Source organism: Streptomyces sp. NPDC001093, from assembly GCF_040298985.1.
Taxonomy (GTDB): Bacteria; Actinomycetota; Actinomycetes; order Streptomycetales; family Streptomycetaceae; genus Streptomyces.
In genome coordinates, this window is sequence record NZ_JBEPBF010000028.1 from 1 (window position 1) to 53,644 (window position 53,644).

Sequence of the window (53,644 nt, forward strand, 5' to 3'; positions counted from 1 at the left end):
GCAGACGAAGACGACCAAGGCGGACAGCAGGGCCAAGCCAGCGATCTGCGAGAGGTGGTTGGTTGTGGTCAGTCCGCCGTGGAACACGGCGATGAGCACCTGGGCAGCCACAGCCAGTGCGCCGATGAGGGCGGTCAGCCGCGGCCCGGCCAGGGACGCGGTCAGGGCCGGTGCGATCACCAGCAAGGGGCCCAGGTGGACGTCCGGCGGGGAATGGATGTCCACCACGGTGATCACGACGATCAGCGCAAGGGGGATTGCCACCAGCCTGCGGCCCAGCTGCTGCTCTGGGAGGCGGTCCACCGGCACACGCCCCGCACCCATACATATCGGTATACACCCGTCTGTAGTGGATGTCCCCGATGCCACGCAGTACTGGCATGGCCACGGCACTCCCTGGCCCAGCGTCCGAGACCGTGCCCGCTGCGTGCCGGTGCCGGCCGCCCTGGAGGGCCGAAGGTGGTTGGACTGGCAAGGTGCCGTTGCGCGCCCGGTGCGATACGCGCCGGATGCGTCAGGGGGTCAGGCCGGCACTGGTCAGCCAGGTGTGTTCGCAGGTCGCAGAGACGTCGCGGCCCACCCGTCCGAACCCTGGCAGGAGCGAACCCGATGCCGTACGCGAACATCAAGGTCCCCGCAGGCACCCTCACCGAGCAGCAGAAGGCGCAGATCATCGCATCGGCAGCCACGTCCTGACCGCCGCCGACAGGAGGAGATGCACCGACGCGACGTTCTCATTCGTGCAACAGCCCTGCCGGCCGCACCCGCCGTGCCGGCCCCGCCCGTCCCGGACAACGTGGAAACACCAGGCTGACCGGGCACTCCGAGCTCACCGGTCCCGCACGAGTACCGCAGCGGGTGGCAGGCACTGCCGCCCATAGGCGGCGGCGCCCGACAGGAGCACGGTGCCGTCGTCCTCGGTAGCAAGGTCTACGTCATCGCGGGCATAGCCCCGACACCTGCCGGCGGCTCCACCACCACCAACCGGGTCGAGGTCTACGACTCCCGGACCGGCCGCTGGTCGGACGTCGCTCCACTGCCGGTGGCGATGAATCACTCCAAGGCGGCGGCGGTCGGCGGCAGGATCTACGCACTCGGCGGCATGTCCGGTGGGGAATCCTGGCAGGCGCTGCGCGACGCCTATGACTTCGACCCGCGCACGAACCGGTGGTCCTCCGTGCCCTTGAGGCCACCGGGCACCGAGCGGCCGTGACCGGGGGCAGGCCCACGTACGGGGTGAGGTCTACGCCCTCGACCTGCGCACCCGTCGGTGGGGCCGGCGTGCCTCCATGCCGACGGCCCGCGGCGGCATCGCGGCGGCGGCCATCGGCATGACGGCGCGCGGCCGCCGGCAGCTCCTCGCGCCCATGCCCGTGCCCCGCCACGGCACCGCCACTGCCGCCGTGGACAACATGATCCACATACCCGGAGGAGGCACCAAGGGCGGCGGCGCCCCGGTGGACACCCACAACGCCTACCGCCCGCACGGGCGCTGGCCCGGACACGTTCCTCCGTAGCGTCGACCTGGAACACACCACAGGAGGTGGATCGTTGTCGCCGCCCCACTGTCCCGGGGCCGTGCGGGGCAGTCGGCAGGGTTCAATCGGCGCATTCCCGGCCGTCGGAGTAGATCACCAGTGTCTGTTCCGGCTGTTCGGCCAGGTGGAACGCGGTGTAGGCGAAATCGACCGTCCCGCGTCCCGGGCTCCGTAGCCGTTTACGTCCGCCGTGCCGGACTTGGACGTCGTACTGCGGCCACCAGGCACGCACTTGCGGGCTGCCCGCGGTCAACTCGTCGATCAGCCGGGTGTACCGGACGTCGCCCGCGTGGCGTCCGGCCAGCGTCCGCAGCCGGGCAAGCAGGCCGCGCGCCTCGGGCTCCCAGTCGACCAGAACGTCCCGGGCCGCAGGTTCGAGGAACACCCAGCGGGCGAAGTTCGCCGGACGGTCCGCGGCCGCGGTCAGGTGCGGGAACAGCTCGTCGGCCGCCTGGTTGTAGCTGAGCACGTCGTAGGTGCCGCCGATGATGTACGCCGGGTGCGGCTGAAGCAGGAGCGGGACTGCCGCCACCTCGGCCGCGAGCGCCTCGGGTTCTTCGGGTTCGGCCGCGGGCGCGTGTCCGGCCAGCCGGAAGAGGTGAGCGCGCTCGTGCCGGTCCAGCTGCAGCACCGCGGCGAGGGCGTCGAGCACCTGCTCCGAGGCGCGGATGTCCCGGCCCTGCTCAAGATACGTGTACCAGGTCGCGCTGATCCCGGCGAGCAGCGCGAGTTCCTCCCGGCGCAGGCCCGGCGTCCGGCGTCGGCCGGTGTGCGGCAGTCCGACCTTGTCAGGGGTGATCCGCTCCCTGCGGCTGCGGAGGAAAGCGCCCAGCTCACGGCGTTGGTCCGGCTGTTGCGGCATGGTGGGATGGCACCTCTGGTTCCAGAATGAACGCGCTCTGGATACCAGGCTAAAGCCATCGCAGACTGAAGCCCGAACGGGAGGTGCGGCTGTCACCGGCGGCCTGCGGCCGGTCATCCCGGCGCCGGGCGGTCCGGGCGCGCGGACGCGTTCGGGGCGATCACCCGGCACCGGTACCGAGAAGGAAGAGGAAGACGTCATGTCGGGAATCGACGGCAAGGTCGTGGCGATCACGGGAGCCGGCAGCGGCATCGGCGAGGCGACCGCACTGCTGCTCGCCGAGCGAGGCGCGCGGCTCGTGTTGGGTGCGCGCCGGTCCGAGCGCCTCGCGGAGTTGGTGGCGCGGATCGAGAAGTCAGGCGGAGCGGCCGTGCAGACCCGTACGGACGTGACCCGACGGGACGACCTGCACGCCCTGGTCGCGTTGGCGGGCGAGCGATTCGGTCGGCTCGATGTGCTGGTCAGCAACGCCGGGGCCGGCACGATCTCGCCTCTCGACGATCTGCGGGTCGACGAGTGGGACCAGATGGTCGACGTCAACATCAAGGGCGTGTTGCACGGGATCGGCGCCGCGCTGCCGGTCTTCCGGGCCCAGGGCACGGGCCAGTTCATCACCATCGCCTCCACGGCCGCATTTCGCATCGTGCCGACCATGGCGGTCTACGCCGGTACCAAGCTCGCGGTCCGCGCCATCTGTGAGGGCCTGCGCCAGGAAGCCGGTGACTCCTTGCGGGTGACCACCGTCTCGCCCGGCGTCATCGGGACCGGCTTCGCCGAGGCATCAACCAATCCGCAGGTCCGAGCGGAGATCACGAAGATGCGGGACCGGATCGCGATCCCGCCCGAGGCGATCGCCCAAGCCATCGCCTTCGCCATCGAGCAGCCGGCCACGGTCGACGTGAACGAGATCGTCGTCCGGCCCACAGCCCAGAACTGAACCCGCCCAAGTCCGAGGCGCATTGCGGCCCCGGACGCCCATCGCTCCTCGAGGCCCTGGCCTCCAACCGCTCCGAGCAGGTGCGGCGGTGCAGAGCACGGACGGAATGCACACGGATGCCTGCCGGTCGGCCCCTACACCGACGACGTCCAGCGGCTGGTCACCAGCCTCGCTCGCCGCACCGGCCTCCGGCGACCACCGGCTCGATCCCGCACACCGCTGCCCGGCCGCCGTCGACGACGCCGTCACGGCCTACCGTGCGCTGCTGGACGCCGGGGCCACGGTCACGGGGGAGCCGGCCGGGGCCGGTCTGGCGACGGCAACCCTGCCCGCCGCCCGGCGCGCAGGTCTGATGTTGTTCGCAGCGTCGGTGAACGGCGCGGTCGAGCCGCCCAGCTTGCCGTGTGCGACGGTGCCGAAGACGGCGAGGGTGCCCAGGATGTAGATGACGGCGCAGATGAGTGTGCCGTAGACGGCGGCGCGGGGGGGGCGTTGCGCTCCGGGTCGCGGACCCGGATCACGCCACCCAAGGAAGGCCTGTTCAGCTCCCTGTAGCGAGCCGACGGACAGGCCTGGCGGCCGGGTGGTTCAGACCCGCGCGGGCCCGGGCCTTCTCCCCCGCAGCCAGGCGCGCAGACCTCGCTTGGTCCGGGCCGCGGCCTGTTCGGCGCCGCGGTCTGCCCGGCGGGCCGAGGACGGTGCGGCCGCCCGCACCACCGGCGTGCCGTGCCAGTCGAACGCTCGGGCCGCGGGCTCGCCCTTCGGCTCGGGCGGCCACTGCAGCGGTGGAGCGCTCGGCCCGGACGCCACCGCCACCCGGCCGCCCTCCGGCCCGGGTGCCCCCAGCAGCGGCTCGGCGGCCCAGGCCTCAGCCGACTGCGCGCCGGTCTCCGACAGCGCCGCTACGGCTTCCCCCGTGGGTCGTGTGTCCGTGCGGGCCAAGGGCGGGATGGGTCGTGCGACGGCTCGCACGGCCGGTGCGGTGCGACGGACGGCCGGGCTCGGGGCCGGTGAGTGGGCGCGGGCCTCCTCGAGCACATGAGCCAGTTCGCTGCGGAGCCACTCGATCTCGTCCGCGTCCTGCGCGGTCGTGATCCGTTCGGCGAGGTCGGCGGCAGGCGATCCCGGAATGTCGTGACCGGGTGGCGCGGGCCGGAACCGGTTCACATAAGAGCGTTCGTAGGGATCCTTGACGACGTCCGCGATCTCGACGCGCGACAGGAAGGCTGCCACGGCGCCGGCCCGAGCCCACGGATCGTCCGCTTGCCTCAGCAGGAACCCGAGCTGGCGTCCCCGCCAGTTGCGGGCACGCAGGTCCACTCCGGCCTCCAACTGGCCCCGCAGGTTCTCGGGCGTACGTCCCTTGAGCAGATGGGCGTTCTCGGTGTCCGAGGTGAAGTTCCGCAGGTCGTCGGCCAGATACAGCCAGACCACGGCACGATAGCGGTTGAGGTACCACTTCACCGGTACAAGCAGGCCCAGGCGGGCGAGGCGGGTGAACCGCCCGGCCGGGATCTTCATGAGGGCGGCACCCTCGGTCGTGCCGACCACCCGCACCCGGTCACGGAGAACGTCAGGATAGGTCTCCTGCGCGCGAAGGCGGTCGATCTCCGCGCGCTCCACCCTGCGGTCTCCTCCCCCGCCCTCGTCGGGCACGGTCCGGATGTGGCCGAGGTGAACGGCGAGGTCGAACTCGCCTCGTTTGAGGCCCAGTTCCCGAGCGGCATGGCTCCGGGTGCAGGTGGTGGGCCGGCTCGGGCTGAAGGTGCTTGCCGACATGGTCGCACTCCCCCGTGGAGTCGTTGGCTCACGCCCTGTGCGTTCGCCGTGCACCCACCGTAGCCAATTCGGCGCAAGGCGTGGCAGCCCTGTGGATAACTCTGCGACGCGAAGAGAAACCGCAGGTCAGGCGTCTGCGGTAGGGGTTCGCTCCGGTTGCCTGGCGTCGACGCCGAGGTGCTCTCCGACGCGATTGACGAGCAGGGTCATCTCGTAGGCGATCTGGCCGATGTCGGCCTCCGCGCCGCTGAGCACGCACAGGCAGCTGCCGGTGCCGGCCGCGGTCACGAACAGCACCGCATCGTCGTACTCGATCATGGTCTGGCGTACCCTGCCGGCGCCGAAGTGGCGTCCCGATCCCTTGGCGAGGCTGTGCAACCCGGATGCCACGGCGGCCAGATGCTCGGAGTCCTCACGTCGTAGGCCCGTGCTCGCGCCCGTGACCAGCCCGTCGTTCGACAGGACCAGCGCGTGCCGCACGTCGTCCACTCGCTCGGTCAGATCGTCCAGGAGCCAGCCGAGTCCCTGGTTCTGCGCCATCTCCGTCTCCCCGTGTGGTGTCTCCCCCTGGCTGGAGGAACTCCCCGCCAGCCTTCCCCACGTCCGGCGTCCGGGCAAGCAGGATGGGCACATGGCACAGAAGATGACCGACGAGGAATGGCGGGCGTTCGTCTCGCACGGTACCCGGACCGGCAAGCTGTCCACCGTTCGCGCCGATGGGAGCCCTCATGTGGCGCCGATCTGGTTTCTGCTGGACGGTGACGAACTGGTCTTCAACACAGGCAAGGACACGGTGAAGGGGCGCAATCTCGCCCGGGACGGGCGCGTCGCCCTGTGTGTGGACGACGACCGTCCGCCGTTCCACTTCGTGGTGCTGAACGGCCGCGCACGGCTGTCGGAGAACCTGGAGGAGGTGCGTCATTGGGCCACCCGGATCGCCGCCCGGTACATGGGTGAGGAGCGCGCCGAGGAGTACGGCGCCCGCAACGGCGTTCCGGGCGAACTGCTGGTCAGGGTCCCGGTCGACCAGGTGGTGGCCGTGAAGGATCTGGCGGCCTGAGCGACGGGCTCAGCCGACCGAGTCCAGGAGCCGGGCGGTGTGCATCCGCCCGGCGTACTCGACGAGCCGGATCAGGACCTCCTTGCCGGAGTCCCGGTCACGGGCGTCGCACAGCACCACGGGAGTGCCGTGGTCGAGGTCGAGGGCACGCGAGACGTCGTGTGCGCCGTAGGTGCGGGCGCCCGCGAAGCAGTTGACGGCCACCACGAACGGGATGCGCCGGTGCTCGAAGTAGTCGACGGCGGGAAAGCAGTCCTCCAGGCGCCGGGTGTCCGCGAGGACGACGGCGCCGAGGGCGCCCTGGGACAACTCGTCCCAGAGGAACCAGAAGCGGTCCTGTCCTGGTGTGCCGAAGAGGTAGAGGGACAGGCCGGAGCGGATGGTGATGCGGCCGAAGTCCATGGCGACGGTGGTGGTGACCTTCTGGTCCACGCCGTCGGTGTCGTCCACCAGTTGCCCTGCCTCGCTGAGCAGTTCCTCGGTGCGCAGCGGCCGGATCTCGCTGACGGCCCCGACCAGGGTCGTCTTGCCGACGCCGAAGCCGCCGGCGACCAGTATCTTCAGCGCCAGGGCGGTGGTGTCGCCGACGGCTTCGGAGTGCTCGGTGACCATGATCACTTCTCTCGGGATGGCCGGCTTCGGCCGGCGTCCGTCTGCTGCGGGCGCGAAGGCAGCATCATGACAACGGGGCCGCGCCCGCGGGCTGTTGGACCGAAACCCACCTGATGTGACTGACTCGCGTCCGGTCGGAGGCGGAACGCGTACGGATCGGCCTGCCGAGCGGCGTGCGGCGGCTTCGGAACGTTCATCACAGGGCTCGCAATCCCTCGATGACCTCGCGCAGGATCCGCTCGTCGGGCAGGTGGGCCGGCGGCACGGGACGGCTGATGACCACGCAGCCGAGTTCCAGGAGGTCGCCGAGGAGCACCCTGACGACGCCGACGGGAAGGTCGGCGTCCGCCGCGAGTTCGGCGACGGACTGTGTCTCCGTGCGGCACAGTTCGATCAGGGTGCGGTGTTCGGGGCCGAGCGCCGCGTCCTCGAGCGCCGGTGCCGCGGGGTCGAGGGTGACGAGGGCGATCAGGTCGAAGCGCACCCCGGTGGGACCCGGCTGGGTGCGCCCGCCCGTCATCGCGTACGGGCGCACGAGTGGTCCGGCTTCGCCGTCGTACCACTGGCTGCCCGGCTCCCACGGACCGGCGCTGTGGTTCTCGGTCATCTGTGCCGCCTGTTCCGGGTCATCCGGCTGCGGGCGGCTGCGCGGTGACCCGCGGCGGCGTGTACAGGTGCTCGCCGACTCGTTTGACCAGGCGCGCCATCTCGTAGGCGACCAGCCCGATGTCGGCGGTCACGGCGGTGAGTACGGCGAGGCAGGAACCGTCACCGGCGGCGGCCACGAAGAGGAACGCGTCGTCCATCTCGACCATGGTCTGCCGCACGCCACCCGCTCCGAAGTGCCGTCCAGCGCCCTTGGCGAGGCTGTTGAAGCCGGAGGCCACGGCGGCGAGGTGTTCGGCGTCCTCGCGCGCGAGGCCGGTGGAGGCGCCGACGGCCAGTCCGTCGTTGGAGAGCACGACGGCGTGCCGTACCTCGTTCACGCGCATCACCAGGTCGTCGAGCAGCCAGTCCAGTTCGCCGGAGCGCTGGCCGGCCCTCGTGTTCGGGTCCTGGATCATGCCGGGTCTCCTTCGCTGTGGTCACTGCCCGTTTCGGGGTCCGGGGCGGCGCCGCGCCCGGGCTGTCTGCCGCCGCCGCGAGCCCAGCCGTCGCGGTAGGCGGCCATCCGGTCCCGTACCAGTTCGGGGGTGCGCCGTTCGTCGCTGTGCCGTGTGGTCTCCTGCGCCGGCTCCTGGGAACGCTGCTGCCGGAGCTGAGGGGCGAGGCTCGCCTGGCGCACACGGCGTGGGAGGTTGTCCGAGCTCTCGGAGTCGTTGGGCGGTCGGTGCAGCCTCAAGGCGGTGACTCCGGGGGGTGGGGTCTCGTCTCCGGTTCCGTGGGGGCGTGGCTCGTCGACGGCGCCATGAGGGCCGGGAACGGTGACCGCGAGGGCTGGCCGATCCGGCCGTGCGGCGACGGCCTCTTGATGTGGACTTGTGCCGGGCACGCGCGCGTACTCGCGTTCCGGGTCCTGACGGGACTGTTCACCTTGACGAGAGGAACGTTCCGTCGCGCCGGTGTGCAGCAGCGCGGTGGGCAGCAGGACGACCGCGGTGGTGCCTCCGTAGGGCGAGGTCCGCAGATGCACCCTGACGTCGTGCCGGGAGGCGAGCCGGCTGACCACGAAAAGTCCGAGCCGGTCGCTGTCGAACAGGTCGAGTGCCTCGGACTGTTCGATGCGGCGATTGGCCTCCGCGAGGGTTTCGGCGCCCATGCCGAGACCCCTGTCCTCGATCTCCAGGGCGTAGCCGTTGCCGACGGGCTCGCCGGTGACGCGCACACGCGTGTGGGGCGGGGAGAACTGGGCGGCGTTCTCGACGAGTTCGGCGAGCAGGTGGGTGAGGTCGGCTACGGCGGCACCGCTGACATGGGCTTCGGGGAGCTGACGCACCTCCACGCGCGCGTAGTCCTCGATCTCGGATACGGCGGCCCGTACGACGTTGGTCAGGGACACCGGCATGCGCCAGGCCCTACCGGGTGCGGCGCCGGAGAGGATGATCAGGCTCTCGGCGTGCCGCCGCATGCGCGTGGTGAGGTGGTCGAGGCGGAACAGGTCGCTGAGCTCGTTGGGGTCCTCCGAGCGGCGCTCCATGCTGTCCAGGAGGCTCAGCTGGCGGTGGACCAGCACCTGGCTGCGGCGGGCCAGGTTGACGAAGACGCCGGAGATGCCGCTGGCGAGTTCGGCGCGTTCCACGGCAGCGCGCAGGGCGGCGCGGTGCACGGTGGTCAGGGCTTCGGAGACCTGACCCGTCTCGTCCTCGGCGGGTGGTCCGGCGGGCGCCTCCGCCTGGATGTCGATCTCCTCGCCCGCGCGCAGTCTGCGCATCGCTTCGGGGAGTTTGCGGCGGGCGATCTCCAGGGCGTCGTTGCGCAGGCTCACGAGTTCGACCACGAGACCGCGTCCGATGCGGACGGAGATGACGAGCGAGGCGGCGACGGCGGCCAGGCCGAGGACAACGGCGGCGCCCGCGGGGCTGAGCAGGCCGCGCGTGACCGGGTCGGCACGGCCCGCGACGGCCCGGCCCGTGTCCGCCGCGATGCCCTGCATTCCGTCCTGCACGCGCGCGTGGGCGGCGTTCCAGGCGGCCTGCGGTGCCGCGTCGGCCGGCTTGCCGCCGGGCCTGGCAGCGATGATCTTGTCCTCGGCGGCACCGAGGGCAGTGTAGGCGTCACTGCCGGCCAGATCCTGCCAGGCGGCACGCTGGGCGGTGGGCAGGTCGGCGACCGCGGTCTCGGTGAGGGTACGGCGCGCGGCGACGGCGGCGCCGAAGAGCCGTAGCCGTTCGCCCTGCAGCTGCGCGGCGGTCCGCGCGCTGCCGAGCAGCGTGTCCTCCTGGGCGAGCGCCTCGGCGGCCCGGCTGAATTCGAGCAGCACGCGCGCGTCGGAACCGACATCGGCCCGCTGGATGCCGGTGAGGGCGCCGTCCACGGCGAAGGCCGCGCCGATGGTCTTCGTGTACTGCGCGTACACCGTGTCCCAGCTGGCCTTGCGGTCGAGTACGGCCGTGCGCAGGGCGCGCAGGTGCTCGGCACCGGTGACGAAGAGGCCGAGGCGTCCGGAGACACCGGCGGGCAGTTCCTCGCTGTCGGCGACGGTGTTGTGGCCGCCGAGCCGCAGCTCGGCCACGGCCCCGTCGGTACGGGTGGCGAGGCCTCGCAGGTCGGTGTCGTCGCCGGCGCCCGGCGCGGTGGCGTAGCGCACGGCTGCGGTGCGCTCGGCCTGCAGAGCTGTGACGGCCGCCGCCACCGGGGTGCGCAGTTCGGCGTCGACCCGCTGGGACTGCCGCAGCCGGGCCACATCCTGGGCGGTGGTGACGGTGGCGTACGCCCACAGGGCGAGCAGGGAGACGACCGGCACCATCAGCAGGCTGACCACCTTGGCGCGCACGGTGCGGGGGCGCAGGTACCGGCGCTTGCCACGCGCGCGTGCCTTGGCCGCTGGGGTGCCGAAGGGGCGGTCGGCTGCCTCCGCGGCGGGCGGTCCGGCGTGTGCGCGGCGGCCGCGCGGCGGATGCGCGGGAGTGCCGGCTTTTGTGGTGGTACGGGGTGGGCGCATGGCCTCCTCGTTCGGGATGTGGGTCGGGGCGCTCGGGCCGGGCTCCCGCTAGCGGGCGATGCTCTCGACGGCCCGCTGGGCGAAGGCGGACGCCTCTCGCTCGTCGGCCGTGGGCGAGAGGGCGACGAAGGCCGAGGTGATGAACAGGTAGGACCCGAGGCCGACGGCGAGGGGGAAGATGAACTGCATCGCCGTGGCCCCGGGCAGGGTCTCGCCGGAGGGGTTCACACGCACACTCACCGCGAACATCCCGGTGTAGTGCATGCTGCTGACGGCCGCTCCCATGACGAGGGAGGCGACGGTGACCGCGAGGGGCGACTTGATGTTGAGCCCGGCCCACAGGGCCGCGGTCGCCGCCACGACGGCGATCAGCACCGAGACTCCGACGAGGAGGGGGTCGTACCTGATGTCGCCGTGCAGCCGGACCGCCGCCATGCCCAGGTAGTGCATGCTCGCGACGCCCACCCCGGTGGTGAGGCCGCCGAGGAGGAGCGCCCGGGTGCGGTCGCGGCTGTAGCCGACGGCGAAGACGCCGGCGCAGACGACGACCATGGCGACGAGGAGGCTGAGGATGGTCAGCGGCACGTTGTAGCGGATGTCGGTGCCGCTGACGCGGAAGCCGAGCATGGCCACGAAGTGCATGGTCCAGATGCCGGTCCCGATGGCGGAGGCCGCGGTGACGAGCCAGTTGCGGCGCGAGCGGCCCGTGGTGGCGAGCGCGCGGACGGTGCAGCGCAGTCCGAGCGCGGCGCCCACGCAGGCCATGAGGTACGACAGCACGGGGGTCAGCCAGCCGAAGGCGGCGTGGTCCAGGTGTCCCATGGCCAAGGGACGCTAGGGGGGCACGGGCGCACAAAGGGGGCGCATTTCGAAAGGTGTTGGAATATGACACCCGGATGCGACGGAACGATCGGGTCCGGCCCGAACATGTGCGCCTACGTATCCCTCGTGACGGTGAGGAATCATGCCGAACATGAGCGACGACCACACACACGTCCAGGAGTTCTTCACCGCCCGTGCGGCCGACTGGGACGGCCGGTTCCCCGACGACGGCCCCGCCTACGCGGCGGCCGTCGCCGATCTCGGGCTGCGGCCGGGCGATCGCGTGCTGGACGCGGGCTGCGGCACGGGGCGCGCACTGCCGCCGCTGCGGGCCGCCGTGGGCCCGTCCGGGTTGGTGATGGGCGCCGACGTGACCCCGGCGATGCTCGAGGCCGCCGTGCGGGCGGGCCGGCACCGGGAGGGACGGCTGCTGCTCGCGGACGTCGCCGCGCTGCCGCTGCGGTCCGGGTCGCTGGACGCCGTGTTCGCGGCCGGGCTGATCGCCCATCTCCCCCGGCCGGAGGAGAACTTGCGGGAGCTGGTGCGGGTGGTGCGGCCCGGCGGCATGCTCGCGCTGTTCCATCCCATCGGCCGCGCGGCTCTGGCGGCGCGCCAGGGCCGGCAGATCACACCGGACGACCTGCGCGCCGAGGCCAACCTCCGTCCGCTGCTGGCCCGTGCGGGGTGGAACATGACGTCGTACGCCGACGAGGACGCCCGTTTCCTCGCGCTGGCGGTGCGCCGGCGCGAGGACTGAACGTCGAATCCTCCGAGAGCGGGCGGCTCAGTCCGTTCCGGCGACGGCCGCGGCGAAGGCGTCGGGGTTGTCGAACATGACGTTGTGCCCAGCGCCCGGCACCGTCACGACGCGTACCCCGGCGGCCTCCAGGCTCTCCCGGCCCGCCAGTTCGCCGCTCAGCTCACCCTGGAGGTAGACCCGCTCGACGGGCAACTTCTCCAGGGTCGTGCGCATCACCGGGTCCGATCCCTGGCGCAGGCCGACGGCGCTGCGGTGCAGGGCGCGCGGGTCGGCCAGCCGCATGGTGGCCGCCCACAGCGGACCGACGGTCTGCAGCACGCGTGCGTGGTGCTCGTCGACGAATTCGTCCTCTTCGTAGGACGCGATTCCGCTGCTGGCAGCCGTGAGCGGCGGGAAGGCGTCCAGGTTGGCCTCGGTGAGGACGAGCCGGGAGGCGAGGTCGGGCCGCCGGTGGGCGAGCACGATGGCCACGGCGCCGCCCATGCTGTGCCCGATCAACTCGGTGCCGCGCACTCCGGCTTCGTCCAACGCCACCGCCACGGCGTCGGCGTGCTCCTCCAGCGTGTATCCGAACGTGCCGGGCCGGTCGCTCAGGCCGTGCCCTGGAAGATCCACGAACAGGCTGCGCCGGCCCGCGAGTTCGGGCCGGGCCGCGATGTGCGCGTGATAGACGGCGGACATCGAGCCGAGCCCGTGCAGATACACCCGGGCGGGCTCGGCACCCGGCGCCTCGGTCCAGCGGATCCGGCTGCCCTCGCTGTCGAACACGGCCTGCTTCACGTCGCCCTCCCTGGCATCACTCCGACCCTCGAGACTATACCTCGATGGCGATGTATAGCTGCACGGAAGTATTCGGTTGGCGAGGTACAGCGCCCCGCGCGAGAATGCGGCCGTGCTCGAACTCGCCATCCTCGGTTTCCTCTACGACGCCCCGCTGCACGGGTATGTCCTTCGCCGGCACATCGCGGCCCTCACCGGCCATGTGCGGCCCGTCGCCGAGAGCACGCTGTACCCGGCGATCAAGCGGCTGGAGAAGGCGGGCCTGCTGGTCCGGGCCACCGAGCCGGGCACCGTGGCAGCGCCGCGCCACGTGCTGAGACTGACCGAGGAGGGCAGGCGTGAGCTCAGGCGCCGGCTCGCCGAGCCCGCACAGCGAGAGATCACCGACGAGAACCAGTGGTTCACGCTGCTCGCGTTCCTGCGGCACCTGGAGGATCCGGGCGCCCAGGCGGCCGTACTGCGACGCCGGCTGGCCTTCCTGGAGGAGCCGGCGAGTTTCTTCTACGACGGCGACCGGCCGCTGCGCGCCGAGGAGCTGGACGATCCGTTCCGGCGCGGTGTCCTCACCATCGCGCGTGCCACGAGCCGGGCCGAGCTGGCCTGGCTGCGCGACACCCTCGCCTCACTCGACGACGTCGGCCGCTGAGCCGTCCCGGTGCCGCACCGGGCAGCCGCGCAGCCCGGGGACCGGGCGGGTGCCCAGGTCCGCCACCCGGTAGCCGTCCGGGTAACCCTTGATCTCCCAGTTCTGGCGCGCGAAGTGCGGGGCATGGCGGGGCGGCAGCAGCCTGACGAGCCGGCCACGCGTGCGTACGGCCCGACGCACGAACGCCGAGGTGGCCGCGCCGGGCGGGGTGTAACGGAAGGCGCGCAGCAGCGGCTCGTCGAGCAGGGCGAGCGTCGCCGTGCGCAGCAACGGCGCCAGAGGGCGCGGATACCAGGACGCCATCAGGTCGAGTGTGGCGTCCGATACCTGCCGGGACTGCTCGTCCCAGCCGAAGTGCTCCTCCTCGTAGGCGTCGAGGAGGGCCTCGAACTCCTCGTACGTCTCGGGGATGCCGGGAATGCCCATGTGGCGACCGAGGGTGCGGTAGTACTCGGCCGTGGCGACGATCTCGTGCCGGGACAGCCGCCGCCAGCCGTAGGCGTCGATCCAGCGCCTCGGCATCACCACGAAGGTGCTCAGCACATACCGCATGTCGTCGTCGCTGATGTCGTAACTGCGGTGCATCTGGTTGATGCGGCGGATCGCGGTACGGCCTTCCTCGGAGGCGAAACCGTGCTCGACGACGGTGTCGAGGAGCAGCGCGGTGTCGTCGTACCGCTTCTGCGTGCGCTCGGTCAGCTCCGCCGTCCGCGCGAGCAGCCTCCCGATGCTCGGCACCGCGTAGGTGCGATACAGGGCCAGCTCCAAGGCGCGCGTGTAGTCCCAGGGGAACTCGAACGCCACACTGAGCCGGTAGATCTCCAGGGCGTCCGACACCGGGTCCAGCCGGCGGATCTGTCCGAGCCGCTCGAAACGCTTCACCACGTCGTCCCCCTTCTGCCGCAGAAAGTCCAACTCTACGTTGAAAGCGAGCAGATGAACGATCGGCGATGACCCCGTTCGAGGGAAGGGTGGTCCACGTGTTCGGCCAGATACGCAAGTACACCGCCAGACTCCGCACCTCCACGCTCGCGCAGCCGACGGGCACCCGGGAGAGACGTGCGCACAACTTGTTCGAAGCGGCGGCCACTTATGTCGTGGCGCGTGCGGAGGACGATCAGGACCGGATCGAGGAGGCGGCGGCCTGGGTGTCGCCGGAGGCTCTGTCGTTCGGGGTGAGCGAACTCGCCTGCCGGGCCGTCGTCGCGCTGGCCCGGGAACGCGACGAGTCGCCCGCGGCGGTGGCCCGTGATCTCCTCGGGCTGCCCACGGGCTGAGCGGAAGCCGCCCGTCCGCGGTGGTCGTTTCGCCCCCGTCCAGGCGGAAACCTGCAGCTCCGCGTGGTGTGAGGAGTCGTGACAAGCGGCTTCCGCTCGCACTAGGGTGCGCGCCGATGGACGAACCACTGGGAGGCAGGGATGGCCGGAGCCGACGATGAGGCCGTCGCCGCCGCGGACGATGCGCTGTACGTGCTGACGGCGGTGCTGCTGACGCCGGCGCAGTTTCCGAGCGTTCTGGGCGACGACTATCCAGAGGCGTGCGCGGCGCTGGGACTCGCGCCGCTCGCCGACGGGTACGGCCTGGTGCTGGGCCAGGACGGCGACGGTGCGCGCTGGACGGTCGTGATCGACGACGTCTCGCTGGTCGCCGTGGCGATCGCGTCCTGGGACTGCGGCATGGAGTACGAGCTGTCCCCGGACGAACGCGCGGTGGTGGCCGCCCTGCCGGGCTGGCCGCTGGCCGTCGCTGTCGCGGCTCCGGGCGTCCCCGCCCCGCACGACCCCGATCCCGAGATGGCGGACCGGCCTGCGCTGAGCCCGCCGGACACCAGTTTCTGGGGACCGGCCCAGCGCCGCCTGGGCGCCGACGAGATAGCCCTGCAGTGGGCGACGTGGCGGGAGCAGATCAACGACGAGGAATTCTCCGCACCGGGCGGGCAGGGGAATCCGGATCGGCAGGAGAAGCCGGGCGAGCCGGAGAAGGCCGCGGAGTCGTGGCCACAGGGCACGCAGAACGTGCCGCAGAGCGGCCACCAAGGGATCAGGCGGGTGCTCGCGGAGGCACGCGCCTATGTCGACTCACCGCCGCCACTCGGCCGGGTGCGCTCGTCGTTCGCCCCCGGTGACGCGCGTACGCTGCGCGCCGACGGCCCCGGCTGGTCGATGGTGGCCCGCACCGACGACATCGCCTTCGTCCTGCTCGACGAGGAGCCCGGCGAGGTCCTGCCGGTGGGCCGGGGCCCCGAGCTGCCCGGTTTGCTGGAGGCACTCGACAAGATGGCCGTACGGCCCATCTGAGGCCGGACGGCGCCGGGGCCGGGGCCGGCACGCGAGGCGGAGCGCGCCTGGGACCCACCGCCCGATGCCGGGCCTCCTACGGCCTGTCGCCTGTTGCCGGACGCGCACACGGTCGCCGTTCGCGGGGCAATGAGCGACGGCAAGCTCGCCGTCCGGGGCCGGAGGACGATCCTGCCACCACCCGAGACCGGACGACGACCGCACGGCTCAGTGGCTACGGGGCCTGCACCACCGGTCTCGGGCCGGGTACGGCGGTCTCGGGGCCGGGACCGCCGCCCATCCCGCGTGTTCCGCGACGGCGGCCGTATGGCCGACGCCGAGCCCTGGTGGCCCCGCGCGGTGCGATGCCGCCAGGCACGCGCCCGGCGCTGCCGCGAGGGCCAGGTGCGCCCCCGAGAGCCGGACGCGCCCCAGAGGCCCGCGCAGTCCCCGCAGTCATCTCCGCGTGCCTCCCGGCGGCACCCCCGGTCCCGTCAGCGGCCGAGTTCCTTGCGCGTGACCCTGCGGAGCCTGCGCCGCTGTGAGGGGTCCAGCGCCAGATACGCGGCCACCGGAACCCCGACCACGACCAGGAACGCCACCCACCAGGGCAGCCAGATCAGCAGGAGCAGCCCGACCGCCACACCCCCTACGGCGATCTTCGCATTGTTCGACATGAGCGTCGCCTCCTTCACGGCCACTGCCGCTCTCTGCTCCGAGAACGGCCCCCCGCTCCCCGCGGTTCCCGAGCCCGCCCCTGAGACATCCCTGAGGCCCACCCCTAGTGGATGGGGCTCACTGCCCTCGTGGCTCACTGCCCTCGTGGCTCGCTGCCTTCATGGCTCGCTGCCTTCATGGCTCGACGCGCGGCCTCACCCGCGCCGGACAAGACCGTGATAGCACTCCGCGCCCCGGGCCCGCGAGTGCCACGACCGCTGGCCACCACTCGAACAGATTGTGAAGTGGCTCGGATCACGACGCCGGCATGCCGGGGCCGCCTTCGGCGTGCTGTTACAACCGGCGACTCCGACCCCGGTAGTCAAATGTGAGGAGTGCGGCAGAGGTGTGCAGACCATTCCCATGGCACCACCCTCCGCGCTCCGAACTGGCAGGTGACGCAGCACCAGTTGGCAGGTGACGCCCCAGAAGGCGGCCGAGCAATGCCCTTGGCACAGTGCACGCGCGCGTGTGTGTGATCAACGGCGGGGCGCGGTGCACGGGCAGCAGGATTGCGGGCGTACGGACCGGCTCGACGCGGCCGTACGCCGTGGACATCGCGATGCGCTCTCAGCCGACGACCACGACGCCTGGCGCGGTGGCCCGCTGTCCGCACGGGACGGGAAGCTGGTGCGCGAACTCGCCGCCGCCATGCCCCCCGGAGGCCCATGCGGTACCGCTCGCGCCCCGAGGCGACCCGCCTCCCGGACCCGGAGCGGCCGCTGCGCGCGTGCCTCGACGCGATCGCCGACGTACTCCCCCGCTCCCGGCGGCCGAGGCGGTTACCGGTGGCCGCACCCACGCGGCGCCCGAGCCGCAGCGGCCGTGTCGCGACGAAGCGGGTCACTGGATTCCTGCGGGCAGGACGGGCCGCGATCCGGCGACGGCACTGGAGGCGGCACGGCTCGGGTCCGAGTCGGAGGACACAAAAGGGCTCTGACGGTCGGTCACCGCGTGACCGCCGCGATCCGATGAACGGCCGACGCCGGTCGTTCACCCCGCGGTCGTGCGCCGTTCCTCATGGGGCCCAACTCTGGCCGCCGTCAACGAACTTGCCCCCAGGAGGCCAGATGCCCCCGCACGATGCCGGCCGGCGCCGCGTCCACCGTTTCATCGCAACGGGCCTGCCGCTGGCCCTGGCGGCCGCTCTCGTGGCCGCGGGAACGGCTACGGCGGCGCCGTCCCGGGACGCCCGCGTCATCTCCACGGCGACGCTCGGCGAGATCCCGCTCGGCGCGTTCAGCAACGCACTGCTGCCCGGAAGCGTCGACGACGACCACGGAGTGAAGCTCGGCGGCATCGGCAGTGACATCTACCCGGCGGGCCGCAAGGGCGAGTACTGGACGGTGACCGACCGCGGCCCCAACGGCCAGATCAAGGTGGACGGCAAGAAGCGCCGCACCTTCCCGGTCCCGGGATTCGACCCCGCGATCGTGAAGATCCGGGTCTGCGGAGACACGGTTCAGGTCATCGACGCGATCCCACTGACCACCTCAGGAGGAAAGGCCGTCACCGGGCTGCCCGATCAGCAGGGCCGCGACGAGGCGCCGTACACCTACGACGCGAAGACGCCGCTCTCGTACAACCCGAACGGGCTCGACACCGAGGGCATCGTGCGCGCCCCCGACGGGACGTTCTGGCTCGTCGACGAGTACGGCCCCTCGCTGATCCACGTCTCCGCGCGCGGGGAGGTGCTCACCCGGTACGTACCCAAGGGGCTCGGCCTGACGGGCGCCGACTACCCGGTGATGGAGGCGCTGCCGTCGATCTTCCTGCACCGCAAGATCAACCGCGGTTTCGAGGGGCTGGCGCAGCTTCCCGACGGTGACCTGGTGATGGCTCTGCAGAGCCCGCTGTCGCTGCCGGACGCGAACGCCGGGAACGCCTCGCGCACCACCCGGCTGCTGCGCTTCTCACCGCGCGAGAACGCCGTCACCGCCGAGTACGCCTACCGGTTCGACCCGGTGAACGTGGTCGACCCGAGCGAGGACGACACCTCCGAACTCAAGATCTCCTCGATCGTCGCAGTGGGCGGCGACCGGCTGCTCGTCGAGGAGCGCACGGACAAGGCGGCGCGGCTCCAACTGATCCGGCTGGGGCGCGAGTCGAGCATTCTGGGCGGCCCCTGGGATGACGACACGACCTCGCCGTCCCTGGAGCAGCTGGACGATCCGGCGGCCGCCGGCGTGCCGGTGCCGGCCAAGCGGCTCGTGGTCGATCTCAACAAGGTCGACGGCGTACAGCAGAAGATCGAGGGCATCGCGCGCGTGGACCACGACACGCTCGCCCTCATCAACGACAACGACTTCGGGATGACCGACGGCGCCGGCGCCTTCGACGCGCAGGGCCGACTGGTCGACAGCGGGATCAAGACGACCGTCGTGTACATCCGGCTGCCCGAGGGGCTGTGACGCCCCTGGGCTGGACAGTCCGGAAAACGGACTGACAGAGGGCCGGGACGGCGGCGTGCCGCCCCGGCCTTTCCGGCGCTCAGCCGCGCGCCCCCAACAGGTGGTCCATGGCGAGCTGGTCGAGACGCTCGAACGCCATGCCGCGCGCGGCGGCCGCCTCTACGTCGAAGTCCTCGAAGGCGGTGCGGTCGCCGAGCAGGGCCTGCAGTCCGTCGGCCGCGGTGGGCTGGGACAGCTCGTCCAGGCGCGAGTCCCGCAGCGCCTGCTGGACCTCCGGGTCGGCGCGGAAGGCCGCGGCACGCTCCTTGAGGATGAGGTAGTTGCGCATGCAGCCCGCCGCCGAGGCCCATACGCCGTCGAGGTCCTCGGTCCGCGGCGGCTTGAAGTCGAAGTGCCGTGGCCCCTGGTAGCCGGCGCTCTCCAGCAGGTCCACCAGCCAGAACGCCGCGCGCAGGTCACCGGCACCGAACCGCAGGTCCTGGTCGTACTTGATGCCCGACTGGCCGTTGAGATCGATGTGGAACAGCTTGCCCGCCCACAGGGCCTGCGCGATGCCGTGCGGGAAGTTCAGTCCGGCCATCTGCTCGTGGCCGACCTCCGGGTTCACGCCGTACAGCTCGGGTCGCTCCAGGCGCTCGATGAAGGCCAGCGCGTGGCCGACGGTGGGCAGCAGGATGTCGCCGCGCGGCTCGTTCGGCTTGGGCTCGATGGCGAAGCGGATGTCGTAGCCCTGGGCGGTCACGTACTCGCCGAGCAGGTCGAAGGCCTCCTTCATCCGGTCCAGCGCCACGCGCACGTCCTTGGCGGCGCCGGACTCCGCCCCCTCGCGGCCGCCCCAGGCGACATAGGTCTTCGCGCCCAGTTCGACCGCCAGGTCGATGTTGCGGATCGTCTTGCGCAGCGCGTAGCGGCGCACGTCGCGGTCGTTGGCGGTGAACGCGCCGTCCTTGAAGACGGGGTGCGTGAACAGGTTCGTGGTGGCCATCGGCACGGTCATGCCGGTGGCGTCCAGGGCTTGGCGGAACCGCTTGATGTGCGACTCGCGCTCGGTCTCCGACGACCCGAACGGGATCAGGTCGTCGTCGTGGAAGGTCACCCCGTGGGCGCCGAGCTCGGCCAGGCGCTGCACCGTCTCGACCGGGTCCAGGGCGCGGCGGGTGGCGTCGCCGAACGGATCCCTTCCCTGCCAGCCGACTGTCCACAGGCCGAAGGTGAACCTGTCCTCGGGGGTGGGCTGGAAGCTCATGCCGCGGCTCCTTGCTACGTTGCGACTATTTCGTCATGGCCGTTTACAAATTAGTATGCGCTCGCGCCTCTGGGAAGAGACAAGATGTCTTTGTCCCGCGGAGTCGTGGAAAGTCACCGAAGTCGCGGAACGTCGCGGAAAAGGGAGAGCCCGATGTCAGCAGCCGAGGGTCCGCTCGTCGTCGGCGTGGACACATCCACCCAGTCCACGAAGGCACTGGTCGTCGACGCGGCCACCGGCCAGGTGGTGGCGAGCGGCCAGGCACCGCACACCGTGTCCTCGGGCGCGGGCCGCGAGAGCGACCCGCGTCAGTGGTGGGACGCGCTGTGCGAGGCATTGCGCCAGTGCGGTGACGCGGCCCACGAGGCGGCCGCCGTGTCGATCGGCGGCCAGCAGCACGGCCTGGTCACCCTGGACGAGCGGGGCGAGCCGGTGCGTCCGGCGCTGCTGTGGAACGACGTGCGCTCGGCACCGCAGGCCCGCCGTCTGGTGGAGGAACTGGGCGGGCCGAAGGCCTGGGCGGAGCGCACGGGCAGCGTGCCCGGCGCGTCCTTCACGGTCACCAAGTGGGCGTGGCTGGCCGAGCACGAGCCGGAGTCGGTCCGTGCGACCAAGGCGGTGCGGCTCCCGCACGACTACCTCACCGAGCGCCTGACCGGGCAGGGCACCACCGACCGCGGCGATGCCTCCGGCACCGGCTGGTGGGCGTCCGGCACGGAGAGGTACGACGCGGAGACCCTCGCCCACGTCGGTCTCGACCCGGCGCTGCTGCCCCGGGTGGTGCGGCCGGGAGAAGTGGCCGGCACCGTGCGCGACAGCCACGACCTGCCGTTCTCCAAGGGCACGCTGGTCGCTCCCGGCACGGGCGACAACGCGGCGGCGGCGCTCGGTCTCGGCCTGCGGCCCGGCACGCCGGTGCTCAGCCTCGGCACGTCCGGCACGGTGTACGCCGTCTCCAGGCGCCGCCCGGCCGATCCGACCGGCACGGTGGCGGGGTTCGCCGACGCGCACGGGGACTGGCTGCCCCTGGCCTGCACCCTCAACTGCACGCTCGCTGTGGACCGCGTCGCGGCGCTGCTGAGCCTGGACCGCGAGGCGGTGGCGCCGGGCGGCTCCGTGACCCTGCTGCCGTACCTCGACGGCGAGCGCACCCCCAACCTGCCGCACGCCTCCGGTCTGCTGCACGGCCTGCGCCACGACACGACCGCCGGGCAGCTGCTGCAGGCCGCGTACGACGGCGCCGTGCACGCGCTGCTGGGCGCGCTGGACCTGGTCCTCGACGAGGACGCGGACCGCAGCACCCCCCTGCTGCTGATCGGCGGCGGAGCGCGCGGGACGGCCTGGCAGCAGACGGTACGGCGGCTGTCCGGGCGGCCGGTCCAGGTTCCCGAAGCCCGGGAACTGGTGGCCCTCGGAGCCGCGGCTCAGGCCGCGGGCCTGCTCACCGGCGAGGATCCGGCCGCGGTGGCCCGCCGCTGGAACACGGCCGCGGGCCCGGTTCTGGACGCCGTGGAGCGCGACCAGGGGACGCTGGAGCGGATCACCGGGGTACTCTCCGACGCGGCCCCGCTGCTGGAGCGGGGGACGCAGACCACCCCGCGCGCATGAGCCGGGCGGCAGACACCGAGGACTGACTTCAGGCATGACCGCACCGCTGCACGAAGCCCGCCCGCCGGGCGCCGGCCGCGCCCTGCCGGACACCCAGCAGGGCATGCGCCGGCGCAATCTGGCCCGCGTGCTGCACGCCGTCAGCGCGGAGGGCTCGCTGTCGCGGGCCGCGGTCGCCTCGCGCATCGGGCTGACCCGGGCGGCCGTGTCGACGCTGGTGGACGAGCTGATCCGGTGGGGTCTGCTGGAGGAGCTGGGCCCGGAGCGGCCGGGCCGGGTGGGGCGGCCCGGGTCGGCGCTCGCGGTGAGCGGTCGCGGTCCGGCGGGCATCGGCGCCGAGATCGGCGTCGACCACCTCGCGGTGTGCGCGGTCGATCTGCGCGGCGAGGTCCGGGCACGGGCCGTGCGGCACGGGGCGAACCGGGGCCGGGCGCCCGCACCGGTGGTCGAGGAACTGACCGAGCTGGTGCGCCGGGTCGTCGCCGAGGCGGAGCGGGAGGCGCTCTGGCCCGCCGGGCTCGCGGTCGCCGTGCCCGGACTGGTGGCGCGGGACGGCCGTACGGTCGTACGCGCCCCGAACCTCGACTGGCACGACACCGACCTCGGCGCGCTGCTGCCCGGCCTGTGGCCGCTGACCGTGGACAACGAGGCCAACTTCGGTGCGCTCGCCGAGCTGTGGCTGGGCGACGGCACCCCGCGCGATTTCCTGCACGTGTCGGCCGAGATCGGCATCGGCGCCGCGGTCGTCGTGGACGGCGGACTGCTGCGCGGCACCCGCGGCTTCGCGGGCGAGCTGGGTCACGTGCCGGTGCGGCCGGACGGACCGCCCTGTCCGTGCGGCGGCCGGGGCTGCCTGGAGCAGTACGCGGGCGAGGAGGCGGTACTGCGCGCGGCGGGGCTGGAGCCGCGCGAGGACCTGGTGGGCCTGCTCGCGGAGCGCGCCGAGCAGGGCGACGAGAACGTACGGGCAGCCCTGCGGGAGGCGGGTACGGCGCTCGGCATCGCCCTCACCGGGGCAGTGAACCTGCTCGACCCCGAGGCCGTGGTCCTGGGCGGCGCCCTGGCCGGTCTCTCCCCCTGGCTGCTGCCGTCCCTGGAGACGGAGCTGACGAGCCGCAGGGCGGGCCCGCCCTGCCCGGTGGCGGTGTCCCGACTGGGCCCCGAGGGCCCGCTGCTGGGCGCCGCGCACTCGGTCGTCCGGGGCGTACTGGACGATCCGGCGGTGGCGGCGGAACGTTCCTGACGTCCCCGACCGAGTCGCCGGGAGCTCCCGAGCCGCCCGAAATCGAGACGGCGCGGCTGCCGGTGTTCACCCGAACGGGTGGCCGGGTTTTCCACAAGTGGAGGCCTCTCCACGGATGCGGTGTGCGCTCTTCTGCCCAACCCGCCCGCGCCGTACCGTGATTCACGCGAGGAACGGGCCGGCGGACCGTCAAGGCCGCCGGGTGCCGAACCGTTGACGGCATTTCACACACAGGCGTCGGGTGGCAGTGGGCTGACAGGCATCGGGGGACACACATGCACGAGGAGACGACCGGGGCGCTGCGGCGTGACGCCGTCGGGCTGCGCGAGGTGTTGTTCCAGAGCGTCACGGCGATGGCGCCGGCGGCCGCCGTGGCCGCGTCGATCCCGGCCGGTGCCGCCTTCGCGGGCGGCAGCCTGCCGCTGGCGGTGCTGATCGCCCTGGTGGCCTGTCTGTTCACGGCGTCGTGCGTGGCCGAGCTGGCCCGGGAGCTGCCGGCCGCCGGCTCGGTGACCACGTATGCGGCCCGGGGGCTGCACCCCGCCGTCGGGTTCCTCGTCGGCTGGGGTTACGTCTTCGTGGAGATGCTGGTCCCCCCGCTGCTGCTCCTCCAACTGGGCTTCACGGCGGCGGGCACGCTGCACGAGGAGTGGTCCTCATGTCCGGCGGACCTGTGGTGGCCGTGGTCCCTGGCGGGCGCCGGCGTGATCGCCGTCGCCGGTTACCTGGGGGTCCGCGCCTCGGCCCGTTTCGGCACCGTCCTCGGCGTCTTCGAGATCCTCGTCTTCCTGGTGTTCGCCGTCCTGCTCATCGGCAAGGCGGGCGACGCCAACACCCTGTCGGTGTTCGGCACTTCGCACACCGCCGACGGCCACGCGGGGATCAGTGGCGTGTTCGCCGGGTCCGTGTACACGGTGCTGGCGTTCGCGGGGTTCGAGGCCGCGGCCCCCCTCGCCGAGGAGACACGCGACCCCCGGCGGACGATGCACCGCGCGGTCCTCGGGGCGGCCCTGGGCATCGGCCTGTTCTATGTGATCACGACGTATGCGATGACCGTCTACTTCGGCCCGGACCGCTTCGCGAAGTTCGGTGCCTCGGGCGGCGCCTCCTGGGACGGCGTAGCCCGGGCCTCCTTCGGTCTCTTCTGGGTACTGGTCTTCCTCGCGGTGATCAACTCCACGATCGCCAACGCCAACGCGTGCGCCAACGTCTCGACCCGTACGGCCTTCGCCCTGGCCCGTATCCGGGTCCTGCCCCGCCTGCTCGCCACACTCCACCCCCGGCACCGCTCCCCCGTGGCCGGTATCGCGCTGCAGACCCTGGTGGCGGTGGGGGCGGTCCTGGGACTCGGTTTCGGCTACGACCCCGTGACCGCGTTCCTGCTGCTCGCCACAGTGATCGTCACGGTCGTCGTCGGTGTCTACATCGTCGTGAACCTGGCCTGCGCCGGCTACTTCCTGCGGGCCGGCCGGGCCGTCCTCAAGCCGGTACGGCATCTGCTGTTCCCGGTGCTCGGTATCGCGGCCTTCGTCCCCGCCCTGCTGACGGCGGCCGGCCTCCCGGTCTTCGACTTCGTCACCGAACTGACGGCCCCGGTCTCCTACGCCGGCCCGATCGTCGGCGTCTGGATGGCGGCCGGCGTGCTGGTGCTGCTCCTGCTGATACGGCGTCACCCCGAGCGCATAGCCGAGACGGCTCGGGTGCACCTCGACACGTACGACGCGGCCGGTCCCCGCCAGGACGGGACCGTGCCCCGCTGACCTGCCGGACCCTCTTCCCTCAGAAGGGACCATCTCCACGATGACCGACCCCCGGATCCTCACCGTGCGCCCGGAACCGGACTCATACGCCTGGACGTTCGGCGGCGCGCCGCCCGTGGCGCGGATCGCGCCCGGCACGGTTCTCGACCTGTACACGGAGGACTGCTTCGCCGGCCGGGTGCGCTCCGAGAAGGACCTCGTCTCCGAAGTCTGCGAGTTCCCGTTCCTGAATCCGCAGACCGGCCCCTTCCACATCGAGGGCGCCGAGCCGGGCGACACGGTGGCCGTGCACTTCGTGTCGATCGAACCGGCCCGCGACTGGGCGGCGTCGACCACTGTCCCGCTCTTCGGCGCGCTCACCTCCACGCACACCACGGCCACGCTGCAGCCCCCGCTGCCGGAACGCGTCTGGATCTGGCAGCTGGACCGCGCACGGCGCACCGCCCTCTTCCAGGCACAGGACAGCGACATCCAGGTGGAGCTGCCCATGGATCCGATGCACGGCACGGTGGGCGTGGCCCCCGCCAATCTCGAGGTGCGCTCGGCCCTGGTGCCGGACGCGCACGGCGGGAACATGGACACACCCGAGATGCGGGCCGGCGTCACCTGCTACCTGGGCGTCAACGTCGAGGGCGCCCTGCTCAGCCTCGGCGACGGCCACGCCCGGCAGGGCGAGGGCGAGACCTGCGGCGTGGCCGTGGAGTGCGCGATGAACACCGTGGTGGTCGTCGAGCTCCTCAAGGATGTCGCCACACCGTGGCCCCGGCTGGAGTCGGACACCCACATTATCTCGACCGGCTCGGCCCGCCCGCTGGAGGACGCGTTCCGGATATCGCAGCTGGACCTGGTGCAGTGGCTGGCGCGCGACTACGGGTTCAGTGAGCCGGACGCGTACCAATTCGCAACCCAGGCGGTGGAATCGCCGTTGGCCAACGTGTGCGACACGAACTACACGTGCGTGGCCAAGCTCCGCAAGGAGTGGCTGCCGGCCCGCGAGACGTACCGGGGTGTGCACGCGCGGCTGCGGGAAACCGCGCGGGCCCTGCGGGGCTGACACCGACCACGCACCGAAGACGCGCTCCCGACTGGTGACGCCCCCCACCCCCACCCCCACAACTCCTGACGCCCCCCCACACCCCCGAAAGGCACCCGCCGATGGACATGGAGATGGACCCGGCCGGATCTGCACAGCGCACTGAGCCGGAGCAACCGGCGAGCGAGGCCACGCCGCGCCTGAGCAGACGACGGCTGCTGAAGGGCGCGGCACTCGCCGCCGTCCCCTACGCGCTGCTCCCCGACCCACGCGCCGGTGCGCAGACCGCGTCCGTCGACTACCCGCCCGCCGAGTGGCAGCCGGCGAGCCCCTCCAACTACACCGCGTCCGACCGCCCCGGCAGCTACGCCATCGACCGCGTGATCATCCACGTCACGCAGGAGACGTACGCCAACGCGCTGGCGATCTTCGAGAATCCGGAGAAGAAGGTGTCCGTGCACTATCTGGTCCGCTCGGCGGACGGGCACGTCGCGCAGTGTGTGCACGAGGCCGACATCGCCTGGCACGCGGGCAACTGGGACTACAACACCCGCAGCATCGGCATCGAGCACGAAGGGTGGGTGGACCAGCCGGCCTACTTCACCAACGCCCTGTACGAGGAGTCGGCCAAGCTCACGGCGGCGATCTGCGACACGTACGGCATCCCGAAGGACAGGGAGCACATCATCGGCCACTACCAGGTGCCCGGCACCGATCACACCGATCCGGGTCCGAACTGGGACTGGGTCCGCTACCTGAGACTGGTCAACTTCGCCTAGCCGGAAGACGATGGTCGCTGGGACCGACATCGCCCATCACCGCTGAACCGTCGGGGAGGCCGAGTTGACCGATCCGTGGGTGGCCCTGGAGCCGGGGGCCGACCCCGCCGAGCGGATCCGTGTGCTGCGCCGGGCGCACGAGACGTTCACCACGGTGGGCGCGGTGCCGCGCCCGGTGCGGTCGGTGGTGGCGGAGTCGTGGCGGCGCAGCGCGCGGGCCGGTGTCGGGCCGGACGGCACCGCCAGCGTTGAGCTGACCGACGGCGACCTCGGCGCGTACCGGGCGGAGCACCCGCTGGCCAGGGTGATGCCGCTGTTCCGGGAGCTGCTCGGCACGTTCGCGGCCGACGGCGAACATCTGCTGGCGGTGTGCGACGCGCACGGCAGGCTGTTGTGGGTCGAGGGACACCCCGTGACCCGGCGCCGGGCGGACGGGATGAACTTCGTACCGGGGGCGCGCTGGTCGGAGAGCGCGGTCGGTACGAACGCGCCGGGGACCGCGGTCGCCGTGGACCGGCCGGTGCAGGTGTTCGCCGCGGAGCACTTCATACGGCGGGTCCAGCCGTGGACGTGTGCGGCGGCACCGGTGCACGATCCGCGCACGGGGCAGGTCCTGGGCGCCGTGGACATCACCGGCGGGGACGGGCTGGCGCATCCGCACAGCCTCGGGTTCGTGCAGGCGGTGGCGCGGGCCGCGGAGGCGCAGCTCGCGCTGCTCGACCCGCCCGGGACCACGGTGGACACACCGCTGCTCGGCGCGCTGGGACGGGACGAGGCCGAGTTCGTCCTGGACGGCAACCGGATCCGGCTCAGCCGCCGGCACAGCGAGATCCTCGTGCTGCTGGCCCGGCATCCCGAGGGCCTGAGCGGTGACGAGCTGCTGTGCGCGCTGTACGCGGACGAGTCGGTGACGCCGGTGACCCTGCGTGCCGAACTGGCCAGGCTGCGAAGGCTGTTGGGCCCCGACCTGCTCGCCTCGCGGCCGTACCGGCTGGTGGCCGCGGTCGAGTCGGACGTGACCGTGGTGGAGCGGCGGCTGCGGGCGGGCGCGGTCACGGCGGCGGCGGAGGCGTACACCGGTCCGCTGCTGCCCGGTTCGCAGGCGCCGGCGATCGTACGGCTGCGGGACCGCCTCGCCGCCGAGTTGCGCATGGCACTCATCGCGCACCGCGACCCTGACCTGCTGGCGGACTGGGCGCACGCGCCGTGGGGCGAGGACGACCTCGAGGCGTGGCGGGCGCTGGCCGCGGTGCGGCCCACGGCGCCGGTGCGGTCCCGGCTCGCCGCGCTGGAGGCCGAGCTGACGGCACCGGTCGGCCGGACGCCGGGGCGGGCCCGTGGCGCAACGTGGTTGCAACGTCCGCCCGCCTAGCCTCGCGCCCGAGAGCTGCCCAACGGCGGGCAGCGCTGCACCGGGAGGCAGACCAGCATGACTCGTTACGCGGCGCCGGGCACCGAGGGCGCGATCGTCTCCTACCAGGCGCGCTACGACCACTTCATCGGCGGGGAATACGTGCCGCCGTTGCGCGGGCAGTACTTCGAGAATCCGTCGCCGGTCAACGGACAGCCGTTCACCGAGATCGCGCGCGGGACCGCGGAGGACGTGGAGCGGGCGCTGGACGCGGCGCACGAGGCCGCGCCGGCGTGGGGCCGTACGCCGGTGGCGGAGCGCGGCGACATCCTGCTGAAGATCGCCGACCGCATGGCGGCCAACCTCGAAGCCCTCGCGGTGGCGGAGAGCTGGGAGAACGGCAAGCCGGTCCGCGAGACGCTGGCGGCCGACATCCCGCTGGCGATCGACCACTTCCGTTACTTCGCGGGCGCGATCCGGGCACAGGAGGGGTCGCTCAGCGAGATCGACGACGACACGGTGGCGTACCACTTCCACGAGCCGCTCGGGGTCGTCGCGCAGATCATCCCGTGGAACTTCCCGATTCTCATGGCGGCGTGGAAGCTCGCGCCGGCGCTCGCCGCGGGCAACGCGGTCGTCCTCAAGCCCGCCGAGCAGACGCCGGCCTCGATCCACTACTGGGTGGGCCTGATCGCGGACCTGCTGCCGCCCGGCGTACTGAACATCGTCAACGGCTTCGGCGTGGAGGCGGGCAAGCCGCTGGCGTCCAGCCCGCGCGTGGCGAAGGTGGCGTTCACCGGGGAGACCACGACGGGGCGGCTGATCATGCAGTACGCCTCCGAGAACATCAAGCCCGTCACCCTCGAGCTCGGCGGCAAGTCGCCCAACATCTTCTTCGACGACGTGTGGGCGCAGGACGACGACTTCCGCGACAAGGCGCTGGAGGGCTTCACCATGTTCGCGCTCAACCAGGGCGAGGTCTGCACCTGCCCGTCGCGGGCGCTGATCCAGCGCGGTCACTACGCGGAGTTCCTCCAGGCGGCGGTCGAACGCACCCGGCGGATCAAGCCGGGCCACCCGCTCGACACCGACACGATGATCGGCGCCCAGGCCTCCAACGACCAGCTGGAGAAGATCCTCTCCTACCTGGACATCGGCCGGCAGGAGGGCGCGAAGGTCCTCACGGGCGGCGAGCGCGTCGAGTACGACGGCGAGCTCAAGGGCGGCTACTACGTCCAGCCGACCATCTTCGAGGGCGACAACCGCATGCGGATCTTCCAGGAGGAGATCTTCGGCCCGGTCGTCTCCGTGGCCTCCTTCGACGACTTCGACGACGCCATCAAGATCGCCAACGACACGCTGTACGGCCTCGGTGCGGGCGTGTGGACCCGGGACGCCAACACGGCCTACCGCGCGGGCCGCGCGATCCAGGCGGGCCGGGTGTGGACCAACTGCTACCACGCCTACCCGGCGCACGCGGCGTTCGGCGGCTACAAGCAGTCCGGGGTCGGCCGTGAGACGCACAAGATGATGCTGGAGCACTACCAGCAGACGAAGAACCTGCTCGTGTCCTACTCACCGAAGAAGCTCGGTTTCTTCTAGACCACGACAAAGGGCGCCTGACCGGACGCCTGCCGAGAGACCAGAGGACCTGTTTGCATGCCTTGACCAGGTCGCCTACGTGATCACCGGACTGTGCGCCCCCTGACGACTGCGCACTGTCCACGGCACCGGCCAGGAACGTGACCAGCTCGTCGATGAGCGGGGAGCGGGCACCGGGTCTGCTGACGGCGAGCATCTCCCGGTGAAGCGGCGCGACGCCGGATGGCAGGACCACTCTCTCGACTCCGGCGTCGTGTCCTGCTCCGAGGAGCGTGGCCGGGATCAGGCCCACCGCGAGGTCCGCCCGGATCATGGCAAGCATGCTGTGCAGGTCCTCGGTCTCCAACGTCACCCGCGGCGCGATCCCGAGCTCTCCGGCCCAGCGGTGCAGCAGACGCCGGTCGGACCATGAGCAGGTCGAAGCGGTCGGGCGGCTCGCCGCGCTCCAGGCCGGCCGGCTGGACATCCTGACGAGCGTCCAGACCGGCCAAGGGCAGGGGCAGGGGCAGGGGCAGGGGCAGGGGCAGGGGCAGGGGCAGGGGCAGGGCCAAGGGCAGGGAAGGGATATGGATACGGGCTGGGGCGGGCGTTTTCGCGGTGGCCGGGCGATGCTGGTGAGCGAGTAGCCCTGCGAGCAGGCCGGGAGGCGCGGCCAGGTGACAGCCGTCAATCCGTTGAACAGTGCCTCGGTGCTGGCCGCCTTCGGCGCGATCGGCGTCCTGGTGGTGATCTTCGCGGAGTCCGGTCTCCTGGTCGTCGGCTTCTTCCTGCCCGGTGACACCCTGCTGTTCCCGGCCGGTGTGCTGTGCGCCGGCAGCGCGGACCAGGCACCCCGCCTTGCGTTGTGGCAGGTGCTGCTGTGCGCGGCGGTCGGGGCGGTGGCCGGCGGGCAGGTCGGGTACCTGATCGGGCGGCACGGGGGGCGGGCGCTGCTGGCCCGCACCTCCAGTCGGCGGGTGAAGGCGGCGGCCGTCCGGGCCGAGGAACTGCTGGCCCGGTACGGACGCGGGAAGGCGCTGGTCATCGGCCGGTTCGTGCCGTTGCTGCGGACGGTGCTGCACCCCGTGGCCGGTGTGCTCGGGGTGCCCGTGCGGACCTTCACGGTCTGGCAGACCGTGGGCGGGGTGCTGTGGTCTCAGCTGCTCGTCCTCGCCGGTTACACCCTCGGTACGTCGGTCCCGCACATCGACGACTATCTGCTGCCGCTGGTCGCCGTGGTCGTCGTCCTGTCGATGCTGCCCCTGCTGTTCGAGGCGCGCCGCGCCCGCCGCGAAGGGCGTGCCCGCCGCTGAGCGACCCGATCCCCGACGCACACGCGCACCGCATGGCGGCGGACGGGAAGAACACCGACATGACCGGGCTCCCGAGCGGGCCGCTGCATCGAGGCGCACGGCATCGACCACATCCCCGACTCCGAGCGGCGCGGGCGCCCCCGCGAGCTGTTCTCGGTGTGGGCCGCCGCCAACGTGAACCACCTCAGCCTGGTCGTCGGCGGCGCGCTGGTGCTGATGGGCACGAGCCCGTGGCGGGCGATCACGGTGAACCTCGTCGGCATCCTGTTCTGGCTGCTCACGGGGCTGCTCGCGATCCCGGGGCCGGCGGCGGGCGCGCCGAGCGAGGTCATCACCCGGGCCACGTCCACAGAGGCGGAAAGACGGCGATTCCCTGCCAGCGCCTCCCACTGCAGGGTGTCTGGCGCGAAGTACGTCATCTGCCCGGGCGGCCGGCGCGGGACGGGTCCCGGCCGTTGAGGCAGAACACCCCGCCGAGCACGTCGTGGCCGACCACGAGCCCGTCCGCCGGGTACCAGCCGGGGTCGGGCTCCGCGGGGAAGGCGTTGACCCGGCCGAGGCTCGGCAGACCGCCGGCGGCCGACTGCGCGCCGAAGACCCGTACCCATCCGTCGTCCACAGGACCAGCCCGCCGCAGTGCAGGGTCAGCGCCCCCAGTACCGAGCGCGCGGCTGCAGCAGACAGCGGCGGCCCTCGTCGGGGTCGGCGGGCAGGACGCGCAGCGGTACGGCGCTCGCGGCGAACGCCTGCTGGAGTTCCGGCCATGCCGGATCGGCCCCCCGTACCGGCTCGTCGATGTCTCGCATCCGAGGATGATCGCAGGCCGGGTACGGCGGCCGGGCACCAGACGGATCAGCGGGACTTCCGGCGCTTGCGGTTCGGGCGGGGGGTGCGCTGAACCGCGTCCAACTCCCCGATCGCCGCGCGGAGGTGAGCCGGGTCGCTCTCGCGCGAGCCACCGGCGCACCACCAGGACGGCCGGCCGTCGGCATCCCGCGGGTGCATGCCGAGGTCATGGACGGTGCAGACCGGCCACGCCCGCCACAGACGCTCCGACACCGTGTCCTGGGCGGCGTCGGCGACGGCCATCAGGGCTTCGGCGGCGGACCGCCCGGGGGTCAGGGAGCTGCCGTGGGCCTCGCCGTTGGACAGCGCCACGTAGACCTGTTCGTCCAGGTCCTCGTACCCCGGGTAGGCGATCAGACGCAGCGGACGCTGATCGGGCAGGGTCGCCGCCAGGTCCCGGTTGACGGCCGCCAGCGCCTCGTCCCACAGCGGATGTTCGCCGTCGAGCACGAGGCGCGGCTCGGACCGGTCGGGGAAAGCGCACATAAGCCCATCCTCTCAGGTGTACGGCCGACTACTCTGGTCGCCGTCCACCGCAGCCCACCGCCCTTCGGAGCCACGAGATGCACGTACGCCGTGTCGTGCCCAACGTCCGGTCGGCCTCGCTGCCGCAGAGCGCGGAGTTCTACGGAGTGCTGGGGCTGGAGGAGGTCATGAACCACGGCTGGATCATGACGCTGGCCTCCCCCGACAACCCTGCCGCGCAGCTCGGTCTGATCACCGAGGACCGCACCGCGCCGGTCGCCCCGGACCTGAGTATCGAGGTCGAGGACGTGGACGCGGCGTACGCGGCGATGCTGGACCGCGGCGCGGAGATCGTGTATCCGCTCACGGACGAGGAGTGGGGCGTACGGCGGTTCTTCGTGCGTGATCCCGATGGCCGGGTGGTGAACGTACTCGGCCATCTCTGAGCCCCGGCCGGGGCCGACGAGGCGTTCTGGACGGGGCGGTGACGATCCGTGAGACTGGGCCGGGTCCGACGACCCGTGCTCCGGCTCTTCAGGACGGTGACCCCATGGACGAGGAAACCCCGCGCGTCGAACTCACCCCCGAGGCCGCGGACCTGGTGCGGCGGCTGCACGCCGACCACGGTCCGCTGATGTTCCACCAGTCCGGCGGCTGCTGCGACGGCAGCGCGCCCATGTGCTACCCGGACGGCGAGTTCCGCACCGGCGACTCGGACGTGCTGCTGGCGGAGCTGACGGTGGACGGCGTGGCCGAGCCCGTCACCTTCTGGATGTCCCGGAGCCAGTACCGGGCCTGGAGCCACACCCGGCTGATCGTGGACGTCGTCCCCGGACGGGGCAGCGGCTTCTCGCTGGAGGCACCCGAGGGGGTGCGTTTTCTCACTCGTTCTCGCGTAGTCGACGCCTAGTCGGCCCGGCGGTCGCCGCGCTCTGGTCCACTGCCCTTTGAACAGGGAAAGTTGACGAGGCATCAGGGGGCACGGTGATCAGACGTCGCAGGCGTTCGGCAGCGGGCAGAGCGGTTCTCACGGTTGTCACGGTGTTCGGTGTACTGGCCGGTGCGGCCCTGACGGGGGCGGCACCGGCCGGCGCCGTACCGGCCGACAGACGTATCGCGCCGGGTGTCACCTACCGGCAGTTCGACGTCGCCGCGGCTGCGGGCCCGGCACACGCCCATCTGCTCACGGTCGACCTGGCCAATCCGCACGTCCGCGTGGACCTGCTGTACCCGGGCGCGGTGGCGGCCCGGGCCACCGTCTCCCGGATGGCGGACTCGGCCGGGGCGGTCGCGGGGGTCAACGGTGACTTCTTCAACATCAGCGAGACCCAGCATCCGGGCGTGGAGGCCACCGGAGCGAGCGTCGGACCGGCGATCGCGGACGGGCAGGTCCTCAAGGCGGCGGTGCCGCAGGGCCAGCGGTTCGGTCCCGCGCTGCCGCCGGACACGAACACGGAGGACGTCCTCGGCGTGGGCACCGACCGGCGGGCCCGGCTGGACCGCCTCTCCCTCACCGGCAGCGTGGGCACGCCGGAGGGCTCGTTCCCGTTGCGGGGCCTCAACCAGTACGCGCTCCCGGAGAACTCCGTCGGCGCCTTCACCGCACGCTGGGGCAGCGCCTCCCGGATGCGTGCCGTCTGCGGCACCGACACCCAGCGGTCGGCTCCGTGCAGTACCGACACCTACGAGGTGAGGGTGGAGAGCGGCCGGGTGGTGTCCGCCTCCGACACTCCGGGCAGTGGTTCGATTTCGGCGGGCACCACGGTCCTGGTGGGCCGTGAGGCGGGTGCGCAGCGGCTGCGCAAGCTCTCCGTCGGGGATGCGGTGACCGTGACGCACTCCCTGGTGGCGGCCTCGTCCCGGGTGCCGTACGCCTTCGCGATCGGCGGCTTCCCGGTCCTCAGGGACGGCGAGGCGCTGTCCGGCCTGGACGACAGCACCTCGGCGGTGCGCACGGTCGTGGGCTTCAAGGGCGGCGGACAGCAGCTGCTGATCCTGGCGCTGGACGGGGCCGCCCAGTACCGGACCGGTATGACGGTCGCGGAGGAGGCCGCCACCATGCGTTCGCTGGGCGCGTCCGACGCGTTCAACCTCGACGGCGGCGGCTCGACGGAGCTGGTCACCCGCGACACCGGGGCGAGCGCCGTGACGGTCCGCAACCATCCGAGCGGTGGTGCCGAGCGTGCGGTCGCGAACGGCATCGGGGTGTTCTCGGCCGGCTGACCTCAGGGCCGCAGGCTGCTCACCAGGTCGGCGGTGGTCATGAGCCCGCTGTGGATGGTGGGCGCCATGCTCGTGCCGGCCAGGAAGAAGCCGAGCAGCATGCAGACCAGGGCGTGGGAGATCTTCAGCGAGCAGTTGCGAATGAAGATCACGGCCAGGATCAGGAGCAACACGACCGCAGAGACGGGAATGACCACCAGGAACCTCCTCCGCCACACCCCATGAGTGGCGTTTCGGCCGCAAGTGTGGCGTAGCGGAGGGTTCGTCCGGTCGGCTGACGTGTCCCCCAAACGTGTGGTTCTACGCGGTGGGGTGGGTGTCGAGGAAGTTCTCCAGGCCGGCCAGGTCGTCGGTGTTGAGGTAGTCGACACCGGCGGCCAGCAGTTCCGCCCACAGGGCGTCGCGGGCCGGGCCCGCGGCGTCCGGGGTGGCCCAGAACCGCACCTGCTGCCCGCGCGCGTGCGCGGCGGCGGTGATGCTCCGCAGCTTCTGCCGCTCGGCGTCGGGGAACGCGCCCTCGCCCGACCAGGTGAAGTTCTGCGTCCAGTTGTCGCTGATCAGCGAGATGAAGGTGGCCGGGGCGGCGGTGCCGAGGTCGGTGAGCCGGCCGTCGTAGAAGGCGCGCCGTTCTTGTTGCGCCTCCATGGGGATGCGGGCGGCGCGGTCGCCGGAGATGACGGCGGTGACCGGACGGGGATGCACGCGGCCGTGCGCGTACCGGGTGAACAGGTGCGGGTAGCGGCGCAGCCGGCGGTCGAGTTCGAGGTACGTCGAGGAGCCCTCGGTCTTGATGTCGATCAGGAGCTGCAGCGGCCGGCGCCAGCCCCGGTACACCGAGCCGTGGCCCGCCCGGACCCGGGCGGCGAGCGGGTCGAGGTAGAGGGATTCGAGGGTGCGGGACGGGTCCAGTTCGGAGCTGTCGTGTCCGATGAGGAGCTGGTCGCCGACGAGGAAGATGTCGGCCTCGACACTGTTGAAGCGGTGGTCGAGCGCGTCGAACAGCGGCCTGGGGTGCTCGTAGTCGTTGTGGGCGTGGGCGTTCCACAGCGGGTGTGGACCGCGCCGTGCGGTGCCCGCCCTGGCCTGCGACGCGGGCAGGGCGACCGCGCCGGCGAGGGCGGCGCCGAGGGTGGTGAGGGCTCTGCGACGGGTGGTGAGGGCTCTGCGACGAGTGGTGAGGGCCATGCGCATACTCCCTTGAGGTGCCGGATGGAACCCTCAAGGGAGTATGCGTTCGCTCTACAGCCAACTGCCTGTGCACAGAGGGGAGTTCGTCCTCTGTTCACCTGCGGCCACCGGTGGTCAGGGACCCTGGAGATCCACCAGCCCGGCCAGTGCCTCGCGGTGCGCCCCCGCCGTGCCACAGGCGATGGAGTCCGCCTTGGCCCGCTTCAGATACAGGTGGATCGGATGCTCCCAGGTCATGCCGATGCCGCCGTGCAGCTGCAGCGCCTCCTCGGCCGCGTGGACGGCGACGGGCGACGCGTACGCCTGCGCGACGGCGACCGAGACGTCCGTGTCCTCACCGGTGGCCAGCGCGTCGGCCGCGGCACGCGCGGCGGCCCGCAGGTTGACGACCTCCAGCCACAGCTGGGCGAGCCGGTGCTTGAGCGCCTGGAATCCGCCGACCGGCCGGTTGAACTGCTTGCGCTCCTTCAGATAGCGGACCGTTTCGGTCAACGTCCAGTCGGCGACGCCGAGTTGCTCGGAGGAGAGCAGTCCTGCGGCGGCACGCAGGGCACGTCGTACGGCGGGTTCGGCGTCGCCGACGCGGCGGCCGGGAGCGCCGTCCAGCCGTACCGTCGCCAGCGGACGGGTCAGGTCGAGGGAGATCTGCGGGGTGACGGTCGCGGCGTCCGCGGTCACGGCGTACAGGCCGCCGTCGTCGGCCGGGACGAGCAGGACGTCGGCCACGGCCGCGTCGGCGATCCCGGTCAGTTCCCCGTGCAGGAGGCCGTTGTCGCGTCGTACGGCCTTGAACGCGGCGCCCGGAGCCGCGTGCAGGCCGACCGCGAGGGCGCCGATGGTGCGCCCCGAGGCCAGCTGCCCCAGCAGCTCCTCGTCACCGCAGGCCAGCAGGGCCTCGGTGGCCACGACCGCGCTGGTGAGATACGGCACCGGAGCGACCGCTCGCCCCAACTCCTCCAGGACGACGGCGACTTCGCGGGCGGAGGCGCCCTGGCCGCCCTGCTCCTCGGGCACCAGGAGCCCGGCCAGGCCCATGCCCTCGGCGAGGGACTTCCACAGGGCTAGGTCGTGCGGGGTGTCCGACTCGACGCGGGCGATGACGTCCGCCGGCGCGCAGTGGTCCGTGAGGAGGTCGCGGACGGCGGCGCGCAGCGCCTCTTCCTCCTCGGAGTACAGCAGGTCCGGCGCTTTTGTCATCGGGCCAGGTCCTTCCATGCGACGTCCTTGTCGGTGCGCGGCTCGGCGGGCAGGCCGAGGACCCGCTCGGCGACGATGTTCAGCAGGACCTCGCTGGTCCCGCCCTCGATGCTGTTGCCCTTGGAGCGCAGATAGCGGTAGCCGGCGTCGCGGCCGGTGAAGTCGACCAGCTCGGGGCGGCGCATGGTCCAGTCGTCGTACGACAGGCCCTCCTCGCCGCGGAGTTCGACCTCCAGGCCGCTGATCTCCTGGTTGAGGCGGGCGAAGGCGAGCTTCATGCCGGAGCCCTCGTAGCCGGGCTGGCCGGCGACGAGCTGCTGGCGCAGGCGTTCGGCGGTGAGGCGGGAGACCTCGGCCTCGACCCACAGCTTCAGCAGGCGCTGGTGCAGTTCGTGGGTGCGCAGCTCGGGGCGTTCGCGCCAGGTCTTCGACACCGGGCCGATCATGCCGCCCTCGCGGGGCAGCCGCATGCCGCCGATGGCCACGCGTTCGTTGTTGAGCGTGGTCTGGGCGACCCGCCAGCCGTCGCCGACCTCGCCGAGGCGGCAGGAGTCGGGGATGCGGACGTCGGTGAGGAAGACCTCGTTGAACTCGGCCTCGCCGGTGATCTGGCGCAGCGGCCGGACCTCGACGCCGGGGTCGGTCATGTCGCAGAGGAAGTAGGTGATGCCGGCGTGCTTGGGCAGGCTCGGGTCGGTGCGGGCGATGAGGATGGCCCAGCGGGCGTTGTGCGCGCCGGACGTCCAGACCTTCTGGCCGTTGACGACCCAGGTGTCGCCCTCCCGCACGGCACGGGTGCCGAGCGCGGCCAGGTCGGAGCCGGCACCGGGCTCGCTGAACAGCTGGCACCAGACCTCCTCCCCCGTCCACAGCGGCCGCAGATAGCGCTGCTTCTGCTCCTCCGTGCCGTACTTCAGGATGGTCGGCGCGGCCATGCCGAGTCCGATGCCGTTGCGGCGCGCGTCATTGTCGGGGGCACCGGCGGCCTCCAGCTCGGCGTCCACGACGGCCTGGAGGTGGCGGGGCGCGCCCAGGCCGCCGAGGCCCTCCGGGTAGTGCACCCAGGCGAGGCCGGCGTCGAAGCGGGCCCTGAGGAAGTCCAGGCGGTCAGTGCTCGCCGGGGGATGCTGGACCAGCAACTCCCGTGTGCGGCGGCGCAGTTCGTCGGCGTCGGTCATGCTGCTCCCTCCATCACCACGGCGATCCGGCCGGTGGACCGGCCGTCCGCCACCTTCTGCACGGCCGCGGCGGCCTCGCCCAGCGGCACCCGCTCGCTCACCAGCGGCTTGATCGCGCCCCGGGCGGCCAGTTCGGTCAGTTCCTCGTGGCAGCGCAGGATGAGCTTGGGGTTCTTGGTGTTGTACAGGCCCCAGTGCAGGCCGAGGATCGAGTAGTTCTTCACCAGCGCGTGGTTGAGGGCCGGGCTGGGGATGGTGCCGCTCGCGAAGCCGACCACGACGATCCGGCCCTCGAACGCGACGAGTTTGGCGGACTGGGCGTAGGCCTCGCCGCCGACGGGGTCGTAGATCACGTCGGCGCCCCGGCCGCCGGTGGCCTCCTTCACGGCCGTGATCACGTCCTCGGAGCGGCGGTCGACCACCACGTCGCAGCCCAGCTCGCGGGCCACGGCGGCCTTGTCCGCGCCGCCGACGACACCGATCACCCTGGCCCCGGCCGCCTTGCCGAGCTGGACGGCGGCGCTGCCGACACCGCCGGCGGCGGCGTGCACCAGCAGGGTCTCGCCCGCCTCCAGGCGGGCCCGGCGGTGCAGGCCGAACCAGCCGGTCTGGTAGCCGATGTGCAGGGCTGCGGCCTCGGCGTCGTCCAGCGCCTCGGGCGCCGGCAGCAGGGCGCGGGCGTCGGCGAGGGCGTACTCGGCGAAACCGCCGTACGGCAGCGCGGGGTTGGCGATCACCCGGCGGCCGTCCTCGGTCTCGCCGCAGATCTCCACGCCGGGCGTGAACGGCAGCGGCGGGCGCACCTGGTACTGGCCCCGGCACAGCAGCGCGTCCGGGAAGTTGATGTTGGCGGCGCGCACGCGCAGCAGCACCTGGCCGTCCGCGGGCACGGGCCGCTCCACCTCCGCCAGGCGCATCACCTCACTCGGCTCGCCGTTCTCGTGCACTTGCCATGCCTGCATGCGGGGCCTCCACGGGACTGCTTCGTCTGACCGGGTCCGACGGCATACTAAGCGGTCGCTTGCCGATCAGGGAACAGTCGGCCCCACCCAGGTGCGCGTCGTGTCGGTCACTTCCGGGACGCCGGCCGCGCCCGTACGTGCATCCGCTCCCCCTGCGGCCCGAACAGGCTGAGGAACTCCACCGGCCCCTCCCCCGTCGACCCGAACCAGTGCGGCACGCGGGTGTCGAACTCGGCGGCCTCCCCCGCCGACAGCACCACGTCGTGCTCGCCGAGGACCAGCCGCAGTCGCCCGGACAGCACATACAGCCACTCGTAGCCCTCGTGGGTGCGCGGGTCCGGCTCCTGCCTGCGCTTCGGTTCCAGCACCTTGTAGGCCTGCAGGCCGCCGGGCTGGCGGGTCAGCGGCCAGTGGGTGCGCCCGCCCCGCACGATCGGCTCGGACCGGACCCGGGGGTCCCCCACCGGCGGCGCCCCGACCAGCTCGTCCAGCGGCACCTGATGGGCCTGGGCGATCGGCAGCAGCAGTTCGAGGCTGGGCTTGCGCAGGCCGGACTCCAGCCGGGAGAGGGTGCTGACGGAGATGCCGGTGGCCTCGGACAGCGCCGCCAGGGTCACCTCCCGGTCCTTGCGGATGCGGCGCAGCCGGGGTCCCACTTCGGCCAGAACGTCGTCTGTGCTCATGCCCCCTATTGCAGGAACGGCAAATACGTTTGTCAATCCCGCAGGCGTCGGGCGACGGTCGCCCCATGACCCAGAAGAGGACCCAGAACAGGACCGGGAACAGGACCGAGAACAACAGGTACGAAGTAGTCGTCGTCGGCGGCGGAGCCGCCGGGCTGTCCGCCGCGCTGGTCCTCGGCCGCGCCCGGCGCCGCACGCTGGTCGTCGACGCGGGCGAGCCGCGCAACGCGCCGTCCGCGCACATGCAGGGCTACCTCTCCCGCGACGGCATGGCACCGGCCGAGTTCCTGGCCGTCGGGCGCGAGGAGATCGCCCGGTACGGGGTGGAGCTGGTCCGGGACCGGGTCGTGGACGCGGCCAGGGACGAGGACTTCACGGTCGTACTCGCGAGCGGAGGGACCGTCCGGGCCCGGCAGCTGGTGATCGCCACGGGCCTGAAGGACGAGCTGCCGGACGTCCCCGGGCTGGCCGAGCGGTTCGGCCGGGATGTGATCCACTGCCCGTACTGCCACGGCTGGGAGGCCCGCGACCTGCCGACCGGGGTGCTCGCGACGTCGCCGCTGAGCGTGCACCAGGCGCTCATGGTCACCCAGTGGTCGAAGGACGTGCGGTTGTTCCTGCACGAGGTGAGCGAGTCGGAGCTGACGGACGACGACCTGCGCCGGCTGGCCGCCGCCGGGGTCACGGTCGTACCCGGGAGGGTCGCGGGACTCCTCGTCGCCGAGGACCGGCTCGCCGGGGTCCGGCTCGAAGACGGCACGGTCCACGACCGACAGGTCCTGTACGCCGCCCCGCGCGCCGTACCGAACAACGACCTGCTGGTGCGGCTGGGCGCCGAGCTGCGCGAGACGCCGTTCGGCGCCTACCCGGTGATCGACGAGCGGGGCCTGACGACCGTGCCCGGCCTCTGGGCGGCGGGCAACGCGAGCGGCTTCGCCGAACAGGTGATCAACGCGGCGAGCCGGGGGTACCGGGCCGGGGCGGCGATCAACGGGGAGCTGCTGTTCGCCGATCTCGACGCCGCCGTCCGGGTGTAGCCGCCGCTCCCCCGGTGCACGATGACTGCATGCTGCTGACCCGGCTGGCCCAGGTGTCCCGGGAGGTCGCCGCGACGGCGGCCCGGTCCCGCAAGACGGCGCTGCTCGCGGAGCTGTTCCGGGAGGCGGAGGCGGACGACGTGCCGATCGTCATCCCGTACCTGGCAGGGCGGCTGCCGCAGGGCCGGCTGGGCGTCGGCTGGAAGGTGCTGAGCCGCCCGGTCCCCCCGGCCGGCGAGCCCACGCTCACGGTCCTGGAGGTCGACGCCCTGCTCGGCGAGCTCGGCAAGGTGTCGGGGCCGGGCTCGCAGGCGGAGCGGGTCCGGCTGGTGGGCGAGCTGATGGGCGCGGCCACCGAGGAGGAACAGCGTTTCCTGCTCGGTCTGCTCACCGGCGAGGTACGGCAGGGCGCGCTGGACGCGGTCGCGGTGGAGGGCCTCGCCCAGGCGACGGGCGCCGGCCCGGCCGCCGTACGCCGGGCGGTGATGCTCGCCGGGTCGCTGCAGACGGTCGCCCAGGCCCTGCTCGCCGAGGGGCCCGGGGCTCTGGAGAGGTTCCGGCTCACCGTCGGCCGCCCGGTGCTGCCGATGCTGGCGCACAGCGCGTCCTCGGTCGCGGAGGCGGTGGAGAAGCTGGGCGCCTGCGCGGTGGAGGAGAAGCTGGACGGCATCCGGGTGCAGGTCCACCGGGACGGCGACCTGGTCCGGGTGCACACCCGCACCCTGGACGACATCACCGGCCGGCTGCCCGAAGTGACCGCCGCCGCACGGGAGTTGCGGGGCGAGCGGTTCATCCTGGACGGCGAGGTGATCTCCTTCGACGCGGCCGGCCGGCCCCGGTCCTTCCAGGAGACGTCGGGCCGGGTCGGCTCCCGCACGGACGTGGCGAAGGCCGCCGAGGAGACCCCGGTCTCCCCCGTCTTCTTCGACGTCCTGTCGGTCGACGGCACCGATCTGCTGGACCTGCCCTTCGCCGAGCGGCACGCTCGGCTGGCCCAGCTGGTGCCCGAGCCGATGCGGGTGCGCCGGACGGTCGCCTCCGGGCCCGGGGACATCGCGGAGGCGGAACGGTTCCTCGCCGAGACCCTGGCCCGTGGTCACGAGGGCGTGGTGGTCAAGGCGCTGGACGCGCCGTACAGCGCGGGCCGGCGCGGCGCCGCGTGGCTGAAGGTCAAGCCCGTCCACACCCTCGACCTCGTCGTGCTGGCCGCCGAGTGGGGCCACGGCCGCCGTACGGGCAGGCTCTCCAACCTCCACCTCGGTGCCCGCACCCCGGACGGCGGCTTCGCCATGCTCGGCAAGACCTTCAAGGGCATGACCGACGCGATGCTCGCCTGGCAGACCGAGCGGCTCCGGGAACTGGCCGTGGAGGACGACGGCTGGGTGGTCCGGGTCCGCCCCGAGCTCGTCGTGGAGATCGCCTACGACGGTCTGCAGCGCTCCACCCGCTACCCGGCCGGCGTCACCCTGCGCTTCGCCCGCGTGGTCCGCTACCGCGAGGACAAACGGCCCGAGGAGGCCGATACCGTGGAGGCCCTGCTCGCGGCCCACCCGGAGGTCAGGCCATGACGGTCCGTGCGACGAAGCGCAGCGCGGGACTGCTGTTGTTCCGGCACAGCGACGAGGGGCTGGAGGTGTTGCTGGGCCATATGGGGGGTCCGCTCTGGGCGAAGAAGGACGCCGGGGCGTGGACCGTCCCCAAGGGCGAGTACGACCCCGACGAGCCCGCCTGGGAGGCCGCCCGGCGCGAGTTCCAGGAGGAACTGGGGCTGGCGCCGCCCGACGGGAAGGCCGTACCGCTGGGCGAGGTGGCGCAGAAGAACGGCAAGGTCGTCACGGCGTGGGCCGTCGAGGCGGACCCGGACCTGAGCGGCTTCAGCCCCGGCACCTTCTCCATGGAGTGGCCGCCGCGGTCCGGCCGGGTGCGCGAGTTCCCGGAGCTGGACCGCGTGGAGTGGCTCGGCCTGGACCGGGCGCGTGCGCTGATCATCGCGGCGCAGACCGCGTTTCTCGACCGGCTGGCGGAGCACTCGGGCTGAAGGGGGTAGCACGCGTTGCGGAGGGCCGTACCGCGCGCGAAGGTCTGAATAAGCCCGCTCCCAGGGAGGTCAGCCATGCCCATCGCGACGGTGAACCCGGCGAACGGCGAGACGCTCAAGACGTACGAGCCCATGGGCGAGGAAGAGCTGGAACGCCGGCTCCAGCTCGCCGAGGCCACGTTCCGCACCTACCGGACGACCACGTTCGCCGACCGCGCCCGCTTGCTGAACAAGGCCGCCGGCCTGCTGGACGAGGATCAGCAGGAAGCCGCCAGGATGATGACCACGGAGATGGGCAAGCCGATCAAGCAGGCCCGCGCGGAGGTCGCGAAGTGCGCCAAGGCGATGCGCTGGTACGCCGAACGCGCCGAGGGTCTGCTGGCCGACGAGGAGCCCGCCGAGGCGGACGTACGGGATTCCGGCGCGTCCCGGGTGCGGGTGCGGTACCGGCCGCTGGGGCCCGTGCTCGCGGTGATGCCGTGGAACTTCCCGCTGTGGCAGGTGATCCGGTTCGCCGCGCCCGCGCTGATGGCGGGCAACGTGGGCCTGCTCAAGCACGCCTCCAACGTCCCCCAGACGGCCCTGTACCTGGAGGACCTGTTCCACCGGGCGGGCTTCACGGAGGGCTGTTTCCAGACGCTGCTGATCGGCTCGGGGGCGGTGGACGACATCCTGCGCGACGAACGGGTCAAGGCGGCCACCCTGACCGGCAGCGAGCCGGCGGGCCGGGCGGTCGCCTCCACCGCCGGCGAGATGATCAAGAAGACGGTGCTGGAGCTGGGCGGCAGCGACCCGTACATCGTGATGCCCTCCGCCGACCTGGACCGGGCGGCCCGGATCGCCGTCACCGCGCGGACGCAGAACACCGGGCAGTCGTGCATCGCCGCCAAGCGGTTCATCGTGCACACCGACGTCCACGACGCCTTCGCCGAGAAGTTCGTCGCCGGCATGAAGGCGCTCAGGACCGGCGACCCCCTGGAGGAGGACACCGACATCGGCCCGCTCGCCAGCGAGCGCGGCCGGGCCGATCTGGAGGAACTCGTCGACGACGCCAGGCGCACCGGGGCCGAGGTGCTGTGCGGCGGCGAGCGCCCCGACGGTCCGGGCTGGTTCTACCCGCCCACCGTGCTCGCCGGTATCACCCGCGAGATGCGCATCCACCGGGAGGAGGCGTTCGGGCCGGTGGCCACGCTGTACCGGGCCGGAGACCTGGACGAGGCGATCCTGATCGCCAACGACTCGCCGTTCGGCCTCAGTTCGAACGTGTGGACGCGGGAAGAGAGCGAGATCGAGCGGTTCGCCCGCGACCTGGAGGCCGGCTCCGTGTACGTCAACGGCATGACCGCCTCCCATCCGGCGTTCCCGTTCGGCGGGGTCAAGCGGTCCGGGTACGGCCGTGAGCTGTCCGGGCACGGAATCCGGGAGTTCTGCAACATCACCACGGTTTGGCAGGGTGCGTGAGCGCCGCGCGGCTACCATCCCCTTTTGTGAACCGCGAAGTGACCCTGCCTCTGATCGTCGACGACTGCGGTACCTTGCAGGTGGCCGCGGCCGACGTGAGTAAGTTGCTGCGGACCGTGGGCGGGCGGTGGCTGCGGCTTGTCGAGGCCGGGGAACAGGGGCTGGACGAGGATACGGTCGCTGCTCTGACCATCGAGCTGGCCAAGCTCGCGGATCGCATCGATGTGGCCTGTATCGCGCACAGCAGCGGGGCCCCCTAGGTCAGGTCGCCTGTCCCACCGTCAGCCAGAACATCCCCTCGTACGTCTGGAGCAGGCTTCCGTAGGTGTGTGCGCGGTCCGCGGTCAAGGTGCCCGTGTCCAGGGCCGCCTGCACCGCCGCCGTCGCCTGTTCGTCCAGGTCCGGGGCCGGTTGGGCGAAGAAGTCGAAGAAGGCGCAGGCGGCGTCCCCGAAGCCGTAGTGCGTGCGCAGGCCCTGCGCGATGCGGGCGCAGTAGTCGCCCCAGGCGGAGAAGTTCGCGGTGAGGGCGACGACGACGTCGGCCGGGGAGGCGTTGAGGGCCAGCCAGGAGACGTAGGCGGGGTAGGCCTGGCAACCCGCCAGGGGGACGTAGGCGCGGGCGCGCTCCTCGGTCACCCCGCAGGCCCGGGCGAAGCCCTCCAGATGGGCTGCCGCCAGCTCCTCGCCGGTCGCGAGCGTGGTGAAGAAGGCCGCAGAGGCGGTGTCGGCGCTTGCGGCCAGGTGCTCGAAGGAGCGGCGGTCGGCGGGGATCACCCACTGCTGTTCCAGGGCCAGGCGGGCTAGGGCCCCAGGAGGCGCCTCGCCGCGTTCCACGAGGGGGACGAAGGGGTTGGCGCCCGGGTCGGGGGCGAGTGCCGTGGTGGTCGTCTGCAGCAGATTCCTGGCCGCTTCCGTCATGGTGTTCTCCCTCCCGTGGACACGCGGATTCCTACCCGGCCCCGATGCCGGTGTCCCCGGTCTGGAGTAGTTCGGCGCGAGATCGTCGCCGGGTCGAGTGATCGTGGGTGAACCACCCCTTGAGGTGAACGACCCTCTGACCGGCGGGCGCAAGCCTTCCGGAAGGCGAAAGCAGGCACGGTTCATGGCGACTTTGTGCAGACCCTCGGTGTCGGTTCCCGAACACGTGATCACGATGGAGGAGACGCTGGAGCTGGCGCGCTCCCGCCACGCGGACCACCCCCAACTGCCGCTCGCACTGCGGCTGATAGAGAACACGGGCGTCAGGACACGGCACATCGTGCAGCCCATCGAGGAGACCCTGAAGCATCCCGGCTTCGAGGAGCGCAACAAGCTCTACGAGGCCGAGGCCAAGGCCCGGGTCCCCGCGGTGATCCAGCGGGCGCTCGACGACGCGGAACTCCTCACCGACGACATCGACGTGATCGTCTACGTCTCGTGCACGGGCTTCATGATGCCCTCGCTCACGGCGTGGCTGATCAACGAGATGGACTTCGACCCGACCACCCGACAGCTCCCCATCGCCCAGCTGGGCTGCGCGGCCGGCGGCGCGGCGATCAACCGCGCGCACGACTTCTGCACGGCCTACCCCGACGCCAACGCGCTGATCGTGGCCTGCGAGTTCTGCTCGCTGTGCTATCAGCCCACCGACCTGGGCGTGGGCTCGCTGCTCTCCAACGGCCTGTTCGGTGACGGCATAGCCGCCGCCGTGGTCCGCGGCAAGGGCGGCACCGGCGTCGAGCTGGAACGCAACGGCTCGTACCTGATCCCGAAGACCGAGGAGTGGATCATGTACGACGTCCGGGCGACGGGGTTCCACTTCCTGCTCGACAAGCGGGTGCCAGCCACCATGGAGCCGCTGGCCCCGGCACTGCAGGACCTCGCGGGCATGCACGGCTGGGACGCGTCCGACCTGGACTTCTACATCGTCCACGCCGGCGGGCCGCGCATCCTCGACGACCTCAGCAAGTTCCTCCAGGTCGACCCGCACGCCTTCCGGTTCAGCCGGGCCACCCTCACCGAGTACGGCAACATCGCCTCCGGCGTCGTGCTGGACGCGCTGCGCCGGATGTTCGACGAGGGCGGCGCGCAGAACCGGGCGCGCGGGCTCCTCGCCGGGTTCGGACCCGGCATCACCGCGGAAATGGCGCTGGGCCGCTGGCGCAGCTGACGACCGAGAGACGGTTCGAGTACGGCATGACCGAAGAGACGCTCACCGAGACCCTGCCCCCGATCCGGCACTGGCCGGCGCTCGACCTCACCGGGACGGACTTCGACCCGGTGCTGAGAGAGCTCATGCGCGAAGGACCGGTCACCCGCATCCAGCTGCCCAACGGCGAGGGCTGGGCCTGGCTGGTGACCCGGATGGACGACGTGCGCATGGTGACCAACGACCCACGCTTCAGCCGTGAGGAGGTCATGAAGAAGCCGGTCACCCGGCTGGCCCCGCACTTCATCCCGGACCCGGGCGCGGTCGGCTTCCTCGACCCGCCCGACCACACCCGGCTGCGCCGCTCGGTGGCGGCCGCGTTCACCGCCAAGGGCGTGGAGCGGGTGCGGGAGAAGGCGCGCGCCATGCTGGACGAACTGGTCGACGAACTCCTCCAGGACGGCCCGCCCGCCGATCTCACGGCGACGATCCTCAGCCCGTTCCCGATCGCGGTGATCTGCGAAATGATGGGCGTCCCGGCCGCCGACCGGCACACCATGCACACCTGGACCCAGCTCATCCTGTCCTCCTCCAACGGCAAGGAGGTCAGCGAGAAGGCCAAACGGGAGATGGCCGCCTACTTCTCGGACCTGATCGGGCTGCGCGAGAACAGCACGGCCGAGGACGTCACCTCGCTGCTCGGCGCCGCGGTGGGCCGGGGCGAGGTGACGCTCGAGGAAGCCGTCGGGCTCGCCGGGCTGCTGCAGATCGGCGGCGAGGCGGTCACCAACAACAGCGGGCAGATGTTCTATCTGCTGCTGACCCGCCCCGACCTGGTGGAGCGGCTGCGCGCGGAGCCGGAGATCCGCCCCAAGGCGATCGACGAGCTCCTGCGCTGGATCCCGCACCGCAACGCGGTCGGCCTGTCCCGGATCGCCATGGAGGACGTGGAGATCCGGGGTGTGCGGATCCGCGCGGGCGACGCGGTGTACAACTCCTACCTGGCCGCCAACCGTGACCCGGAGGTCTTCCCGGACCCGGAGACCATCGACTTCTCCCGCAGCCCGAACCCGCATGTCTCGTTCGGCTTCGGCCCGCACTTCTGCCCCGGCAACATGCTGGCCCGGCTGGAGGAGGAACTCATGGTGGACGCCCTGCTGGACCGGATTCCGGGCCTGCGGCTGGCCGTGGCGCCGGAGAAGGTGCCCTTCAAGAAGGGCGCGCTGATCCGGGGTCCCGAGGCCCTTCCGGTGACCTGGTGAGTGGGCGATGACGGAGACCGAGGGACTGTACGTACCGCCGGGCCACGGCCGTGTCGTCGAGACACCGGCCCAGCGGGTGACGTTCAAGGTCACCGGCATGCACTCGCGGATGGCCTCCACCTTCGAGGTGGAGGTCCCGCCGGGCTTCGACGTGGGCGCCCATGTGCACACGCGCAGCGAGGAGTTGTTCTACGTCCTGGAGGGCGAACTGGACGTCCTCGCCTTCGAGCCGCGCATCCGCACTCCCGACAACTGGCGGAGGTGGGAGTCGAGTTCGGGCAGCCGGGTGGTACGGGCGACTCCGGGCACGGTCGTCGTCGTACCACCGGGGTGCCCGCACGCGTTCGCCAATCCGACGGACACCCCGGCGAAGATGTTCTTCCAGGCCTCTCCCCCACCGGATCACGAGCGCTACTTCGAGGAGCTGCTGGAGATCCTGGGGAACGGGGGTCCGCCGGACCAGCAGGCGATCGAGGCCCTGCGGGCCAAGTACGACATCGAGCAGCTGACGCCGCTCAGGCATCGTTAGCGGATGGGCATGCCCGAGAGGGTGCGGGCGATGACCAGGCGCTGGATCTCGCTCGTGCCCTCGAAGATCGTGTAGATCGCGCTGTCCCGGTGCATGCGCTCCACCGGGTACTCCCTGGTGTAGCCGTTGCCGCCGAGGATCTGGATGGCCTGGGCGGTGACCTTCTTCGCCGTCTCGCTGGCGAACAGCTTGGACATGGAGCCCTCGGCCGCGGTGAACGGCCTGCCGTTGACCGCCATCCAGGACGCACGCCAGACCAGCAGCCGGGCGGCGTCGATCTGTGTCCGCATGTCCGCCAGCTGGAAGGCCACGCCCTGGTTGTCGATGATCGGCCGGCCGAACTGCTCGCGGGTCGTGGCGTAGTCGAGGGCGACCTCGTACGCGGCCCGGGCGGTGCCGACCGCCATGGCGCCGACCGCCGGGCGGGACGCCTCGAACGTGGCCATCGCCGCGTTCTTGACGCGCTCGCCGCCCTTCGCGGCCTTCTCCCGCGCCCGGGCCAGCCGCTCGTCCAGCTTCTCCTTGCCGCCGAGCAGGCAGGAGCCGGGGACGCGGACGTTGTCGAGGACGACCTCGGCGGTGTGCGAGGCGCGGATGCCGTGCTTCTTGAACTTCTGGCCCTGGGCCAGGCCCGGCGTGCCCGGCGGGACGATGAAGGACGCGTGGCCCTTGGAGCCCAGCTCCGGGTCGACGCTGGCGACGACGACGTGCACATTGGCGATGCCGCCGTTGGTCGCCCAGGTCTTCGTGCCGTTGATCACCCACTCGTCCTTGGCCTCGTCGTAGACGGCACGCGTGCGCATGGAGGCGACGTCGGAGCCGGCGTCGGGCTCGGAGGAGCAGAACGCGGCCACCTTGACGTCGTCGACGTCGCCGTACATCTGCGGGATCCAGGTGCCGATCTGTTCCTCGGTTCCGTTGGCGAGAACGCCCACGGCGGCCAGGCCGGTGCCCACAATGGACAGGGCGATGCCCGCGTCGCCCCAGAACAGCTCCTCCATGGCCATCGGGATGCCGAGGCCGGTGGGGTCGAAGTACTGCTGCGCGTAGAAGTCGAGGGAGTAGATGCCGACCTTCGCGGCCTCCTGGATGACCGGCCAGGGAGTCTCCTCGCGCTCGTCCCACTCGGCGGCCGCGGGGCGGATCACGTCGGCGGCGAAGCCATGGAGCCAGTCCCGGACTTCCTTCTGTTCGTCGTTCAGCTCCATGGTGAACTCGGCCATGTCCCCTCCAGCGGCGGCGGTGCGATGTTACTAGCGGTAACCCGAGTCTGTTACCGACGGGTAGGAAAAGTCAACCGCTGATGACGTCTCGGCATCCCGTTCGATGTCAGGGGCACAGTCAGTGTTAGTTTGCGCAGGCGTCACCGAATCAGCACGGGTGGGGAGAGCACATGGACACCACACAGCGGACCGATCAGCAGCGGTCCGCCGACCGCCGACGGCGCGAGCTGCTGGAGGCCGCCGACCGGGTGGTGCTGCGCGACGGCCCACAGGCGTCGATGAACGCGATCGCCGCGGAAGCCGGGATCACCAAGCCGATCCTCTACCGCCACTTCGGCGACAAGGGCGGCCTGTACGCGGCTCTGGCCAAGCGGCACACGGACGCGCTGCTCGATTCACTGCGGGCGGCGCTGGACGCTCCCGCGGACCGGCGGGAGCGGGTGGAGTCGACGCTGGACACGTATCTCGCCGCGATCGAGGCACGGCCTCAGGTGTACCGGTTCCTGATGCACCCCGCGGAGGGGGGCGGGAGCGGGGACCAGGGCTTCGACGTCGGCAAGCATTCGGCTCCGCTGCTTCGGCGGATGGGCGAGGAGCTGGCCCAGGTCATCGAGGAGCGGGTGGATCTCGGTCCGGAGAGTCAGCAGCTGGCCCGCGTGTGGGGGCACGGGATCGTCGGGATGATGCATGCCGCCGGGGACTGGTGGCTGGGGGAACGGCCCTGTTCCCGGGCCGAGTTGGTGCGGTCCCTCGCCGACCTGTTGTGGGGTCGCCTTGCGGCTGCAGGGGACAGGATGGGAGGTCCGGGGTTCTGAGGGGCGACACGGCCCCAAGCCCCGGGTTTGCCCCTCACCGGTGCCATGCGGCTCGCTCGACCCGCCTCGCCAGTCTGCGCTTGCGCCACCCCGTCAGGTGATCCGCGTACACCCGGCCCTCCAAGTGGTCGTACTCGTGCTGCAGGCACCGCGCGAAGAACCCGGTGCCATGCACGGTGACCGGCTCCCCCGTCGCCGTGAAACCCTCGACCACCGCATGGTCGTACCGCTCCGTCCCCGCCTCCAGGCCCGGCAGGGACAGGCAGCCCTCGGGCCCACGGATCACCACCCCGTCGGCCTCCACCAGCCGCGGGTTCACCACATGTCCGAGATGCCGGATATCATCGTCGTCCGGGCAGTCGTACACGAACACCCGCAGCGGCACCCCCACCTGATTCGCCGCCAGACCGACCCCCTGTGCCGCGTACATCGTGGCGAACAGGTCCTGCACGAGGGCCGCCAGTTCGGGGCCGAATTCGGTGACTTCCCGGCATTGTTCGCGCAAAGCCGCGTCGCCGAGCAGGGTGAGAGGCCGGACGCGCCCGTGGGCGCCCGGAATGGAACCGTGTCGCATGGCGGCAAGGGTACGGTTCGTTCAGCCCATGCCCGCCGCTCAAGACGTGGGCCGGGATTCGGGTGTGCGAACGGATCTCGATAGGCTGAGGTCACACCACGCTGCCGGATGGCCCCAGGCGCGGCGCGTACGCAAGGAGGATCGAGAACTGATGGCAGGCAACTCGGACCCGCTCACGCCGCGGGCCAAGCTGGCCGTGACCGCGGGCAAGGCGGTCGCTGCGGCATCGCGCGCCGCGGGACGCGGCAGCGGGTCGGTGATCGGTGGCCGGGTCGCGCTGAAACTCGACCCCGACCTGCTCGGACGGCTCGCGCAGAACCTGGACGTCATCCTGGTGTCCGCCACCAACGGAAAGACGACGACCACCCGGCTGATCGCCGAGGCGCTGCGCGCCGCGGGCCCGGTCGTGTCCAACGCGCTGGGCGCCAACATGCCGGCCGGTATCACCTCCGCGCTCGCGGGTGGCTCGGACGCCAAGTTCGGTGTCATCGAGGTCGACGAGAAGTACCTGGCCGGTGTGGCCCGGGACACCGACCCGAAGTGCATCGCCCTGCTCAACCTCTCCCGCGACCAGCTCGACCGTGCCGCCGAGACCCGGATGCTCGCCGAGAACTGGCGCGAGGGTCTGGCCGGATCCAAGGCCGTCGTCGTCGCCAACTGCGACGACCCGCTGGTGGTGTGGGCCGCCTCCTCGTCCCCGAATGTGATCTGGGTCGCGGCCGGGCAGATGTGGAAGGACGACGCCTGGTCCTGCCCGTCCTGCGGTGGCGTGATGCAGCGCCCCGGCGAGGACTGGTTCTGCGGTGAGTGCGGCTTCCGCCGGCCCACGCCGACCTGGGCACTGTCCGGGGATCACGTGCTGGATCCGCACGGGTCCGCCTGGCCCATCCATCTGCAGCTTCCGGGCCGCGCCAACAAGGCGAACGCCGCCTCCTCCGCGGCCGTCGCCGCCGTCTTCGGGGTGCCGCCGCAGGTCGCCCTGGAGCGGATGTACCAGGTGCAGGCCGTCGCGGGGCGTTATGACGTCGTCCAGTTCCTGAACCGCGATCTGCGGCTGCTGCTGGCCAAGAACCCGGCCGGCTGGCTGGAGACGTTCTCCCTGATCGATGCGCCGCCCGCCCCGGTGATCCTGTCCGTGAACGCCCGCGGCGCCGACGGCACCGACACCTCCTGGCTGTGGGACGTCGACTACACCCGGCTGACCGGCCACCCGATCTTCGTGATCGGCGACCGGAAGCTGGACCTCGCCGTCCGTCTGGAGGTCGCGAACCAGCACTTCCAGGTCTGCGACGACCTCGACCAGGCCGTGCAGATGTGCCCGCCGGGCCGGATCGAGGTCATCGCGAACTACACCGCGTTCCAGGACCTGCGCCGCCGCGTCGGCAACTGATCTTCTGATCCTCGAAGGGCGATCACCTCATGAGCGACAACCAACTGCGGCTGGTGTGGATCTACCCGGACCTGCTCAGCACCTACGGCGACCAGGGCAACGCCCTCGTCGTGGAGCGGCGGGCGCGGCAGCGCGGCCTGGACGTGGCCCGGCTGGACGTGCGCAGCGACCAGCCGATCCCGACCTCCGGCGACATCTACCTGATCGGCGGCGGCGAGGACCGTCCCCAGCGGCTCGCGGCCGAGCGGCTGCGCCGGGACGGGCATCTGCAGCGCGCGGTGCAGAACGGCGCGATCGTCTTCTCCGTGTGCGCCGGGTACCAGATCCTCGGCCACGAGTTCATCAACGACCTCGGCCAGCGCGAGCCGGGCCTCGGCCTGCTCGACGTGGTGTCGGTGCGCGGCGAGGGCGAGCGGTGCGTCGGTGACGTGCTCGGCGACATCGACCCTCAGCTGGGCCTGCCGCAGCTGACCGGCTTCGAGAACCACCAGGGCGTCACCCACCTCGGCCCCACCGCCCGCCCCTTCGCGCGGGTGAAGATCGGCAAGGGCAACGGCACCGGGGACGGCACGGAGGGCGCGTACAACGGGACCGTCTTCGGCACATACATGCACGGCCCGGTCCTCGCCCGCAACCCGCAGATCGCCGACCTGCTGCTGAAGCTGGCGCTGGACGTCAACGCGCTGCCGCCGATCGACGACCGCTGGTACGAGGCACTCCGCAACGAGCGCATCACGGCTGCGCAGCAGCCTGCGTGAACACTGTTGCGCGGCAGCCCGCGTGAGCACTGCCGCGCAACAACCCGCGTGAACACTGCTGCTCAGCAGCCCGCCCCGGTGCGGCTTCAGCGATATTCCAGCGTGGTGCGCCAGCCTCGTAGTGGGCCCGCCTGACGGCCCGTCCGCTCACATGTGCGGGCGCGTCCAGCAGGCGGACGCCCGCTACGGAGCCACCCCCTCACGCCGGTAGGGTGGCCGGGAATCCGCCGGACACCGTGGTCCGGTTTCCCGGCCCACGTTGAGAAGGTATTTCGGGCTATGCGCATTGGTGTCCTCACGTCCGGCGGCGACTGCCCCGGCCTGAACGCCGTCATCCGGTCCGTCGTGCACCGTGCCGTCGCCGACCACGGCGACGAGGTCATCGGCTTCCGGGACGGCTGGAAGGGCCTCCTGGAGTGCGACTATCTCAAGCTCGACCTCGACGCCGTGGGCGGCATCCTGGCGCGCGGCGGCACCATCCTCGGCTCCTCCCGGGTCCGCCCGGAGCATCTGCGGGACGGCGTGGAGCGGGCCAAGGGCCATGTCGCGGAACTCGGCCTGGACGCGATCATCCCGATCGGCGGTGAGGGCACGCTGAAGGCGGCCCGGCTGCTGTCGGACAACGGGCTGCCGATCGTGGGCGTGCCCAAGACCATCGACAACGACATCGCTGTCACGGACGTCACCTTCGGCTTCGACACGGCCGTCACGGTGGCGACGGAGGCCCTGGACCGGCTGAAGACCACCGCCGAGTCCCACCAGCGTGTGCTGATCGTGGAGGTCATGGGCCGGCACACCGGCTGGATCGCGCTGCACTCCGGCATGGCGGCCGGCGCCCACGCCATCGTCGTCCCGGAACGGCCCTTCGACATCGACGAGTTGACGCAGAAGGTCGGCGAACGGTTCGAGGCGGGCAAGCGCTTCGCCATCGTGGTCGCGGCCGAGGGCGCCAAGCCGAAGCCCGGCACGATG

General features: G+C 71.8%; 56 protein-coding genes and 6 pseudogenes (1 of these 62 cut by a window edge). 35 read left to right on the forward strand and 27 right to left on the reverse strand.

Annotation, left to right across the window (positions count from 1 at the left end):
• Positions 1-324 (reverse strand): annotated as a pseudogene (locus tag ABT288_RS16520) (serine/threonine-protein phosphatase); the annotation flags it as partial.
• Positions 325-877: 553 nt separating this feature from the next.
• On the opposite strand from ABT288_RS16520, the gene ABT288_RS50245 reads away from it, so the two are divergent.
• Together ABT288_RS50245 and ABT288_RS16535 are read left to right on the forward strand one after the other, a co-directional pair.
• Positions 878-1,213, forward strand: coding sequence for a hypothetical protein (locus ABT288_RS50245; protein WP_502972762.1), 336 nt, complete (start codon positions 878-880; stop codon positions 1,211-1,213).
• A gap of 76 nt (positions 1,214-1,289) precedes the next feature.
• Positions 1,290-1,517 (forward strand): hypothetical protein, encoded by a 228-nt coding sequence (locus tag ABT288_RS16535; protein WP_351607679.1) that lies wholly within the window; start codon positions 1,290-1,292, stop codon positions 1,515-1,517.
• Between the two features lie 82 nt (positions 1,518-1,599).
• Here ABT288_RS16535 and ABT288_RS16540 read toward each other — a convergent pair whose 3' ends face one another.
• The gene (locus ABT288_RS16540; protein ID WP_351607682.1) at positions 1,600-2,400 is read right to left on the reverse strand and encodes a helix-turn-helix transcriptional regulator; all 801 of its coding nucleotides are present in this window, start codon (positions 2,398-2,400) and stop codon (positions 1,600-1,602) included.
• A 199-nt stretch (positions 2,401-2,599) separates the two neighbouring features.
• On the opposite strand from ABT288_RS16540, the gene ABT288_RS16545 reads away from it, so the two are divergent.
• Positions 2,600-3,337, forward strand: a complete 738-nt coding sequence (locus ABT288_RS16545) for an SDR family oxidoreductase (RefSeq protein WP_351607888.1) — start codon at positions 2,600-2,602, stop codon at positions 3,335-3,337.
• Positions 3,338-3,443: 106 nt separating this feature from the next.
• Positions 3,444-3,635: pseudogene (locus tag ABT288_RS16550) on the forward strand (hypothetical protein); the annotation flags it as partial.
• A gap of 14 nt (positions 3,636-3,649) precedes the next feature.
• Here the strand turns inward: ABT288_RS16550 and ABT288_RS50250 are convergent.
• The 3 genes and pseudogenes from ABT288_RS50250 to ABT288_RS16560 all read right to left on the reverse strand — a co-directional run.
• A pseudogene (locus ABT288_RS50250) lies at positions 3,650-3,852 on the reverse strand (amino acid permease); the annotation flags it as partial.
• A gap of 427 nt (positions 3,853-4,279) precedes the next feature.
• Positions 4,280-5,116, reverse strand: a pseudogene (locus tag ABT288_RS16555) (DUF6397 family protein); the annotation flags it as partial.
• Positions 5,117-5,242: 126 nt separating this feature from the next.
• Complete coding sequence (locus ABT288_RS16560; protein ID WP_351607685.1) at positions 5,243-5,656, reverse strand: roadblock/LC7 domain-containing protein; 414 nt, start codon at positions 5,654-5,656, stop codon at positions 5,243-5,245.
• A 91-nt stretch (positions 5,657-5,747) separates the two neighbouring features.
• Between ABT288_RS16560 and ABT288_RS16565 the strand changes: the two genes are divergently transcribed.
• Positions 5,748-6,176, forward strand: coding sequence for a PPOX class F420-dependent oxidoreductase (locus tag ABT288_RS16565; RefSeq protein WP_351607688.1), 429 nt, complete (start codon positions 5,748-5,750; stop codon positions 6,174-6,176).
• 9 nt (positions 6,177-6,185) lie between these two features.
• On the opposite strand, the gene ABT288_RS16570 is transcribed toward ABT288_RS16565, so the two are convergent.
• From ABT288_RS16570 to ABT288_RS16590, 5 genes are all read right to left on the reverse strand, one after another.
• The gene (locus ABT288_RS16570) at positions 6,186-6,788 is read right to left on the reverse strand and encodes a GTP-binding protein (RefSeq protein ID WP_351607690.1); all 603 of its coding nucleotides are present in this window, start codon (positions 6,786-6,788) and stop codon (positions 6,186-6,188) included.
• A 196-nt stretch (positions 6,789-6,984) separates the two neighbouring features.
• A complete protein-coding gene (locus ABT288_RS16575) occupies positions 6,985-7,395 on the reverse strand; it encodes a DUF742 domain-containing protein (protein ID WP_351607692.1) in 411 nt (136 codons plus the stop codon).
• A 19-nt stretch (positions 7,396-7,414) separates the two neighbouring features.
• Entirely contained in the window at positions 7,415-7,852 is a 438-nt protein-coding gene (locus ABT288_RS16580; protein WP_351607695.1) for a roadblock/LC7 domain-containing protein, read from the reverse strand.
• Positions 7,849-10,389, reverse strand: coding sequence for a sensor histidine kinase (locus ABT288_RS16585; RefSeq protein ID WP_351607698.1), 2,541 nt, complete (start codon positions 10,387-10,389; stop codon positions 7,849-7,851). The genes ABT288_RS16580 and ABT288_RS16585 overlap by 4 nt, the downstream gene beginning before the upstream one ends.
• 48 nt (positions 10,390-10,437) lie before the next feature.
• On the reverse strand, positions 10,438-11,211 hold the full coding sequence (locus ABT288_RS16590; RefSeq protein ID WP_351607701.1) for an MHYT domain-containing protein: 774 nt from the start codon (positions 11,209-11,211) through the stop codon (positions 10,438-10,440).
• Positions 11,212-11,362: 151 nt separating this feature from the next.
• Here ABT288_RS16590 and ABT288_RS16595 point away from each other — a divergent pair, with 151 nt between their 5' ends.
• A complete protein-coding gene (locus tag ABT288_RS16595; protein ID WP_351607704.1) occupies positions 11,363-11,968 on the forward strand; it encodes a class I SAM-dependent methyltransferase in 606 nt (201 codons plus the stop codon).
• 27 nt (positions 11,969-11,995) lie between these two features.
• On the opposite strand, the gene ABT288_RS16600 is transcribed toward ABT288_RS16595, so the two are convergent.
• On the reverse strand, positions 11,996-12,751 hold the full coding sequence (locus tag ABT288_RS16600; protein ID WP_351607707.1) for an alpha/beta fold hydrolase: 756 nt from the start codon (positions 12,749-12,751) through the stop codon (positions 11,996-11,998).
• Positions 12,752-12,863: 112 nt separating this feature from the next.
• Here ABT288_RS16600 and ABT288_RS16605 point away from each other — a divergent pair, with 112 nt between their 5' ends.
• Positions 12,864-13,397: a PadR family transcriptional regulator gene (locus ABT288_RS16605; protein WP_351607709.1), complete on the forward strand. Its 534-nt coding sequence runs from the start codon at positions 12,864-12,866 to the stop codon at positions 13,395-13,397.
• Here ABT288_RS16605 and ABT288_RS16610 read toward each other — a convergent pair.
• Positions 13,374-14,279: an oxygenase MpaB family protein gene (locus ABT288_RS16610; protein WP_351607891.1), complete on the reverse strand. Its 906-nt coding sequence runs from the start codon at positions 14,277-14,279 to the stop codon at positions 13,374-13,376. The genes ABT288_RS16605 and ABT288_RS16610 overlap by 24 nt on opposite strands.
• Before the next feature lie 98 nt (positions 14,280-14,377).
• Here ABT288_RS16610 and ABT288_RS16615 point away from each other — a divergent pair, with 98 nt between their 5' ends.
• Together ABT288_RS16615 and ABT288_RS16620 are read left to right on the forward strand one after the other, a co-directional pair.
• The gene (locus tag ABT288_RS16615) at positions 14,378-14,674 is read left to right on the forward strand and encodes a hypothetical protein (protein ID WP_351607894.1); all 297 of its coding nucleotides are present in this window, start codon (positions 14,378-14,380) and stop codon (positions 14,672-14,674) included.
• A gap of 141 nt (positions 14,675-14,815) precedes the next feature.
• Positions 14,816-15,694: a hypothetical protein gene (locus tag ABT288_RS16620; protein WP_351607712.1), complete on the forward strand. Its 879-nt coding sequence runs from the start codon at positions 14,816-14,818 to the stop codon at positions 15,692-15,694.
• Between the two features lie 473 nt (positions 15,695-16,167).
• On the opposite strand, the gene ABT288_RS16625 is transcribed toward ABT288_RS16620, so the two are convergent.
• On the reverse strand, positions 16,168-16,350 hold the full coding sequence (locus ABT288_RS16625; protein WP_351607715.1) for a tail-anchor membrane protein: 183 nt from the start codon (positions 16,348-16,350) through the stop codon (positions 16,168-16,170).
• A 1,110-nt stretch (positions 16,351-17,460) separates the two neighbouring features.
• Here ABT288_RS16625 and ABT288_RS16635 point away from each other — a divergent pair.
• Positions 17,461-18,801 (forward strand): esterase-like activity of phytase family protein, encoded by a 1,341-nt coding sequence (locus tag ABT288_RS16635; RefSeq protein ID WP_351607718.1) that lies wholly within the window; start codon positions 17,461-17,463, stop codon positions 18,799-18,801.
• Positions 18,802-18,880: 79 nt separating this feature from the next.
• Here ABT288_RS16635 and xylA read toward each other — a convergent pair whose 3' ends face one another.
• Positions 18,881-20,047 (reverse strand): xylose isomerase, encoded by a 1,167-nt coding sequence (gene xylA / locus ABT288_RS16640; RefSeq protein ID WP_351607721.1) that lies wholly within the window; start codon positions 20,045-20,047, stop codon positions 18,881-18,883.
• Between the two features lie 153 nt (positions 20,048-20,200).
• Between xylA and xylB the strand changes: the two genes are divergently transcribed.
• The 7 genes from xylB (at position 20,201) to adh (ending at position 29,423) form a co-directional block, all read left to right on the forward strand.
• Positions 20,201-21,655, forward strand: coding sequence for a xylulokinase (gene xylB / locus ABT288_RS16645; protein ID WP_351607723.1), 1,455 nt, complete (start codon positions 20,201-20,203; stop codon positions 21,653-21,655).
• Positions 21,656-21,689: 34 nt separating this feature from the next.
• A complete protein-coding gene (locus tag ABT288_RS16650) occupies positions 21,690-22,898 on the forward strand; it encodes an ROK family protein (protein WP_351607725.1) in 1,209 nt (402 codons plus the stop codon).
• A gap of 275 nt (positions 22,899-23,173) precedes the next feature.
• Positions 23,174-24,658 (forward strand): APC family permease, encoded by a 1,485-nt coding sequence (locus tag ABT288_RS16655; protein ID WP_351607728.1) that lies wholly within the window; start codon positions 23,174-23,176, stop codon positions 24,656-24,658.
• Positions 24,659-24,698: 40 nt separating this feature from the next.
• On the forward strand, positions 24,699-25,712 hold the full coding sequence (locus ABT288_RS16660) for an acetamidase/formamidase family protein (RefSeq protein WP_351607729.1): 1,014 nt from the start codon (positions 24,699-24,701) through the stop codon (positions 25,710-25,712).
• 113 nt (positions 25,713-25,825) lie between these two features.
• Positions 25,826-26,470 (forward strand): N-acetylmuramoyl-L-alanine amidase, encoded by a 645-nt coding sequence (locus ABT288_RS16665; RefSeq protein WP_351607896.1) that lies wholly within the window; start codon positions 25,826-25,828, stop codon positions 26,468-26,470.
• 64 nt (positions 26,471-26,534) lie between these two features.
• A complete protein-coding gene (locus tag ABT288_RS16670; RefSeq protein ID WP_351607731.1) occupies positions 26,535-27,842 on the forward strand; it encodes a GAF domain-containing protein in 1,308 nt (435 codons plus the stop codon).
• A 57-nt stretch (positions 27,843-27,899) separates the two neighbouring features.
• Positions 27,900-29,423 carry an aldehyde dehydrogenase gene (gene adh, locus ABT288_RS16675; RefSeq protein WP_351607733.1) on the forward strand — a complete coding sequence of 508 codons (1,524 nt, stop codon included), beginning with the start codon at positions 27,900-27,902 and terminating at the stop codon, positions 29,421-29,423.
• 187 nt (positions 29,424-29,610) lie between these two features.
• On the opposite strand, the pseudogene ABT288_RS16680 reads toward adh, so the two are convergent.
• Positions 29,611-29,775: pseudogene (locus tag ABT288_RS16680) on the reverse strand (hypothetical protein); the annotation flags it as partial.
• Here ABT288_RS16680 and ABT288_RS16685 point away from each other — a divergent pair.
• From ABT288_RS16685 to ABT288_RS16695, 3 genes and pseudogenes are all read left to right on the forward strand, one after another.
• The gene (locus tag ABT288_RS16685) at positions 29,735-30,049 is read left to right on the forward strand and encodes a hypothetical protein (protein WP_351607735.1); all 315 of its coding nucleotides are present in this window, start codon (positions 29,735-29,737) and stop codon (positions 30,047-30,049) included. The pseudogene ABT288_RS16680 and the gene ABT288_RS16685 sit on opposite strands and share 41 nt — an antisense overlap.
• A 30-nt stretch (positions 30,050-30,079) precedes the next feature.
• The gene (locus ABT288_RS16690; protein ID WP_351607737.1) at positions 30,080-30,715 is read left to right on the forward strand and encodes a DedA family protein; all 636 of its coding nucleotides are present in this window, start codon (positions 30,080-30,082) and stop codon (positions 30,713-30,715) included.
• Positions 30,716-30,778: 63 nt separating this feature from the next.
• A pseudogene (locus ABT288_RS16695) lies at positions 30,779-31,057 on the forward strand (cytosine permease); the annotation flags it as partial.
• A 73-nt stretch (positions 31,058-31,130) separates the two neighbouring features.
• Here the strand turns inward: ABT288_RS16695 and ABT288_RS16700 are convergent.
• Genes ABT288_RS16700 through ABT288_RS16710 form a run of 3 tightly spaced genes read right to left on the reverse strand, consistent with a single transcriptional unit; the run spans position 31,131 to position 32,047 of the window.
• Complete coding sequence (locus tag ABT288_RS16700; protein WP_351607740.1) at positions 31,131-31,334, reverse strand: DUF2625 family protein; 204 nt, start codon at positions 31,332-31,334, stop codon at positions 31,131-31,133.
• Between the two features lie 25 nt (positions 31,335-31,359).
• Entirely contained in the window at positions 31,360-31,521 is a 162-nt protein-coding gene (locus tag ABT288_RS16705; protein WP_351607743.1) for a hypothetical protein, read from the reverse strand.
• 46 nt (positions 31,522-31,567) lie between these two features.
• Positions 31,568-32,047, reverse strand: coding sequence for a hypothetical protein (locus tag ABT288_RS16710; protein WP_351607746.1), 480 nt, complete (start codon positions 32,045-32,047; stop codon positions 31,568-31,570).
• A 77-nt stretch (positions 32,048-32,124) separates the two neighbouring features.
• On the opposite strand from ABT288_RS16710, the gene ABT288_RS16715 reads away from it, so the two are divergent.
• From ABT288_RS16715 to ABT288_RS16725, 3 genes are all read left to right on the forward strand, one after another.
• Positions 32,125-32,472, forward strand: coding sequence for a VOC family protein (locus tag ABT288_RS16715; RefSeq protein WP_351607749.1), 348 nt, complete (start codon positions 32,125-32,127; stop codon positions 32,470-32,472).
• A gap of 104 nt (positions 32,473-32,576) precedes the next feature.
• On the forward strand, positions 32,577-32,936 hold the full coding sequence (locus ABT288_RS16720) for a DUF779 domain-containing protein (protein WP_351607752.1): 360 nt from the start codon (positions 32,577-32,579) through the stop codon (positions 32,934-32,936).
• Positions 32,937-33,067: 131 nt separating this feature from the next.
• Entirely contained in the window at positions 33,068-34,249 is a 1,182-nt protein-coding gene (locus tag ABT288_RS16725; RefSeq protein WP_351607754.1) for a phosphodiester glycosidase family protein, read from the forward strand.
• Positions 34,250-34,251: 2 nt separating this feature from the next.
• Here the strand turns inward: ABT288_RS16725 and ABT288_RS16730 are convergent, their stop codons facing one another.
• The 6 genes from ABT288_RS16730 to ABT288_RS16755 form a co-directional block, all read right to left on the reverse strand.
• Complete coding sequence (locus ABT288_RS16730; protein WP_055708577.1) at positions 34,252-34,446, reverse strand: hypothetical protein; 195 nt, start codon at positions 34,444-34,446, stop codon at positions 34,252-34,254.
• Between the two features lie 103 nt (positions 34,447-34,549).
• A complete protein-coding gene (locus ABT288_RS16735) occupies positions 34,550-35,434 on the reverse strand; it encodes a phosphatidylinositol-specific phospholipase C/glycerophosphodiester phosphodiesterase family protein (RefSeq protein ID WP_351607755.1) in 885 nt (294 codons plus the stop codon).
• Between the two features lie 117 nt (positions 35,435-35,551).
• Positions 35,552-36,634 carry an acyl-CoA dehydrogenase family protein gene (locus ABT288_RS16740; protein ID WP_351607758.1) on the reverse strand — a complete coding sequence of 361 codons (1,083 nt, stop codon included), beginning with the start codon at positions 36,632-36,634 and terminating at the stop codon, positions 35,552-35,554.
• Positions 36,631-37,812, reverse strand: coding sequence for an acyl-CoA dehydrogenase family protein (locus ABT288_RS16745; protein WP_351607761.1), 1,182 nt, complete (start codon positions 37,810-37,812; stop codon positions 36,631-36,633). The genes ABT288_RS16740 and ABT288_RS16745 overlap by 4 nt, the downstream gene beginning before the upstream one ends.
• A complete protein-coding gene (locus ABT288_RS16750; RefSeq protein ID WP_351607764.1) occupies positions 37,809-38,774 on the reverse strand; it encodes an NADPH:quinone oxidoreductase family protein in 966 nt (321 codons plus the stop codon). Before ABT288_RS16750 ends, ABT288_RS16745 begins: the two co-directional genes overlap by 4 nt.
• Positions 38,775-38,881: 107 nt before the next feature.
• Positions 38,882-39,457, reverse strand: a complete 576-nt coding sequence (locus ABT288_RS16755) for a helix-turn-helix domain-containing protein (protein ID WP_351607767.1) — start codon at positions 39,455-39,457, stop codon at positions 38,882-38,884.
• A gap of 65 nt (positions 39,458-39,522) precedes the next feature.
• On the opposite strand from ABT288_RS16755, the gene ABT288_RS16760 reads away from it, so the two are divergent.
• The 5 genes from ABT288_RS16760 to ABT288_RS16780 all read left to right on the forward strand — a co-directional run bounded on the left by ABT288_RS16760 (position 39,523) and on the right by ABT288_RS16780 (position 44,253).
• Positions 39,523-40,494: an NAD(P)/FAD-dependent oxidoreductase gene (locus ABT288_RS16760; RefSeq protein ID WP_351607769.1), complete on the forward strand. Its 972-nt coding sequence runs from the start codon at positions 39,523-39,525 to the stop codon at positions 40,492-40,494.
• A 29-nt stretch (positions 40,495-40,523) separates the two neighbouring features.
• Positions 40,524-42,062 (forward strand): ATP-dependent DNA ligase, encoded by a 1,539-nt coding sequence (locus ABT288_RS16765; protein WP_351607772.1) that lies wholly within the window; start codon positions 40,524-40,526, stop codon positions 42,060-42,062.
• A complete protein-coding gene (locus ABT288_RS16770; protein WP_351607774.1) occupies positions 42,059-42,532 on the forward strand; it encodes an NUDIX hydrolase in 474 nt (157 codons plus the stop codon). Before ABT288_RS16765 ends, ABT288_RS16770 begins: the two co-directional genes overlap by 4 nt.
• 75 nt (positions 42,533-42,607) lie before the next feature.
• Positions 42,608-43,993 (forward strand): NADP-dependent succinic semialdehyde dehydrogenase, encoded by a 1,386-nt coding sequence (locus ABT288_RS16775; protein ID WP_351607777.1) that lies wholly within the window; start codon positions 42,608-42,610, stop codon positions 43,991-43,993.
• A gap of 26 nt (positions 43,994-44,019) precedes the next feature.
• On the forward strand, positions 44,020-44,253 hold the full coding sequence (locus ABT288_RS16780; RefSeq protein WP_351607780.1) for a DUF6213 family protein: 234 nt from the start codon (positions 44,020-44,022) through the stop codon (positions 44,251-44,253).
• A gap of 1 nt (position 44,254) precedes the next feature.
• Here the strand turns inward: ABT288_RS16780 and ABT288_RS16785 are convergent, their stop codons facing one another.
• Positions 44,255-44,911: a thiaminase II/PqqC family protein gene (locus tag ABT288_RS16785; RefSeq protein ID WP_351607783.1), complete on the reverse strand. Its 657-nt coding sequence runs from the start codon at positions 44,909-44,911 to the stop codon at positions 44,255-44,257.
• A gap of 184 nt (positions 44,912-45,095) precedes the next feature.
• Between ABT288_RS16785 and ABT288_RS16790 the strand changes: the two genes are divergently transcribed.
• Genes ABT288_RS16790 through ABT288_RS16800 form a run of 3 tightly spaced genes read left to right on the forward strand, consistent with a single transcriptional unit; the run spans position 45,096 to position 47,912 of the window.
• The gene (locus ABT288_RS16790; RefSeq protein WP_450859512.1) at positions 45,096-46,142 is read left to right on the forward strand and encodes a type III polyketide synthase; all 1,047 of its coding nucleotides are present in this window, start codon (positions 45,096-45,098) and stop codon (positions 46,140-46,142) included.
• Between the two features lie 26 nt (positions 46,143-46,168).
• Positions 46,169-47,383: a cytochrome P450 gene (locus ABT288_RS16795; RefSeq protein ID WP_351607785.1), complete on the forward strand. Its 1,215-nt coding sequence runs from the start codon at positions 46,169-46,171 to the stop codon at positions 47,381-47,383.
• A 7-nt stretch (positions 47,384-47,390) separates the two neighbouring features.
• Complete coding sequence (locus ABT288_RS16800) at positions 47,391-47,912, forward strand: cupin domain-containing protein (protein ID WP_351607788.1); 522 nt, start codon at positions 47,391-47,393, stop codon at positions 47,910-47,912.
• On the opposite strand, the gene ABT288_RS16805 is transcribed toward ABT288_RS16800, so the two are convergent.
• Positions 47,909-49,135 (reverse strand): acyl-CoA dehydrogenase family protein, encoded by a 1,227-nt coding sequence (locus tag ABT288_RS16805; protein WP_351607791.1) that lies wholly within the window; start codon positions 49,133-49,135, stop codon positions 47,909-47,911. The two genes, ABT288_RS16800 and ABT288_RS16805, sit on opposite strands and share 4 nt — an antisense overlap.
• Before the next feature lie 170 nt (positions 49,136-49,305).
• Here ABT288_RS16805 and ABT288_RS16810 point away from each other — a divergent pair, with 170 nt between their 5' ends.
• Positions 49,306-49,950 carry a TetR/AcrR family transcriptional regulator gene (locus ABT288_RS16810; protein ID WP_351607794.1) on the forward strand — a complete coding sequence of 215 codons (645 nt, stop codon included), beginning with the start codon at positions 49,306-49,308 and terminating at the stop codon, positions 49,948-49,950.
• Positions 49,951-49,984: 34 nt separating this feature from the next.
• On the opposite strand, the gene def is transcribed toward ABT288_RS16810, so the two are convergent.
• The gene (def, locus tag ABT288_RS16815; protein WP_351607796.1) at positions 49,985-50,524 is read right to left on the reverse strand and encodes a peptide deformylase; all 540 of its coding nucleotides are present in this window, start codon (positions 50,522-50,524) and stop codon (positions 49,985-49,987) included.
• A gap of 151 nt (positions 50,525-50,675) precedes the next feature.
• Between def and ABT288_RS16820 the strand changes: the two genes are divergently transcribed.
• From ABT288_RS16820 to ABT288_RS16830, 3 genes are all read left to right on the forward strand, one after another.
• Positions 50,676-51,914: a Mur ligase family protein gene (locus tag ABT288_RS16820; RefSeq protein WP_351607799.1), complete on the forward strand. Its 1,239-nt coding sequence runs from the start codon at positions 50,676-50,678 to the stop codon at positions 51,912-51,914.
• Between the two features lie 29 nt (positions 51,915-51,943).
• A complete protein-coding gene (locus tag ABT288_RS16825) occupies positions 51,944-52,672 on the forward strand; it encodes a type 1 glutamine amidotransferase (protein WP_351607802.1) in 729 nt (242 codons plus the stop codon).
• Positions 52,673-52,951: 279 nt separating this feature from the next.
• Positions 52,952-53,644, forward strand: partial view of a 6-phosphofructokinase gene (locus ABT288_RS16830; protein ID WP_351607805.1) — the 5' portion only. Its footprint extends 333 nt past the window's final position; only the first 693 of its 1,026 coding nucleotides appear in the window; its start codon is at positions 52,952-52,954; its stop codon lies beyond the right edge, outside the window.

What these genes read in the sequence shown, in the direction of transcription:
- ABT288_RS16535 (WP_351607679.1), top strand. Translation starts at nt 1,290, where the DNA reads ATGCCGACGGCCCGCGGCGGCATCGCGGCGGCGGCCATCGGCATGACG.
- ABT288_RS16540 (WP_351607682.1), bottom strand. Translation starts at nt 2,400, where the DNA reads ATGCCGCAACAGCCGGACCAACGCCGTGAGCTGGGCGCTTTCCTCCGC.
- ABT288_RS16545 (WP_351607888.1), top strand. Translation starts at nt 2,600, where the DNA reads ATGTCGGGAATCGACGGCAAGGTCGTGGCGATCACGGGAGCCGGCAGC.
- ABT288_RS16560 (WP_351607685.1), bottom strand. Translation starts at nt 5,656, where the DNA reads ATGGCGCAGAACCAGGGACTCGGCTGGCTCCTGGACGATCTGACCGAG.
- ABT288_RS16565 (WP_351607688.1), top strand. Translation starts at nt 5,748, where the DNA reads ATGGCACAGAAGATGACCGACGAGGAATGGCGGGCGTTCGTCTCGCAC.
- ABT288_RS16570 (WP_351607690.1), bottom strand. Translation starts at nt 6,788, where the DNA reads ATGGTCACCGAGCACTCCGAAGCCGTCGGCGACACCACCGCCCTGGCG.
- ABT288_RS16575 (WP_351607692.1), bottom strand. Translation starts at nt 7,395, where the DNA reads ATGACCGAGAACCACAGCGCCGGTCCGTGGGAGCCGGGCAGCCAGTGG.
- ABT288_RS16580 (WP_351607695.1), bottom strand. Translation starts at nt 7,852, where the DNA reads ATGATCCAGGACCCGAACACGAGGGCCGGCCAGCGCTCCGGCGAACTG.
- ABT288_RS16585 (WP_351607698.1), bottom strand. Translation starts at nt 10,389, where the DNA reads ATGCGCCCACCCCGTACCACCACAAAAGCCGGCACTCCCGCGCATCCG.
- ABT288_RS16590 (WP_351607701.1), bottom strand. Translation starts at nt 11,211, where the DNA reads ATGGGACACCTGGACCACGCCGCCTTCGGCTGGCTGACCCCCGTGCTG.
- ABT288_RS16595 (WP_351607704.1), top strand. Translation starts at nt 11,363, where the DNA reads ATGAGCGACGACCACACACACGTCCAGGAGTTCTTCACCGCCCGTGCG.
- ABT288_RS16620 (WP_351607712.1), top strand. Translation starts at nt 14,816, where the DNA reads ATGGCCGGAGCCGACGATGAGGCCGTCGCCGCCGCGGACGATGCGCTG.
- ABT288_RS16625 (WP_351607715.1), bottom strand. Translation starts at nt 16,350, where the DNA reads ATGTCGAACAATGCGAAGATCGCCGTAGGGGGTGTGGCGGTCGGGCTG.
- ABT288_RS16635 (WP_351607718.1), top strand. Translation starts at nt 17,461, where the DNA reads ATGCCCCCGCACGATGCCGGCCGGCGCCGCGTCCACCGTTTCATCGCA.
- xylA (WP_351607721.1), bottom strand. Translation starts at nt 20,047, where the DNA reads ATGAGCTTCCAGCCCACCCCCGAGGACAGGTTCACCTTCGGCCTGTGG.
- xylB (WP_351607723.1), top strand. Translation starts at nt 20,201, where the DNA reads ATGTCAGCAGCCGAGGGTCCGCTCGTCGTCGGCGTGGACACATCCACC.
- ABT288_RS16650 (WP_351607725.1), top strand. Translation starts at nt 21,690, where the DNA reads ATGACCGCACCGCTGCACGAAGCCCGCCCGCCGGGCGCCGGCCGCGCC.
- ABT288_RS16655 (WP_351607728.1), top strand. Translation starts at nt 23,174, where the DNA reads ATGCACGAGGAGACGACCGGGGCGCTGCGGCGTGACGCCGTCGGGCTG.
- ABT288_RS16660 (WP_351607729.1), top strand. Translation starts at nt 24,699, where the DNA reads ATGACCGACCCCCGGATCCTCACCGTGCGCCCGGAACCGGACTCATAC.
- ABT288_RS16665 (WP_351607896.1), top strand. Translation starts at nt 25,826, where the DNA reads ATGGACCCGGCCGGATCTGCACAGCGCACTGAGCCGGAGCAACCGGCG.
- adh (WP_351607733.1), top strand. Translation starts at nt 27,900, where the DNA reads ATGACTCGTTACGCGGCGCCGGGCACCGAGGGCGCGATCGTCTCCTAC.
- ABT288_RS16685 (WP_351607735.1), top strand. Translation starts at nt 29,735, where the DNA reads ATGGCAAGCATGCTGTGCAGGTCCTCGGTCTCCAACGTCACCCGCGGC.
- ABT288_RS16705 (WP_351607743.1), bottom strand. Translation starts at nt 31,521, where the DNA reads ATGCGAGACATCGACGAGCCGGTACGGGGGGCCGATCCGGCATGGCCG.
- ABT288_RS16710 (WP_351607746.1), bottom strand. Translation starts at nt 32,047, where the DNA reads ATGTGCGCTTTCCCCGACCGGTCCGAGCCGCGCCTCGTGCTCGACGGC.
- ABT288_RS16715 (WP_351607749.1), top strand. Translation starts at nt 32,125, where the DNA reads ATGCACGTACGCCGTGTCGTGCCCAACGTCCGGTCGGCCTCGCTGCCG.
- ABT288_RS16720 (WP_351607752.1), top strand. Translation starts at nt 32,577, where the DNA reads ATGGACGAGGAAACCCCGCGCGTCGAACTCACCCCCGAGGCCGCGGAC.
- ABT288_RS16735 (WP_351607755.1), bottom strand. Translation starts at nt 35,434, where the DNA reads ATGGCCCTCACCACTCGTCGCAGAGCCCTCACCACCCGTCGCAGAGCC.
- ABT288_RS16740 (WP_351607758.1), bottom strand. Translation starts at nt 36,634, where the DNA reads ATGACAAAAGCGCCGGACCTGCTGTACTCCGAGGAGGAAGAGGCGCTG.
- ABT288_RS16745 (WP_351607761.1), bottom strand. Translation starts at nt 37,812, where the DNA reads ATGACCGACGCCGACGAACTGCGCCGCCGCACACGGGAGTTGCTGGTC.
- ABT288_RS16750 (WP_351607764.1), bottom strand. Translation starts at nt 38,774, where the DNA reads ATGCAGGCATGGCAAGTGCACGAGAACGGCGAGCCGAGTGAGGTGATG.
- ABT288_RS16755 (WP_351607767.1), bottom strand. Translation starts at nt 39,457, where the DNA reads ATGAGCACAGACGACGTTCTGGCCGAAGTGGGACCCCGGCTGCGCCGC.
- ABT288_RS16760 (WP_351607769.1), top strand. Translation starts at nt 39,523, where the DNA reads ATGACCCAGAAGAGGACCCAGAACAGGACCGGGAACAGGACCGAGAAC.
- ABT288_RS16765 (WP_351607772.1), top strand. Translation starts at nt 40,524, where the DNA reads ATGCTGCTGACCCGGCTGGCCCAGGTGTCCCGGGAGGTCGCCGCGACG.
- ABT288_RS16770 (WP_351607774.1), top strand. Translation starts at nt 42,059, where the DNA reads ATGACGGTCCGTGCGACGAAGCGCAGCGCGGGACTGCTGTTGTTCCGG.
- ABT288_RS16775 (WP_351607777.1), top strand. Translation starts at nt 42,608, where the DNA reads ATGCCCATCGCGACGGTGAACCCGGCGAACGGCGAGACGCTCAAGACG.
- ABT288_RS16785 (WP_351607783.1), bottom strand. Translation starts at nt 44,911, where the DNA reads ATGACGGAAGCGGCCAGGAATCTGCTGCAGACGACCACCACGGCACTC.
- ABT288_RS16790 (WP_450859512.1), top strand. Translation starts at nt 45,096, where the DNA reads ATGGCGACTTTGTGCAGACCCTCGGTGTCGGTTCCCGAACACGTGATC.
- ABT288_RS16795 (WP_351607785.1), top strand. Translation starts at nt 46,169, where the DNA reads ATGACCGAAGAGACGCTCACCGAGACCCTGCCCCCGATCCGGCACTGG.
- ABT288_RS16800 (WP_351607788.1), top strand. Translation starts at nt 47,391, where the DNA reads ATGACGGAGACCGAGGGACTGTACGTACCGCCGGGCCACGGCCGTGTC.
- ABT288_RS16805 (WP_351607791.1), bottom strand. Translation starts at nt 49,135, where the DNA reads ATGGCCGAGTTCACCATGGAGCTGAACGACGAACAGAAGGAAGTCCGG.
- ABT288_RS16810 (WP_351607794.1), top strand. Translation starts at nt 49,306, where the DNA reads ATGGACACCACACAGCGGACCGATCAGCAGCGGTCCGCCGACCGCCGA.
- def (WP_351607796.1), bottom strand. Translation starts at nt 50,524, where the DNA reads ATGCGACACGGTTCCATTCCGGGCGCCCACGGGCGCGTCCGGCCTCTC.
- ABT288_RS16820 (WP_351607799.1), top strand. Translation starts at nt 50,676, where the DNA reads ATGGCAGGCAACTCGGACCCGCTCACGCCGCGGGCCAAGCTGGCCGTG.
- ABT288_RS16825 (WP_351607802.1), top strand. Translation starts at nt 51,944, where the DNA reads ATGAGCGACAACCAACTGCGGCTGGTGTGGATCTACCCGGACCTGCTC.